The following is a 42,689-nucleotide window of genomic DNA, read 5'->3' on the forward strand; positions in this document are numbered from 1 at the left end:
AGCCCCCCAGCGTACTCCCCATCCAAACTCCCCTCACGCACCCTCCGCGCAGCGGCTCAGTTCAACAATTCATTGCACCAATTCGCAACGAAGCAGCCAAAAGGCATCGTCTATCTAAGGATGAAGTTCGACAGAGGCAACGTCAGAAAGCCAACAGGGGCTGCCTCTTGGGGATTGCTTCTAGCATTGGCTCCTTGTTTTTTCTTGTATTAGGCGGCTGTGTTATTGGCGGAGCATGTGGCGCAATTGTTGGTCTGTTTTTTGGGAAATCTACGCACTATGCCGCAGTGGGTGCTGTATGCGGCTTCATGGGGGGGCTAGCAGCATGGGGTCAAAGCAAATAGCCACACATCAGTTGCTGATGTTAATGACTTGCTTAGCAAAGTTCTATTCTGCACTTCGACCGGGAGATTTCATTCATTAGCCACTCGGTCATAACAGCCTGCAGTCCTACCATTGGTTCTTCATGTTATAGTGTAGTAGATTGAACCATCACTTCTCCAGCGGCATCAGCTCGATCTTCCGAAACCACACCGGCTGACCCTCGGCTTGCAGAGCGATGTGGCCGTAGCTCAGCTTCACATCGCCACCGGCGGCGGTGATGTCGCTGGCGGGGGCGATGGTGCAGGCGGGATCGAGCACCGGATGTTGGTAACGCAGCACTTCGACGCCGTTGATGCGGTGGATGATCACGTCGTGGCCGCGCACCTCCATCTCCGCACGCACCCACTCCTCCGCAGGAAAGGTCGGCGAGCTCGATTTGGCGATGTGCTTCGTGAAAAGCTGCCCCGCCATCTCCACATGCGTGCCTGGCGTGCAGAGATTGCCCGTGGGGCGAGGTCCTTTGCCCTCATCGGCGAGGAATTGCATTTCCAGGCTCGACGGAAAGCCCTGATCGAAGCGCATGCTCTGCGGCGGCTGCGCATGCAGCATCACGCCGCTGTTGAGGTTCACATACTTCGGCGCGTCGGCCATCATCGCGCCGGTGAAGCGATACTCCATGCGCAGGATGTAGTGCGAGTAGGCCAAGTTGGTGAAAAGGTGCCCGTATTGCTGGTCAAACTTCTCGTAGCCATCGTAGCTGACCTTCAGGATGCCGTCCTCGACGCGGAAGGTGTTCGCAAAATTCTCACCCAGAGGCCGCTTCGCGATCTTGATCGTCCACCCGGTCAGATCCTTGCCATTGAAGAGCGGAATCCACTTCGGCTCCTCGGCGAGGGCTGTGGAGACGATGAGGGCAAAGAAAGCGGCGCAGGCAGATCGGATCATGAGTGCCACCTTGTCGTGATACCCGCCAAATCCAACCGGAAGATGACCGAGTGTTCGTCGTTTAGCAGCTCGCCATGAAATGCCTCCTCTCTGTGCTCCTCTGTGTGCTCTGTGGTTTCCTCCAAGCCGCGGAAAAGCCCAACATCGTCGTCATCCTCGTCGATGACATGGGCTTCGCGGACCTCGGCTGCTATGGCTCAGAGATTCCCACGCCGAATCTCGATGCTCTGGCGAAGAACGGCCTGCGCTTCACGCAGTTCTACAACACCGGTCGCTGCTGCCCCACGCGTGCCTCGTTGCTCACCGGCCTCTATTCGCATCAGGCCGGCATCGGGCACATGACCGATGACAAGGGCGTGCCGGGCTATCAAGGCCGGCTCAACAACTCCTGCGTGACCATCGCCGAGGTGCTGCGGCCTGCTGGCTACTTCACTGCGATGACCGGAAAGTGGCATGTGGGTCAAAATCTCGGCGTGGTGCCTTGGGAACGCGGTTTCGATCGTTCGCTGAATGCCGCGGCGGGCGGCTTTTACTTCGCAGGAGGCGACAAGGCGAAAGCGAAGCTCTTCCTCAATGGCGAAGCCATCGCCAACGACGATCCGCGTCTGCCGAAGGACTGGTATTCGACCGATCTGTGGACGACCTTTGGCTTGAAGTTCATCGACGAAGCGCTCGCCGCGAAGAAGCCGTTTTACCTGCACCTCTGCCACAACGCACCGCATTTCCCGCTCCAAGCTCCTGCGGATGCCATCGCCAAATTTCGCGGCAAATACAAAGACGGTTGGGGAGCACTGCGCGATGCCCGCATCGCCCGGCAGAAGGAACTCGGCATCATCGACGCCCTCTGGGAGAAGTCGCCACGCCCGCCCACCATCAAGCTGTGGAAAGATCACACGCCGGAGGAGCAGGACCGCTTTGACCATCTCATGGCCGTCTATGCCGCCACCGTGCACCGCATGGACCAGGCCATCGGCGACCTCGTCAGCGGCCTCAAAGAGCGTGGCGTGCTCGAAAACACGCTCATCCTCTTCATGAGCGACAACGGCGGCAACGCCGAATCCGGCCCCGGCGGCCGCAGCGACGGCGATCCGACCCAAGCCGCCTCGAATTGGTTCTGCGGCGAAAGCTGGGCTTTCCTGGAAAACGCCCCGTTCCGCAAATACAAGCACTACAACCACGAAGGCGGCATCGCCACGCCGCTCATCGCGCACTGGCCGGTGGGCATCGAGGCCAGGAACGAGCTCCGCCACACCCCTTCCCACCTCATCGACATCATGGCGACGTGCGTTGATGTCAGCGGTGCCAGCTATCCCAAAGAGCAAAAGGGCCACTCGATCACTCCGATGGAAGGCGTTTCACTCAAACCTCTCCTTCTCTCCCCTTCTCCAAGTCTCCCAGTCTCCCGCCCTCTCTTCTGGGAGCACGAAGGCAACGCCGCCGTGCGTCACGGCGATCTCAAACTCGTCCGCACCGGCCGAAACGGCCCCTGGGAGCTCTACGACCTCAAAGCCGACCGCACCGAGCAGCACGATCTCGCTGCCGCCCAACCGGAAAAAGTGAAGGAACTCGCTGCTGAATGGCAATCGTGGGCCGAACGTGCCCATGTGCTGCCTTATCCAGGCGAAGGGAAAGGGAAGAAGGGCAAAGGAAAGAAGAAAGCCGCCAAATGACCATGAAACATCCATTGCTCATCCTCTGTCTGCTCGCGCTTTGTTTGCCGTTGACGGCGGCGCAGCCCAATCTGCTGCTCATCATCGCGGATGACTGTACCTATCGCGACATGGAGGTGTACGGCGGCCAGGCGCGCACTCCGCATCTGATGCGGCTGGCGGGCGAGGGCATGAAATTCACGCGCTGCTTCCAGGCGGCGCCGATGTGCTCCCCCACGCGGCACTGCCTCTACACCGGTCTTTATCCGGTGAAGTCGGGAGCCTATCCGAATCACACGATGGCCTATGACTGGGTGAAAAGCATCGCCCACTACCTTCAGGCCGCCGGTTACACCACGCATTTGTCCGGCAAGACGCACATCAACCCGAAATCCGTCTTCCCCTTCGACTACAGCGGCACGGAGAATCCCGATCCTGCGGCCTTCGCCGAGGTGCTGAAAAGCAGCACGGCGTCGGGCAAGCCCTTCCTTTTCATCGCCGCATCGCACGAGCCACACACGCCGTGGAATCAGGGTGATCCATCGCAGTATCCCCCTGCGTCGTTGAAACTGCCGCCCGTGTTGGTCGATGCGCCGGACACCCGCGAGGGTTTCTCGAAATATCTCGCCGAGATCACCTTCTTCGACTCTCAAGTCGGCGACTTCCTCGGGCTGCTCGATCAATCCGCGCATCGCGACCACACGCTCGTCATGGTTTTGAGCGAGCAGGGGAATAGTTTCCCCTTCGCGAAGTGGACCTGTTACGATGTGGGGCTGGCCAGCGCCTGCATCGCTCGCTGGCCGGGTCAAACGAAGCCCGGCAGTGTCAGCGACGCTCTCATCGAGTATGTGGATGTCGTTCCCACCTTCCTGGAAGCCGCAGGCGTGGAGCGCCCGGGCGTTCTGGATGGCCGCAGCTTCGTTCCGGTGCTCAAGGGTGGTGCCACCACGCACAAGACGCACGTCTTCGGGTTGCAAACCACGCGGGGCATCCATCACGGGTCCGAATACTTCGGCATCCGTTCGGTGCGCGATGCTCGCTACCGCTACATCCGCAACTTCACGCCGGAAATCACCTTCGAAAACGCCGCCACGCACGATCCTACCTTCCAGACCTGGATCCAAATGGCCGCCAAAGCGGATGAAAACGCGAAGCGCCTTGTCCACGACTATCAGCACCGTCCTGGCGAGGAACTCTACGACTGCGAACGAGATCCCTGGAACCGGCAAAACCTCGCCAACGATCCGAAACACGCCGCTCCGCTTGCCGCGCTTCGCATCCAGCTCGACTCCTGGATGCGTCAGCAAGGTGATGAAGGCCAGGCGACCGAGCTTAAAGCGCTGACCCGCATGCCCAAGGCTGCCAAAACGGACGCGGAGGGACCGAAGAAGAAAAAGAAGGCCGGCAAAAAGGCGAAGGAGTGAGGTGCCGGCCGCGTTTCCGCGCGACCATGCGTCGATTCACCCTTGTCTTTGCCCTTTGCTCATCCCTTCTCACTGCCGCACCGCCGAATGTGCTCATTCTGTTCTCAGATGATCAAGGCAGTGCGGATCTGAGCTGCCAGGGGTCGAAGGACACCCAGACGCCGAACATCGATTCCCTGGCGAAGAATGGTGTGAGGTGCACGCAGGGCTACATCTCATCCTGCATGTGCTCGCCGAGCCGGGCAGGGCTGCTGACGGGGAGGTCGCAGTCGCGGTTCGGGCATGAGATCAACTGGGAAGGGCGTGATGAAACGGGCGTGCGCGGCCTCCCGGTGACGGAAAAGACGCTGGCGGATCATTTGAAGGCCGCGGGCTATCGCACCGGTTGCGTGGGAAAGTGGCATTTGGGCGACGTGGCGAAGTTTCATCCGAAGCAGCGGGGCTTTGACGAGTATTTCGGCCACATCGGCGGCTCGCATGATTACTTCGCGTCGAAGGACGGCGGCAAAGGAGGAACGTATGCACTGGAGGGCTGGGACGGGAAGCCGTTCGAGTTCGCGAATGATTACCTGACCGACATCAACGGCCGGGCAGCCTGTGAGTTCATCCGTCGCAGCGATCCGGCGAAGCCGTGGTTTCTTTACGTGGCCTTCAATGCCCCGCACACGCCGACCCAGGCCACGGAGAAGTATCTGCAGCGGTTCGCTCACATTGCTGATGAGCAGCGCCGGACGTATGCGGCCATGGTCAGCGCCCTGGATGACGCCGTGGGCGCCATTTTGACCGAACTGAGGTCACGGGGCGCGGAAGACAACACGCTGATCTTTTTCCTGAGCGACAACGGCGGCCCGCTGGACCGCAACAGTTCGCTGAACACGCCTCTGAGCGGCGAAAAAGGTCACATGCTCGAAGGCGGCATCCGCACGCCTTACCTCGTGCAGTGGAAGGCCGAACTGCCTGCGGGGAAGGTGTATGAGCAGCCGGTGAGCAGCCTGGATATTGCGGCGACGGCGATAGAAGCGGCGACAGAAAGTAGAACGGGTTTTCAACCCGTTCAGAACGAGTTGAAAACTCGTTCTCCATTGGATGGCGTGGACTTGATTCCGTTCTTCAAGGGCGAGAAAACCGGCCGCCCGCATGACGTGCTCTACTGGCGCATGACGGCACGCGGCATCTGGGCGATTCGCATGGGCGATTGGAAACTCGTCACGCACAACGGCTGGCACGATCTCCCCGCCGCCAAACCGAGGCCGCGCCTGATTCATCTGGCGGCGGATCCCGGCGAACTGCACGACTTGAGCGAGAAGGAACCTGCAAAGCTCGCCGAGTTACAGAACGCTTATGACGCTTGGGCCGCGACACTGCCGGAGCCGCTGTGGAGCACCGATGTCAGTCCTGAAGCTGCCAAAGCGCGTCTGGAGAGAGGAAAACGCCAGAAGATGAAGAAAGCAGAGTGAGGCAACTGCATCCCGTCGCTGGCGAGTTCTGCTGACTCACTTCAATTGCGGCACACCGGGCACGACGGTGGCTTGGTGTTGTTTCACCGCTTCGTGGATCTCGGCGATCACTTCCGGGTGTTCGGCGGCGACGTCGCGTTTCTCCGAAGGATCGCGGCCAAGGTGAAACAGCAGTGGCGGTTCGTGCGCGTCCGCCTTGGGCTGGCCGTAGCCAGTTTGCGTTTTGAAGTGGGCCTTCCACTCACCCACACGGCAGGCAAAGAGCTGGTCCCCCCGATAGTAGAAGAACGGCCGTGCTGGAAGCGGCTTCGAATCGAAAAGCAGAGGCGCGAGATCCGTGCCATCGAGTGTGACGCCTTTCGGCAGCGGTGTCTCGGCGAGGGCGAGCGCCGTGGGCAGCAGGTCCATGGTGCTGGCGAGCTGGCTGGTGACGCCGGGTTTGATGCGTCCGGGCATCCACGCGATGCCAGGGACGCGCATGCCGCCCTCCCAGGTGCTGCCTTTGCCATCCTTGAGCAGGCCGGCGCTGCCGCCTTGATCACCCATGATGAGCCAGGGGCCGTTGTCGCTGGTGAAGAAGACCAGTGTGTTTTCCGCGATGCCCTCCGAACGCAGCGCTTCGAGCACCTGGCCCACGCTCCAGTCGAGTTCCTCCACGGCGTCGCCGAAGATGCCGGCGCGGTTTTTGCCTCTGAATGCGGGAGACGCGAACATCGGCACATGGGGGAAGGTGTGCGGCATGTAGAGGAAGAAGGGGCCGCCTTTTTTCTCGCGGATGAACTTCACCGCTTCGGCCGTGTAGCGCTTCGTCAAAGTGGTCTGGTCGGCAGGTTGTTCGACGACCTTTCCATCCCGCATCAGCGCCACGTTCCAGCCATCGTGCGGCGGATTGGGGGAGCCGGTGCTGCCTTTGGGCAGGCCAGGCCGTGCATCCATGTCGTTCGAGTAAGGCAGGCCGAACTGATGGTCGAAGCCCTGGTCCAGCGGACGTGATCCCTCGTGGATGCCGAGGTGCCATTTCCCGATCTGCATGGTGGCATAGCCTTTCTCCTTCAAGGCCTCGGCGATGGTGATCTCGGCCGGTGGCAGGCCGCCCTCGGAGTTGGGGAAGAGGACACGGCGGTCACCACACATGCCGCTGCGGATTGGCAGCCGCCCCGTGAGCAAAGCGGCACGGCTGGGCGTGCAGACCTCCGCCGCCGAGTAGAAATCCGTGAAGCGCAGACCTTCGGCGGCCATGCGGTCGAGATTCGGCGTGCGAATGACCGGAGAACCGTAACAGCCGAGGTCGCCATAGCCGAGGTCGTCGGCGAAGAGGATGATGATGTTCGGTTTCGAGGCCGCGGCGGCCGGTGGCAGCGTGGCCAGCAGTGCGAGCAGGAGCAGGGTGTGAAGGTTCATGACAAAGAGGGGTGGTAGGGTCCGGGTGATCAGCGTTTCTTCTTCTTTTTGCCACCCGCTTTGGGATCGAGGTAGCTCTGGAACTGCCAGTGCTTCTTCCACTCGGCGAGGAAGGGCTGATACTGCGGCGTGTCGAACCAGTTCACCGATTCGGGATCGGGCGGCGAGACTTTGCCCTCGGGATAGTCCTTGCCGGCAAAACTCGCCTCCATCGTCGCGTTCCAGGCCAGCAGTTGCTGCTTCATCTTCGCGAGCAGTTCCGGTTTTTCAGTGGCGAGATCGTGGGTCTCGTTCGGATCGGTCACGATGTCGTAAAGCTCGAATTTGCCGCCGTCCAGGTTGTCGGTCAGCAGCTTGTGGCGGTCGTCCACCCAGGCGCGTTTGGCATGATAGCGGAAGCCGATGGGCCGGTCGCGCAGGCCCGTTTCGCCAGTGAGCAATGGCTTGAGGCTTCTGCCGTCGAGTGGTTTCATCATGACACTGTCCGGCAGGCCCAGGATGTCCACGACCGTGGGGAAAAGATCCATCACGCAGGCAGGATGACTGGTGACGCGCGGTTTGATGACGGTCGGCCATTCGATGATGCCGGGGACGCGGATGCCGCCCTCGAACACGCTGCCTTTATGGCCGCGCAGACCACCGACGGTTTCAGGCGTGATGCCGGGCAGTCCGCCATTGTCGCTGCAAAAGACGAGCAGCGTGTTTTCAGCGAGGCCCAGGTCACGCAACCTGCCGCGCAGCGTGCCGATGCTGCGGTCCATGGCGGCCAGTTCGCCGTAGTGATTGGCCGAGGACTCATCGAGCTGCGCAAAGGATGTCTTGTCCGCCGACAGGGCCTTGAACGGGCTGTGCGGCGAGCCAAACCAGATCACGGCAAAGAGCGGCCTGCCACCGCCGTGGTGTTTTTCGAGAAACTTCACCGCCTCTCCCACGGCGATGTCGGACGAGTCGCCTTTCATCTGCTCAAACGTCCCCGCGCGGCTCATGATCGGGTCCACATCGTAGAAGTTCGACACGGACACCCACTCGTCGAAACCGAACGCGCCCGGATTGCGCGGATCATCGGCAAAGATCGGCGCGCCCGGGCCTTTGTGGCCGTTGAGGTGCCATTTGCCGAAGTGTCCGGTCGCATAACCGGAGCCATTCAAAGCCTGCGCGATCGTTTTCTCCTGCAGCCGGAGCGCATAGCCATGCGTGAGAACACCAGTGCGGTCGTGTGAACGACCGGTGAGCACCGAGGCACGTGTGGGGGAGCAAACCGGGCCGCCCGCGTAAAAGCGCTCAAAGCGCAGCCCGTTCGCCGCCATCGCGTCGAGATTCGGCGTTTTGAGCACGGGATGGCCTCGATAGCCGGTCTGTCCCCAGCCCATGTCATCCGCCATGACAAAGATGATGTTCGGCTGGGTGTCTGCCGCATGCGTGATGGTGCAGGCCAGTGCCAGGACGGCGAGGGATGAGAACAGGAGCTTCATGATCGTGAAATTGAGGAAGGTACGGGTTCAGCGGGGGCCGGGTGCGTTGATGTGCGCGGCGTCTTTCGGCAGGCCGGGATAATCACCGCGTGTCTGCTTCTTTTTGCCGATCGCTTTGCCGGTCTCGCGATCAAAGCCATCGGGCGTGAGGTTGTCCGGCGTGGCATCGCCTGTTTCGCTGGTCCATTGGTCGAGCAATGCGGCGATACGAGCCGTGGTTCCGGCATACGCGGCATCCGTGGCCAGATTGTGAAGCTGGAGCGGATCGCCGGACGATTGATAAAGTTCCTCAACGGGCCGTGGCGCGAGGAAAACATCCGCTTGAGCCGGGGTGAGTTTTTTCGCGTCCCGCAGTGACTTGAGTGATTCGTGAGAGGGAGAGCGCACAGAGTCGGCGGGCCCCTGCCAGGCGAGGGCGGGGCGTTGGTTGCGGATGTAGAGCCATCCATCCGTGCGCACGCCACGACCGTGCGCCTCGTAGTCGTGCCAGTTGTGCTCGGAGAAGGCGTGATGACGCGTCACCGCCTGCGGATCTTTGAAAAGCGGCATGAAACTGACGCCTTGAAAGCTGGGCGGCGCCTTCACGCCCGCGGCCTCGAGAAAGGTCGGCGCGATGTCGATGGAACTGACGAGACTGGCGGAGGACGATCCGGCTTTGGCGATTCCAGCAGGCCAATGGGCCACCAGCGCGGTTTTCATGCCGGAATCGTGCAGCCGTGTCTTCGCACGCGGGAAGGGGCGGCCGTTGTCGGCGAGGATGACGATCAGCGTGTTGTCGAGGATGCCCTGCGCGGCCAGCGCATCCGCCACTTGGCCGACAAAGTGGTCGAAGCGTGTGATCTCGTTGTGATACGAGGCCAGATCGGCACGCGTGGCCGCGTCATCGGCGAGGAAGGGCGGCACGGTGATGTCCTGCGGGCGATGTTTCGGGCCATAACGGCCTTCATCCCACTCGTCGTCTGCCTCCCAGTTGCGATGCGCATCGAGCGAGGCGAACCAGAAGAAGAACGGCTTGTCCTTGGGCCGGTTGACGATCGTTTCGGCCCATTTCGACTCGCCACCGTGATTGTCGGGAGTGACACCCGGATCGATGAGGTCCCAGGTCTCAGCGCCGACACTGGTGCCGGCGCGTGTCATGTGGTTTTTGCCCACGATGGCGGTGTGGTAGCCATTTTCGCGCAACACGCCCGGCAGCCACGGCAGATGCGCGGCCACGGGCTGGTGCAGCTCCGCGGCGGGGCCGTTGTTGTGCGGATAGCGGCTGGTGATGATGCTGGAGCGGCTGGGGCTGCAACTGCTGGCCGTGAGATACGCCTCCGTGAACTTCATGCCCCTGGCCGCCAGGGCATCGATGCGCGGCGTGCGGGCCGTTTTGCTGCCGTAGCAGCCGAAGTCGTCGAAACTGACGTCATCGGCGATGCACACGATGAGATTCGGCCGCCCGGCGGAGAATGACGTAGCCGGATTGAAGGCAGAGAACAGCAACGTGGCGAGGAGGAGCAGTCGTGTCATGGATGAGTTGGGACTGAGGTGATGACAGCAGAATGGGTGACAGCAGAATTGAGTTGGAGGGGGGCGGATGATGAGGTGGTTCGGCAGTCACCGCCGGCTTGACGTCATGAGGTCATTTCGTCTGGCTGTCCTGCGCCGCTTGAATGGCTTCGGAGACTGATTTCATGCCGCTGGGCTGGTAGGCATCCCAGGGGCCGTCGGCGCTGCCGGCGGGCCAGGTGGCGGGATCGGCGTAGAGGTCGTCGGTGTCCTGGTAGTGCTGCTTCAATCGCGCGAGTTCGCCTTTGAGCTCGGTGAACTTGGTGGCGATGGCCGGATTCTGCGCATCGGCCTGTGAGAACAGCAGGTTGTGCTGCTCGTGCGGATCGGCGGTGAGGTCGAAGAGTTCATACGCGTCCTGCTTCCAGTAGTGGATGAGTTTGTGCGTGGCGGTGCGCACGCCGAGGTGAGCCCGGGTGTTGTGGTGACCGGGGTCGTGGTAGTAGCGATAGTACATCGACTTGCGCCAGTCCGGCGGCGACTCGCCACGCAGCAGCGCTGCGATGGAGCGGCCTTGCATGAAGTCTGGCACAGGCAGGCCGGCCAGATCGAGGAAGGTGGGCGCGAGGTCGATGTTGGCGACGAATTGGGAGGGCAGGCTGCCTTTCTTCACGCCGGGACCACGAACAAGCAGCGGCACATGCAGGCCGGGCTCATACATGAAGCGCTTGTCGTAAAGTCCGAGGTCGCCGAGATACCAGCCGTTGTCGGCGGAGTAGATGACGATGGTGTTTTCCGCCAGCCCGGCCTCATCGAGGTAATCGAGCACCTTGCCCACGCCGTCATCCACGCCCTGCACGCAGGCGAGGTAGTCGCGCATGTATTTCTGATACTTCCACTTCACGAGATCCTGGCCCGTGAGCACCTTGCCATCGATTTCCAGCTCCATGGGCTTTTCGTTCATCCACTTTTGCAAAGCGGGGCCTTTGAGATCGGCGGGCGGGGTGAGTTTCAAGTCACGGCGGGTCAGATCGCGGGCGACGGTCTGCTCATTCACCGGCAGCGCTGCGGGACGCGTGGCGTAGTCGTCCCACAGTGTTTCGGGTTCGGGGATGACCTTGTCCTTGAACATCTCGATGTGTCGCGTGGCTGGCTCCCAGGCGCGATGCGGGGCTTTTTGGTGCAGCATGAGGAAGAACGGCTTGTCCTTCGGGCGCGTCTTCATCCACTCGATGCCCAGATCGGTGGTGATGTCGGTGCAGTGGCCTTCGATGGTGGTCTTTTTCTTTCCGGGGAGGAGGAACTGCGGGTTCCAATACGCACCCTGTCCAGGCAGCACGATCCAGCGGTCGAAGCCGGTGGGATCGCTGCCGAGGTGCCACTTCCCGATCATGCCGGTGTGGTAGCCGCCTTGCTGCAGATGCTTCGCCACGTGATCGCGGCTGCCGTCGAAGCGATTGAAGACGGGGACGCCATTTCGATGGGAATACTGGCCGGTGAGCAGGGTGGCGCGGCTGGGCGTGCAGATCGAATTGGTGACGAAGCTGTTGGTGAATCTCGCGCCTTCTTTCGCCAGCCGGTCGATGTTCGGCGTCTGATTCACCTTCGAGCCATAGGCGGAGATGGCGTGCTGCGCGTGGTCATCGGAGAAGATGAAGAGGATGTTGGGCTTCTCGGCAGCCGAGAGCATCGAGCCGAGGAGGGTGAGAATGAGCAGTGATCGCTTCATGGGGGGATTCGGGGAGTTGGATGGCAGCAGAATGGGTGACAGCAGAATTGAGTTGAAGGAGATCAATCAATGGGTGGTTCGGCGGGTGAGTGACTTCACGATGTCATTGGGTCCTGGCTGGTTCGGGCACTCGGATTTTGGACTCAAAAGGCAGTTGGAGCATGGCCGTGGAGTGGATTGGTTCTGCTGTCATTTGCCTGGGATTGCCGGGCAGCGAGCGGGCAGTCTATTTCCTGGCCTTCTTGCCTCCCGTCTTCCATTGCGGCTCCCAGTCGGGGAGCGGGCTGCGGGCGGTTTTGAGGTAGTCGCCAATCTTGGCGGCGATGTCGGGATGTTGGCCGGCCACGTTGGTCTCCTCGGCGACGTCGTTCTGCTGGTCAAAGAGCTGCACTGGCGCATCCGGGCCGCCCATGCGGATGCCCTTCCAGCGGCCTTGATAAAGCGCGGCCTGCTTGAAGCCGCCTTCGTGGAATTCCCAGTAGAGAAACTCGTGCTTCTTCTGTGCATCCGTCTTTCCTGTGAGCACCGGCACGAGGCTGAGGCCGTCGGTGGCCTCCGGGGCGGGTGCGCCGGCCAGTTCGGCGGCTGTGGGCATGAAATCGGGGAAGTAGCCGACGTGATCGGACTCGCCCGGCTTCACCTTGCCCGGCCACCAGGCGATGAAGGGCACGCGGATGCCGCCGTCGGTGAGGCTGCGTTTGATGCCGGTGTAGGGACCGTTGGGATCGAAGCGCTCCAGGTTGTGCTTGCTCTCATTGTGCGGGCCGTTGTCGCTGCTGAAAATGACCAGCGTGTTCTCCGCGAGGCCGAGGGACTTGAGATGCTCCATCATGCGGCCGACGTAGCTGTCGAGGCGCGTGATCATCGCCGCCTGGCCTTTGTCCTGTTTCGGCCAGTCCTTGTCCGCGTAGGGGCCGTAGTCGGGCACATGGGCGCCATCGCCCAGCTCGCGGGCGCGTTCATTGTTCGCATGCGGGATGACCATGGCCCAGTAGAGGAAAAAGGGCCGGGTCTTGTTCTCGCTGACGAATTTCAGCGCATCATCGGCGAAGAGATCGTCCGCATAGTGGACCGCCTCCGTCGCGTAGCCTGCGCCATCCTCGCCCACAGGCACGATGACGTTCGAGAGCGGCTCCTTTGTCTCATTGCGCCAGAGATAGTCCGGGAAGTGGTTGTGGGCGTGGTGCTGGCTCAGGTAGCCGTAGAAATAGTCAAAGCCGTGCTTCCGTGGCAGGCCGCTTTCCGCCTCACCGACGTTTCCCAGGCCCCATTTGCCGATCAGCGCGGTCTGGTAGCCCGCTTTCTTCAAAACGTCCGCCACGGTCACATCGCCCGCCTTCAGCGCCTGGGCGGCCGGGTTGGTCTTGCCGGCGTTTCCGCGAATCCGTGTGTGTCCATGATGCAAACCGGTCATCAACACGCTGCGTGACGGTGCGCACACAGTCGCTCCCGCGTAGAAATGGGTGAATCGCAGGCCTTCCTTCGCCATGCGGTCGAGATTCGGCGTGGTGATGACTTTCTGGCCGTAACAGCCGAGATCGGCATAGCCCAGATCGTCGGCCATGATCCAGATCAGGTTCGGCTGAGCCGAAAAGGACGCCTGCGGAAGGACAAAGGCCGAAACGAGGAAGAAGAGACGAAAAAGCTTCATGGAGCCGATGGGAACGGCCGCCAGATGCCCGCTTTTCGATTTTCTGCCGTCCACGTAGGCGCAGCCGCCAGACTGCGGCGGATCGGGAAGCTCGGCGCTGCTCACGCTTCCTTCACCTTCGCCCGCAGCTTCTCCACCAGCTCCCGGCTCACCTTTACATCCTTCTGCCACGTCACATTTGTCGGATCAGTGGCCGCCAGACGTTCGTCGATACGCAGGCTCTGCTCCATCAGCTCCAGCGCCTCCGCCCAGCGCTCCTGCGGTTCATAGACCTTGGAGGCGATGAGCCAGCAGCTGTAGGAAAGGTCGCGCTGCCACCCGGCATTGGCGGGGTCGCTCTTGGCGAGGCGTTCGGCGATGTCCTTGCTCTCGGAGAAGGAACGCAAGGCGCCGGCCAGATCACCCTGCACCACGGCGAGGTCGCCGAGTTTCTCCAACGAGACGGAGAGGTCGCGCTGCCAATGGGCATTGGCGGGGTCGCTCGGGGCGAGGCGTTCGCGGATGGTCTTGCTCTCGGAGAAGGAGCGCAAGGCCCCGGCCAGATCACCCTGCGCCATGGCGAGGTCGCCGAGCTTGTTCAGCGAGACAGAGAGGTCGCGCTGCCACTGGGCATTGGCAGGATCGCTCTTGGCGAGGCGTTCGGCGATATCCTTGCTCTCGGAGAAGGAACGCAAGGCCCCGGTCAGATCGCCCTGCGCCACGGCGAGGTTGCCGAGTTTCTCCAGCGAGACGGAAAGGTCGCGCTGCCACCCGGCATTGGTGTGGTCGCTCTGGGCGAGGCGTTCGCGGATGGTCTTGCTCTCGGAGAAGGAGCGCAAGGCCCCGGCCAGATCGCCCTGCGCCACGGCGAGGTCGCCGAGCTTGTTCAGCGAGACGGAAAGGTCGCGCTGCCACCCGGCATTGGTGTGGCCGCTCTTGGCGAGCCGTTCGCGGATGGTCTTGCTCTCGGAGAAGGAGCGCAAGGCACCGGCCAGATCGCCCTGCGCCACGGCGAGGTCGCCGAGTTTCTCCAACGAGACGGAGAGGTCGCGCTGCCACTCGGCATTGGCGGGGTCGCTCTGGGCGAGGCGTTCGGCGATGGCCTTGCTCTCGGAGAAGGAGCGCAAGGCCCCGACCAGATCGCCCTGCGCCACAGCGAGGTCGCCTTTCATGTCGAGCCAAAGGCTGCGATCACGATCCGTGGCAAAGATGGCACGATCCCCCACTTCCAGCAGGCTGGCCGCAGCCGTGACAGATCCTGTGTCCAAGGCATGCCGCATGAGCGGGAACAGGAGCCGAGTGACGGCATCTGGGGACAGAGGCTGGCCTCCCGCCACCTCCTGAAGAAGGAGGGGATGAAGGGAGCGCCAGATAAGGGAAGGTGTGGCCTCTGCGTGATCGCTGCCCCACCGGGGCATGCTGATGCGGTCCAGCGTGCTGGCGGCAGGCAGCGAAGCCCGGGTGGGTGATTCAAACTTCGGCGAGCACCAGGAGACAAGGTCCTTGCCATGATGGAAGCAGGCAGGTGTCTGGGCATCGTCCAGCGTGAGAATGAGGGTGGCTGGGATGGCACCGAGAGCCTCGCGGCAGGCATTCATCTCCTTCCAGAAGGCGGCCTGGACCTCCGCGTCACTCAGCGCCTCCACATCGGGGTCAGGGCAGAGGAAGATGACCGGCTGGGAGTTCCGGGCATGCTCCCGGCAGCGCTCGACGAGCTGCCACGCCGAGGCACGCTCATCGCGGGCCAGGGGCCGGTAGCGTTCGATCACAATCGGGCGAGGACCTCGTATCTTCCTCCACAAGTTTTCAAACGCCTGGAAGGAATGGTAGCGCAGCAAGGCCAGACCGTTCCGATGTTGGTCGATAAAGTGCTCCAGCTCGTGCTGGAGGTCTTGCTCAGTGGATTCCGGCATCGAGTCCCAGCTCCCTGAGATAGTCCTTGGCGAGAGGGTGAACGCCGAGCCAACGGTCTCCGTTGTATTCGATGAGAGCGCCGCTCATGAGCAGGTATTGCAGGTCCGGGTCGGGCTCTGTGGCCACCTCCCTGCCTGCGGCTTGGGCTCTGGCAATGTCTGCAAGGCGCTGCTGCAGGGGTTTTGGCGATTTTTTCTCCTCCGGCGGGTAGCCGATCTGGAGGCCGATGGTGGCTACCATGCGGTTGAGGGCGGCCTTGATGCTTTCCTTGTCGATGACTTTCGATTTCTGCACTGGCAGGAACTGGGCGCAGGATTGGATGGCGTCAAAGATGTCCCGCAGGACGCCTCCGGTGCGCTCGATGAGCAGTTCCATGGCATCCTTTGGCAGTACGTCCTCGGCCACGCGGCGGCGGATGATGGTGCGCAGGATGGTGCGGCCTTCCTCGCAGGGCTTGCCATGGCGGGTGTAGGTCTTGATCATCGGCAGGCCGATGGTGTGGTCGAAGTAGGACTTGATCGAGCTGGCCTCAGGCGAATGAAACGTGAAGACCGGCACGGTGTAGATCGCACGCACGGCGATGTCGCCGAGAAGGCGGCCATCATTTACGAAAATGTGCCGAGCATCAGCGAGTCCCAGCTTGTCGAGATCCTCAATGATGAGCAAGACCTTGGCGTTCGACTTTTCCGTCTTTGTCCGCCATGCCTGCTCCATGGATACCGCCAGGGCATTGACACTGGCCATGAGCTCGCCTTTGCGCTGGCGCACCTTGCTCACGGTGCTGGTGTCCGTGCGGGAACCGAACTTGAGGGCGCTGGTGAATTTGGCTGACAGGCCGATCAGCTTGTCAAGGAGGCTGCTGGAGGTGTTGATGCCCGCACCCACCTCCAGGTCCGAACTGCGGGTCTCATGCTGGGTGGAGGTGGTCTCGTTGAAGAACTCCACCACGGGTTCCAGGGCGGCTTCGCTCAAGGAAAGCCCATTGTCCCTCGACACCTCGATCATGCGGGTGCAAGCGGCGAGAAGGACATCCGCAGCCTGATTGCCGCTGACGGGGAGGTAGTCGCCTGCCACAAGGGTCACCGGCAGCCATTCAGGCCCCAATTCGGAGATGACTTTGTTCAACTCGGTGCTTTTGCCGCAGCCACGATGGCCGAACACAAGTATTCGCTGAGCCACGGGTTGCTCAAGGATGTTTCGGACGTTGATGCGGAAGCAAGTCAGATGGTCGCGAGCCTCCGACGTCTCCACCCAGAAATCAGCGATCGCCCCATTAGTCAACGGGCGCGGCGAGCAATTGACGGTGGCCTCGGACAGAGTCTTGGCGGGGTGCGACATGGAATCGGATGATACGACGCTGGTGCCTGCCCGCAACTGAGGACGTGACGGAGTGATCAGAGCGCGTGCACCGCATCGACGAGCGGCTTCACGAAGGCTTCGACCTTCTCGGCGCAGTCGGCGGAGGTGCCGTTTTGCTCGATGAGCTTCACGATGGCGCTGCCGACGACGACGCCGTCGGCTTTGCTGGCGATTTCGGCGGCTTGGGAGGGGTTCGAGACGCCGAATCCGACGCAGACGGGCACTTCGGTGGCCGCTTTGATCACAGCGACCTGCTCGGCGATGCCGGTGGCGATCTCGGCCTGGGCTCCCGTGACGCCGAGGCGGCTCACATAATAGACGAAGCCCTCGGCGCTCTTCGCGATGCTGGCGATGCGGTCGGCGGGCGAGGTCGGGGCGATGAGCTGGATGTGGCGGAGGTCGGGCGCGGGCTTCAGTTCGGCATTTTGCGCCGCTTCATCCGGCGGGAGATCGAGAACGAGGACGCCATCGGCTCCGGCCGCGGCCGCGTCGTGATGGAAGCGGTCGTAGCCGTAGGTGTAGATGGGATTGAGGTAGGTGAAGAGGACGAGCGGGACCTGGCTCTGCGTGCGGAGCTTGCGGATCATTTCCAAAACACCCGGCGTGCTCGCTCCGGCCTTCAGCGCGCGGTCGGCGGCCATTTGATTGACCACGCCATCGGCCAGCGGATCGGAAAACGGCACGCCCAGTTCGACGACATCCACTCCGGCGCGTTCCAGGCCCAAAACGATGTCGATCGTGGCATCAAGCGTGGGATCACCGGCGCAGACATAGGCCACAAAGGCCTTTTTCTTCGCGGTGCGAAGCTGGGCAAAACGGGCGTCGATGCGGTTGGTAGGGGCGGACATGGGGCGGGGTGTTTAGCATGCGGAATCAGGGATGTCGAGCCGAGAGCAGCGAGACAGACGCACCCAGGTCCACCGGAAGTGTGCGATTTTCTTCCGGTGGCGCGCATGGTTCCGCCGGAAGAACGCGATTTTCTTCCGGTGGCGCGCGTGGTTCCGCCGGAAGTGCTCGAGTTTCCTCCGGTGGCGCGCGTGGTTCCGCTGGAAGAACGCGAGTTTCTTCCGGTAGCGCGCGTGGTTCCGCCGGAAGAACGCGATTTTCTTCCGGGAGCGCGCGTGGTTCCGCCGGAAGAACGCGAGTTTCCTCCGGTAGCGCGCGTGGTTCTGCCGGAAGTGCGCGCGCTTCCAGCGGCGGCCTGCACGCAACCAGTTGAAAATCAGTCAACCGCGCAAAATTCGCCGTTTTCGCCGCCAAGAATGATCAGGGAGCCGACTGAAAGACCTGAAGGCTGGCCTTGCCAGGGTGTCATCCGCACGACCGACGGCTGTCAGCGACGTGACCGGGGGGGCGTGCGTGGCGATGTGTGCTGTGGAGCGCAGCCACCGACGGCTACTCGGTGGTTTCCAGGACGATGCGGAAGCCGAGGTCATTAGCGCGATTGTTAGGCGGCGAAGGGCCACGAAATGAAGAGAGTAGAACGTCAGCCCCATACCACTTCCAAGAGGCACCCCGTGTTACTCTTTGAGTTTGATCAAACAGGTCTTCGCAAAACTCCCAGACGTTCCCGCCCAGATCATAGATGCCCAGCTTGTTCGGCTTGAAACACATCACCGGAGCCGTGGAAATGCAGCCATCGGTGTAATCTTCGATCACTTTGCTGGAAGGAAACATGCCACGGTATGTCATGTCAGCATAATTGCCCACACCCGTCAACGGTGGATACTTCGAACCCCACGGATATTCATTTCGAATGCCCTGGCCAAGATCTTTGGGGGCGGTGCCAGGATTTTCATCTTTCCCGATACCAGCGGCATAGCTCCACTCCCGATCTTTTGGCAGACGGTAGATCCGACCTTCTTTACCGCTCAGCCATGCACAGAAAGCACGTGCATCATTCCAATCCACGGCCACCACGGGATGATTGTCCGCCTCACTGACTTTCAGTCCCTCTTTGGTTGTCTGATCCTTCCACTTGTCATCCACGCCCGGCGTCTCCGCCGCATACTTCGCGTAATCGCCCTTCCGTGTCTCGTGGATGCAGAAGAGCACCTGGGCGCCGGGGACTTTGACGAACTTCATGCCGAGGCTGTTGGTGAAGTCGCTCTTGGCGGCTGTGGCGGGCGCAGGAACCGGGGCGGCTGTTGGCGTGGGAGTAGGAGCGGCGGGCTTGGTCGTGCTGGTCGGTGTGTTCGTTGGGCGCAGTGTGGATTTCGACTCGATCCAAACCACCATTTTTCTTTTGTTGCCTTCGTACACAGAAATATCGAGATCAATGGCCGGTCCCGCTTGAGAAATGACCTCGTTCATTTCAGCGTCAGGTCCGATTCCGTGCCAGTTGCCATCAGTCTTGCGGATCGCAATCTGGCCGCCGCTGTTTTTTAGCGTTAGGGCTGGCGGCAGATCATCCAGTGGCTTTGCAAACGCATTTGGATTCCGCGCATAGACGGCTCCACTCTTGCCAAGTGCGAGCCAGCCATACTTAGCGCCTCCATGAATTAACTTCACCATTGGCTCGCTTGGATTGGTCGTAGTGGCTGCTTCTTTCACCGAGCCGGGCCTGAGGTTCACGAAAAACTCACGGTACTTATTGTCCTTGGTGATCCAAAATACATCATTTGCGGTGGCAGTAATCAGAGTGGTTTCACCTTTCTTTAGCGCGATGAGAAGCGGATTGAGAGCTGACTCAATTTGATTGTCGTTCGGTTTGTTTGTCCATTGATAGCCTCCTGCGGTCCATTCTCTATTCTTTCTTTGTATGAAGTGAGCGTCTCCTATGCCTGAGAGCAACGCCCCTTCATCAAGTTCCAACTCGCTTCCTCTACGCTGGTGACGATGAAGAAAGTTGTCTGCAAGCCACCACTTGCTGTGCGATTCGATGGCCTGCACTTTTTTGTATTCGGCCGCTGGTGTAGCTCGATTTTCCAGCAGGATTCGTTTTCCAGCCCCTCTTTTTCTCACTCCCAAAAGAACACCAGGATCCCCTGTGTCTGCCACCACGCGGGTGTAATCACTCTCTGAAAAAGGACGAAGAAGACTGCGCTCCTCAATTTTTTGCCCATCCCAATAACCCCAGACACGAAGCTTCCCGCCTTCTTTCATCGCATCTTGATGCCACCGAGGGAGACGGGAGTAATCCAAAAGAGGATCGAATGGGTCGAGGGCGGGTTGGCCGCTGGAGGAAGCTTTTGGCGCGGAATCTGGAGGGGTCGCTGCAAGACCAGGCACTGATGGCGTTGGCAATCCACCACCCCGCGTCGCCGCGATCTGCTCGCGCACGGTCTTCACGCGCATGGCGTCGTCGAGCTTCTGGGCCTGGGTCAGTTCGGTCTGCACGGCGGCGAGGGCCTGGTCGTACTTGTCGTAGAGCGGCTGCATGGCCTTGGCCTTCGTGGCCTCGTGCTGGGCGGTGGTGCTGCGGTAGGTCTTGCGCAGGGTCTTGAGCGTGTCGGGCACCTTGCCGGGTGCTAGTGTACTCTCGTCCACCTCGGACGGCACGCCCTCGTTTTTCTCGATGCGCTGCTTCTCTTCCCGCAGGGCGAGCGCTTCTTCCAGCTTCCCGCCTTGGGAGGCGGCGGCCAGGGCGCGGTCGAGCGCACTGAGGTAGAGCTTATCTAAAGCGGCCATGCTGGCCTTGAACGCTGTGTTGGCATCTCGCTCCACGGCAGACTGAAAGCTGGAATCGAGCGCGGCGAGGCGCTGGTCGAGGGCGCTGGCGGGCGTGGCGGCAGCCATGGTGGTGACAGGAGGGGGAGAAGAGGAGACTGGGAGACTCGGAGATGGGGAGGCAGGTGTTGTGGTCGCTGCTGCTGGTGACGGAACGGATGGCTTCGGCGGAGCGGCAGGCGCAGGAGTGACGGCGACTGGCGCAGTGCTGCCTGGACTTGTGGCCGGGAGGTTCCAGCCGAGTTCCTTGAGCGGATCGGCCACACCGTCGAGGTTCAGGTATTCCACATCTTTGATCCATTGTCCCCCGGCGCGCACCCCGAAGGGGCCGCGTGGGATCATGCCGGGCACCTCGCGTTCGAGCACGGTGGATGAGTTCAGGCGAGCGATCACTCTTTGACCGATGACGGCGAGTTCGAGGATTCCCTCCTCTCCGACGGCGGGTTTTGCCAGTTTAACTTCCTTCACGTCAACCACTGGACCCAAGGGGGTGTTCTGATTCCTCAATTGGAATCGTCCGTCGTCCCAGAGAATGGCCTCCGGCATCGGCTTGGCTGTGTCGTAACGGCAATGCAGGGAGACATTCCCGGCTTTCTCTTTGCGGAAACGAATGCGCACGGCCACGTCACGCGGGGGGGGGCCTATGATGTCGCTTGAGATCACCAATGCTTTTTGTGACTCGCCTGGAGAGGTTAAAAAGGACAGCCAGCCGTCCTTCACCTCTAAGCCGGACTTCTTCCATCTCGCCTCGGTGCTTTCAACGCGCTGCCAATTGGAAACTGCCATCGGGCTAGAGACAGTCTGTGCTGGTGGCGTGGCAGGAGGAGGATTGCCGGGCTTTGTTGTCGGTAAGGGGCTGGCTTGAGAGGATGCATCCGCAGGTGTGATTGTTTGTCCGGTCGCGATGGGCTTAGATTTTGAGGTTTCTGATGTGCTGGAACCGCTCGTTCCGCTCAGAGGACTGAGTGGACCACTTTGTTTTTCCTTCTCGCTGCCGCTCATCATCACAAACGCGCCAATGCCAAGGGCGACGACAGCCCCAAGGCCAAGCAGGAGCGGGGCGGAGGATTTCTTGGGCGGGAGGTGAGCGCGGGTGCCCTCACCCGCTTTGGGTGTGGAGCGGACGGGGGCGTCCGCACTCCTCTTCTGAACCGCGCTGCGTTGCGCGGGTGTTTGTGCGACTTGCGCGGCGGGGATGGCGGAGGTCGGCACCAAGGGCACGGTGAGGATCACATCCAGGTCACGCCGCAGTTCAGTGCTGCTTTGATAGCGCTCCTCGCGGTCGCTCTGCATGGCCTTGAGGATGATGGGATCAAAACGCGGATCGAGGCCGGGCAGGCGGGCGGTGGCGGGCTTGAAGGCGCCGCGCGGCACCTCGCCGGTGAGCATCTGATAGAGCATGACACCCACGGCATAAAGGTCAGCGCGGCCATCAATGTGCGAGCCGAGCATGAGCACCTCGGGCGCGACGAAGTCGGGCGTGCCCATGGCGTAACCGGTCTTCGTGAGGCCATGCGTGCCGGGCTCTTCGATCTTCGCCAATCCGAAGTCGGCGACCTTGACCTGGCCCTTCCTGTTGATGAGCACATTGGCCGGTTTGATGTCGCGGTGGACTATGCCCAGCTCATGCGCGGCGCTGAGCGCGTCACACACATGCGCGGTGATGGCCAGCGCGTGCTCCGGCGGCAGCTTTCCTTGGCTGCGAATCATCTGCGAGACATCGGTGCCATTCACATACTCCATGGCGAAGTAGAGCAGGCCGCCGGTGGTGAGGCCAAAGTCGTGTACACTGACCACCGCCGGATTGATTAAGCGAGCCATCAGCCGGGCCTCGTTCTTGAAGCGTTCGGCAAAGCTGGGGTCTTCCTGCTCGACACCGGGAGGTAAAATCTTGATGGCGACGGGGCGGTCAAGATTGCTTTGAACGCCTTTGTAAACCGCGCCCATGCCGCCACGGCCGAGGAGTTTTTCAATCGTGTAGCCCGGCATCTGCTCCTGAAGCTCGGCGGGTGAAGGCGGCTCCCAGCGGGCATTGCCGCCGGTGGTGCGTGGAGTCGGTGTGGCGGGATCACTCATGGCTGGGAGGCTTAAGCTGGCGTTACCCGGCTTTGCTACGAAAAAGGCAGGGGTTTGGCAAGGATAGAATCTTGAGCGCGGCGGGAAGTAGGGTAGGCACCGTTGGCCGCTTCAGATTGGTGCTGAACCTGGGGCGTTAGGCCACAGGCTCATCGCCAAGCCGCTTGTCCGGCACGAGGTAGCCTTGGACGTAATCACGCACGGCTTCGGTGAGCGCGGTGATTTCCTGGGTGAAGCCGGAGGCGCGGAGTTTGGCGATGTCGGCGCAGGTGTAGTATTGATACTTCGATTGCAGGTGCTCCGGCATGTCGATGAACTCGATGACGGGCTCTTTGCCGAGCGCGGTGAAGATGGCGGTGGCGAGCTCGACCCAGGTGTGGGCTTTGCCGGAGCCGAGATTGAAAAGACCGCCTGCGCTGTGGGTTTCGGCGAGGTGGAGCGTCATGCGGATGGCGTCCTTCACGTAGAGGAAGTCGCGCATCTGCTCGCCGTGCTTGTAATCGGGGCGGTGGGATTTGAAGAGCTGCACCTTGCCGGTGGCGAGGATTTGACCGCAGGCCTTGTGCACGAGGCTGCGCATGTCGGCCTTGTGGTCCTCGTTGGGGCCATAGACGTTGAAGTACTTGAGCCCGACGATCTTCGGCAGCCAGCCCTCACGCTTCGCGTGGAGGTCGAAGAGGTGCTTCGAGTAGCCGTACATGTTTAGCGGGCGCAGCTTGTGAATGTCCGGGTCCTGGTCGTTCATGCCGTGGGCTCCATCGCCATAGGTGGCGGCGGAGGAGGCATAGACAAAGCGCGTCTGATTCGCGAGCGACCACTGGCAGAGCTGCTTGGTGAACTCGTAGTTGTTCCGCATGAGGTAGTCCGCATCGCGTTCCGTGGTGGCGGAGCAGGCACCGAGATGCAGGACGTGGTCAAAGCGTCCGAGTTTCGCAGGCGAATGCTGCACGGCCTGGAGGAGGTCGTTGCCGTCGATGTAATCGGCAAAGCGCAGCGGAACGAGGTTCTTCCATTTCTCGTCTGTGCTGAGGCGGTCGCAGACGACGATGTTTTCGCAGCCACGGCGGTTCAGCTCCCAGACGAGGGCGCTGCCGATGAATCCGGCCCCGCCGGTGATAAGGATGCGACTTTCCGTGTTCTTCATGTTTCCCGCTGGTAACGGGAAAAGCGGCCGGATTCAAGCCGGAGCTTTTTTCAGGCGGCTGCGAGCGTTTCTGGCTCGGTCGTGGTGAGAACGGGGATGTGTTCGCGCCACAGTGCTGGATGCAGGAAGACCTCCCGCGCATCGGACTCCCACTCCCCAGCCCAACCAACCAAGGATTCCATGACGATGGACTGCGGGCATTGAATCGCCGGATAGAGCCACTGCTGGGCTCCGACCACCAGCTTCGGGATCAAGGCATGCCCGTGGAATTCGATCTCCCAGCCGAGCAAGAGAGGTTCCTCGTCGGTAAAACCTGCGAGGCCGAGGGGGTGCTCCACCCAGCCCACGAGCCCGCTGCCGTTCAGCGCATCCCAGACCTCGCGGGATTCCAAATCGACCTTCACGGCAAAGCCGGTGGTCGTAGGTGCCCCGCCATTGACCGGATCACGGCTGACAAGGCCAAAGAGGATGCTCTTCGGACAGTCGGCAGGAACCAAATCGACCTGGAAACCGAAGCGGATCGGATGATTGGGGAGGACCAGGCTGCCGTAGCTTAGGACGTGGAAGTCGGCGAACGCAGGATCGGTGGTGACAGAAGCGAGGAGCGATTCCATGGATTTCTAAAAAATTCAGATTACTTTATAAAATTTCGGCTCCATTATTGAAATTTCAAGAATATTATTTTACAGCTCGTTCAAAGTCACTGGGAATCTCAAAAAATTCAATTCTGTGGGGAAGCGGATCGAATGCCAGTTTCGGGACCAAATATCGCTTTATGGACAGCATTCAGCCATGTGAGGCGGTTGACGAAACTGCCGCGCTAGGTACTTCGTATGCCCCGTGGCAACTGCGCTAGCAACCAACAGCACTGAAGGGGACCAGACGGTCGCCTTTCGGGATCAATTTCTTCTGGCTCACCGGCACATGCTTTTGTCGCGGGTGCTGGAAGAGAAGCTGGGCTCTCTTTACCGGGCTGGCGGCAGGATTGTGGGCGGCGTGTATCTGGGGAAGGGGCAGGAGGCGTTCAGTGCCGCGCTTGGGATCCAATTGCGTAAGGGCCGGGACATCTACGGGCCGCTGATTCGCGATCAGGCCGGGCGGATCGCCTTTGGTGAGTCGCTCCTCGATGCTGTCCGCACGTATCTCGGGGCGGTGACGGGGCCGATGCGCGGCCGGGATGGCAACATCCATCGTGGCAGGCCCAAGGAAGGCTTGATGGCGATGATCAGCCACTTGGGAAGCCTTGTTTCAGTGGTGGCGGGCGGATTGTTCGCCCGCAGGCTGGCAGGAACGCTGCATGACAGTGTCGGAGCCACCAGCATCGGTGATGGCGGGACATCCACAGGTGCGTTTCATGAAGGCCTGAACATGGCTGCTGTCGAAAAGCTGCCGCTGGTGATCAGCGTCGCGAACAATCAATACGCCTACTCCACGCCGAATTGCCGTCAGTATGCCTGCGTGGATCTCGTGGACCGGGCGAAAGGCTACGGGGTGCAGGGTGTGGCCGTGGATGCCACCGACCTGGGCCAGTGCCTGGAAGCCTTTGACGCCGCCGTTAAGCGGGCGCGGAACGGAGAAGGGCCGCAGATGGTCGTGGGCCATCTCCTGCGCCTCTCCGGGCATGGTGAGCACGATGACGCCTCCTACATCCCCGAAACAGCGAGGAAGGGACCGTCCTCCGTCGATTGCCTTCCTGCCGCGGAGCGGCGCATCATCGATGAAGGCTGGATGAACGAAAACGAACTCAAAGACCTCTTCACCGAGGCACGCGGCAAGGTGGATCAGGCCGTCGCCAAAGTTTCCAAGGAAGCGACCCCCGATCCCTTCAAGGAAAAATGGCAGGCGCTTTCCAGCGAGGAGCTTGCGGAGGGCCACCACGAGGCATGAGCATCACTTATCTTGAGGCCATTCGCGAGGCGCAGTACGAGGCCCTGCGCAACAACCCTTCGGTCTTCCTGTACGGACAGGACATCGGCAGCTTCGGCGGCGCGTTCAAGGCCACGAAGAACCTCAACAAGGAATTTCCCGGCCGCGTGTTTGACTCCCCCATCAGCGAGGACGCCATGGTCGGCATGGCCGTCGGCGCGGCGGTCGAAGGAGCGCGTCCGATCGTGGAGATGCAGTTCGCGGATTTCTCCTCCGTCGGATTCAACCAGATCGTCAATCAAGCCGCCACCCTCTATTGGCGCACGAGCACGCCCTGTCCCATCACGATCCGCATGCCTTCGGGCGGCACCGCAGGCAGCGGCCCCTTCCACAGCCAGTCGATGGAGGCGATCTACGCCCACTATCCCGGCCTCGTGATCGTCACGCCTGCCACGGTGGAGGATGCCTACTGGATGCTGCTCGACAGCATCGCGATCAACGACCCCGTCATCTACTGCGAGCACAAGTTTCTTTATTACCACCTCAAGGCGGACGAGATCGGCACTCGCACCCTGCCGATCGGCAAGGCCCGCATCGCCCGGCCCGGACGCCACGCCACCATCGTGACCTACAGCGCCATGGTTCACGAGGCGCTGCGTGCCGCCGAGGAGCTCCAGCTCGACGGTTACTCCATCGAGGTGGTCGATCTGCGGTCGGTGAAGCCGATGGACACCGACACCATCCTGGCCTCCGTGGCGCGCACCGGACGTTTGCTCGCAGTCGGCGAGGCCTTTCCATGGGGCGGCGTCACGGCGGAAATCATCGCCCGCGTCGCCAGTGAGGGCTTCCATCTGCTGGACGCGCCGCCCATGCGCCTGAATTCCAAGGACACGCCCATTCCATACCATCCGAACCTGTGGAAGGCGCACCGCCCGACCATCGCCACCATCGCCGCCGCGCTCCGCCGCCTCCTGCGCTATTGATTCCGGCATTCGTCACTCTTCATTCGTCCTTCCGCAATGCCCTCCATTCCCATTTTGATGCCCCAGCTGGGCGAATCCATCGCCGAAGCCACCGTCATTCGCATTCTGGTCGAGCCGGGACGCCAGATCGAGGCCGGCAGCGATCTGTTCGAGGTCGAGACGAACAAGGCCACCATGGCCGTTTCGGCTCCCTGCGCGGGAAAAATCGGCCAGATCGTCGCCACACCGCAGACGAGCTATGCCGTGGGCGCCACGCTGGCCTCCTTCGAGATTTCCGAGGAGGATGCGCAGGCGTTGGGCTTCAGTGATTCGCCCAAACCGTCCCTTTCCTCCCACGCCGGCAATGCTGCGGATGTGGTGGAGAATCTTCATTTCCAGATCAGCGATGACGACGTGATCTCCACTCGTCAGCCCACGGTCGAGCCAGTGGTCAGCGGCGCTCTGCCGGTGCCCGCCGGCGCCACCGGGGCCAGTTACATTTCCCCTCGAATGCGTGCCCGCATGCTCGAACTCGGGCTCAATGCTGCCGACCTCGCGGGCGTTCCTGGCACGGGAGCCGGCGGCCGCGTCACCGTTGAGGATTTCGAGGCCTTCCTGCGTGCACTGGAGCAGCATCGCATGACTCCGGCCTCGCCCATGCGCATCGCGGTGGCGGATTCGATGCGCCGTAGCTGGACGCGGCCGCTCGCCACCGTGGGCAGCCCCGTCATGCTCGACGCCTTGCTGGCGCATCGCAGAAAGGCCGATCCGAAACCCGGTCCCGCGCTTTACGTCATCCGCGCTCTGGCGCTGGCGCTGGCGGAAAACACCGCCGTTGCCGGCCGTCTCATCGGCAGCCGCATCGTGCATCCGCGTGCCATCGACATCGGATTTGCCGTTGAAGTCGAAGACGGCGTCATGGTGCCGACGTTGCGGGAGGTCGAGAAGACGCCGCTAGCCAAACTGGTGATGACCTACAACAAACTTGTCGAGCAAGCCCGCGCCCGCCGCCTGCCGAGTGATGTGAACCGCCCCGGAATCGCCACTGTCACCAATTTTGGCACCTTCGGCATCGTCTGGGCCACGCCCATCCCGCTTCCCGAGCAGAATCTCGTGCTGGGCCTCGGTGCCGGCAGCAAAGTGCCGCATTGGAGTGATGAGGTGAACCAGTTCATTCCCGTCACAGAGGCGGAACTCACTCTGAGCTTCGATCACCGGGTCCTGGATGGCGGTGGCGCTGGCCGCCTGCTCAAACGCGTGGCGGATCTCCTGCAAAGGCCGGAAGATCTGTGATCAAGTCCGCATTCTGAGCACTGCGACGGGGGCAAGCCGACTGCTCGCGTGACTGGTGCGAGACGATGATTCGTTGGCGCGTCAGTCGTCGTCCCGGTTGAAGAAGCGACCGATCGATTTTCCGGCACGCTGGATGAAATTGGGATCTTCTTTGACGATTTTTTTCCGCGTGAAGCCGCCAGAGCCCACCGCAGGAGGTGGCGAACGCCATTCGAGGTCATCCGGTTCCTCCATCAGCGCCATCGCAGTGAGTGTCGGGCCATCGAGCAATCCGTTCGGCACCAGGCTGTTTTTGGCCTGGAAGAGGATGATGGCATTGTGGGTGCCTTTGCCTTCCTTGCCGTCCTGCGTCGAACTGTAGAGCTGTTTTTCCTTCAGCAAGCCCTGAACCTTGTAGAGAAGCTTGCGGCGTCCACTTTCAGAGTAGGTGGCTTGGGGTGGGGTGGGGAACAACATCTCGAAGGGCCAGCTCCCGTTCGGAGGCTCCGTGACCGGCGGCTGAATCATCCCAGGATTCGGCGGCGTCGCCGGAGCTGCGGCGACGGTGGGTGCCGCGGCAGTCTGGCTGGACGCTGGCAGCGCCACAGTTGGTGTGCCAGCAGTCTGCGCAGGTGCCGCCGACGGCGCTGCGACGACCGTTGGCATGGCAGCCGGGCTCGTTGGTGCTGCTGTGACGACTGAAACGGATGCTGGAGCCGCTGTGGGAGTTTGCGGAACAACTGCTGGCGCAGGTGGCGGAGTTGCGGCGACTGCCGGCACGGGCGTTTCGGGCTTTGCCGGCGCGGGTGCCGCGGTGACGGCCGTCTTTTCCTCAGCGATGACCGGTTGCGGTGCGGGCTTTGGTCCCTGTTCGGCGATTGCCGGCTTGGAGTCTGGCTTCAAATACATCGCAGCTCCGGCTCCCAGCACGACCAGGGCCGCTGCGGCTGCGTAGATCGGCGTTCGTCCACGGGGGGCTTTCGATGCTCCCGCCACTTTCGCCGTGGGTGAGTAAGCCTGTGTCACCGCTGACGTTCCGCCCTTGAGGCCGAGCAGTTCGAGCAGTTTCCCTGCGCTCGGCGGGCGCAGCGACGGATCTTTGTGCAGGCAGGCTGCGATCACCTCCTCCCACTCCTTCGGAATGCGGTCGCTCGCCTTGATTTCGAGTTCCTCGCGGCGCTCTTCCATCCTGGCGGGAATCTTGGAGGTGATCTGCGTGGCGATGTCGCCGCGGAAGAACGGCGGCTTGCCGGAGAGCAGCTCGTAAATGGTCGCTCCCAGTGAGTAGATGTCATCCGCCGGTGACGGACGGTCTCCCATCGCCTGCTGGGGACTCATATAGGGCAGGGTGCCGCTGATGCCCATCTGCGACATCGAAAGCCGGCTCATCGTGTCCGAAATGCTGCGGGAGATGCCGAAGTCCGCGATCTTGGCCACGCGATCCTTCTTGGTGACCATGATGTTGGCCGGTTTGAGGTCGCGATGAACGATCTTCCGCTGAAAGTGGGCATAATCGAGCGCGTCACACACGCCGGGCAGGATGTCCGCGAGTTCCTCGGCCGAAAACACGACGGGATCGCGTGTCATGCGCAGGTCGGACAGCGTCTGCCCTTCCACAAACTCCATCGAGATCGCGGCGGAATCGTCATCATCCACGAAGTCATAGATGCGGATGATGTGCGGGTGGGAAAGATCGAGTCCGCGGCGGGTTTCCGTCTTCAGCTCCTTCACCGCCGCCTGGTCCAGGCCGACGAGGTTCGGCAGGAACTTCAGCGCCACCTCTCGCTCCAGCTTCGTGTCCATCGCCAGCCACACCACGCCCATGCCACCACGGCCGATGATGCGATCCAGCTTGTAGCGGTTGAAGACCATCGTGCCGCTGCCGGGCGCGTTGACTTTGATGGTCTGGTCGAAGTTCTCAGGAGACGACATGGGAAGTGAAGTAGGACTGATTAGCCGCGCCAAGATGCACTGTGACGTGCCCGGTCGCAAGCCGTCGGCACAGGCGGTTTCCGGAGCATTGGTCGGGGTTCAGATCACTTCAGATGACCGCTCACGCTGTATTGCGCTGGCGGAGCCGGTTTGTTCCCGGCGGGATTCCCCAGGGCTGAGCGGACGCTCTCAGCCTTTTTGGCCCTGGCGATGCGTTGCTGGTCATCAAGCTGGTCACCGAGCTCGGTTTTGAACTCCCGTTTGAGCTTCTTCGCATCCTTTTCGGCATGCTCGGCGGCGGCCTGGGTGATTTCGAGATGGTCCCGCCCGTCCTTGAGATATTCTCCAGCTTTGCGCACACGCGTGGCCCGGCGCGAGGCATCGTGATCCAGTTTTTCCTTCACGCTCTCACCCATGTGCTTGATCTCATCTGTCATGGTGCGGCGGGCTTTGAAGACTTTTTCACCCCCCTGGCGGAATTCATTCGCCATGCCCGTTGTTTTGCCCTCGCCGCGGTTCATGGAAAACTTCACGTTGTCCATGTTGACGCCTTGTTTCTCGAGTTCGTCGAGCGCCTGCTTGCTTTCCGCCTCGCCGGGCTGGTAGTGGCCGCTGCGGTCGCTCACCTCGTTGATGAAGCCCTGCTTGTCCACGATCAGCTCACCAGCGCCAGCCACTTTCTCGCCCGCAAGGAAGCTGGAGTGATGCACATGCACCTGCCGGCCTGTGGAGTCTGTCTGGCTGGTGGCCGCCTGGCTCTCCTTGATGAAGACCTGGCCTTCACCATCCATGGCAAAGATGTGTTCAGCGCCTTTTTTGACCTCCGGGCCGCTCAGTCGCATGTTCTCCGCACCGGTGGCATCGCGACCGGGCCGCAAGTGCATGCGGTGTTCCTCCCGCTGCTCCTCGTTCATGTATTGGGTGGTCGCGGATCCTTCCCGCCAGGATTCGTCAGTGGCAGGTTCCTGACCTTGCTGGGCCCGATTAGCGTCCGTTTTCTTTCGCAGCCAGTCCTTCTCATGCGCTTCCACCTCCTGTCCCTTCACGTTCACCTTTTGCGCGGCGCTGTTCTTCTCCCCTTCCTGGTATTCCTGCCCCATGGGTTTGGTTTTGAGCCTTGATTGCTTCTCGGGCGCCAGATCGCTGTCCATTTGGGAGTCGGAGGAGGGCATGATGGGAAAATGGCGGGTTGGGGCTGGGTTTTACTGCTTCTGCCAGGCGTAGGCGTTGTCGGCCCACGTTTCGGGCTTCCCATCCTCGCCCGAGTTCCACACAAGAATGTCCTGTGACACGGATTTGTCCGGGGCGGACGGGTCGCTGATGCTGCCGTCGCCATCGAAGTCAAAAGCCACATAAAACTTCCCAGGACTCAAGGCTTGGGTGAGACCAGCCCCGCTGAGGTAGTTTACGCCGGCCTCGTTGAGGCTTTTCTGGCTGCCATTGAGCGCTTCAAGCATGGCCGCATCCACCACAAAGACACGCTTTTCATCGGCGGGCGTTCCTTCAGGCAGTGGCCGCATGCCACGCTTCGCATGGAAGGTCCGGATCGCATTCGTCAGCTTCCTGCACTGGTCACGCGCGATGGAAACCGGCGAATAATCGCCTTTTCCATGCACTTCCGGAGGAATAGGGCGGCTCATGGCCTCTTCGTCGGTATTGGGCGGTGTCGTGAACATCACCTTCGAGGCGAGGAAGGCTCCGATGGCGAGCACGGATACTGCGACGAGGATCTTCGTTGGTCTGCTCATGGTGGGCGGTGGATGGCGTGTTTGAGCCGGGATACGATCAATGTTTGCCGATGACGGGCGCGTTGACTTTCTTGGCCGGAACTTGTTTGACGGGTGATTTCCAATTTGCGCGCAGCGAACCCGGCGCGGCGTCGTGCTTGGCCGGTTGCTCGCCAGCACCGTGGTTGAGTTGCTCTTGTACTGTCGGTTTGAGGCGGTGGTCGCGTTGGGCACGATCTGCGGCCCTGGAGAGGGTGTCTTTGTTTGTCTCGACAGATGCCGATGCTTTGAGGCCGCTTTTCAAATCCTTCCCGTCAACCATTGGCTGGCTTTGATTGAGGCTGTTCGCATGGTCGATCAATTGAGACAGAAGCTCTTCCGCCCCGGCCATCTTTTGCTGGCCGAATTCCTGAAGAACGGCCTTCTGTTCTTGTTTCAGATTTTCCATCTGGCCGACCAGCGCCTTCGCTTCAGCCCCCTGGTTGACGACATCACGGGCAGCGTTCATCAGGCCATCGTCGAGATTTCTTTTCGAGTCATTGCGCTGTTTGGTGGCTTCCCGTTTCTCGTTCTGGTAGTGTTCACGCGCCTTTTCGAGGCTGCCATGCTGCATCACTGCCTTGGCCCGCTCCAGTGGCCCGGGGTTTTTGAGTGCTGCGATCCGCTTGTCGCAATGCTGGATGCGCTCGTCCGCCTGTTGATAGCCGAGCTTCGCCTTTTCAACACGCTCGCGTTGCTCGCCATTCTCGATACGGGATGGGTCTTGTTCAAAATCGCCACACTTTTGGATCAACATTTGATCGTGGGCTTCGTCCAGTTGCCGGATTTCCTTCTGGAGGAGGTTCACCTTGTCGATGACAGGCTTCCATTCATCAACCAACCCGTCCAGGTCTTCACCGGGGCCGCCATACGCCACATCATACTTGTCACCGAAGCCTTTCTTGATCGCGGCTTTGATGTCCTGGGCTGTGAACTCGCGTTTGATCTCTGATTTGGCCAGCGACGCCGCAGCAAAACCGGACGCGGCTTGCAGCCGGGCTTGATGGCGTTCAGCGGCTGGTTCGTCGAGGTCTTCCGCGAAATGGACTTTGTCCACCTTTTCCACGCCTTCGAGGGCTTGCTTCTCCGCATCAAGCTCCTCATTGAGGGCTGCGAGCCTGTTTTTGCGGTCGTCCACGGCCATGCCTCTCTTCAGTGTCTCGACACGTACTTCCCAGTTGTCGAGGTCCTCATAGAGCTCGTTAAGCTGGGCTTTCTTGGCTTCGACACGTTCGTCCCCAGGTTCGATGCCGGGCGATTTCTCGAGAGCTTCGAGTTCTCCCTCCAACCGCTCGATCTCCGCCCGTAGCGGCTCGATTTCGCGCTTTTCGATCAGGCGCACCTCGATCGCCTGACGGTCTGCCATGTTGGAAGGTTTCACCGCGCCTGAGATTTTGCCGGCTATGTCGCGATAGTTGGGCCTGTTGCCTTCCTGCAGGTCTGCGGCCACCTGGTTGTGAGGGAAGTGATCGTTGATCGCTTTGTCGATCTGTTCGTCAGTCATGCTGGTCTTGGGCGCCAATGACGCCTCGTCTTCCGGCGGCGGCGGCGCTGGGTATTTAGGGGCCTTGGCGAGCAAATCCTGATTTGGTTGGAGGGGCGGGTTCTCTACCAGCGGCGGGGCCACCGGCATGCCATCTCCTGCATCCTTGGCCTTGGCACTGATCTTGGTCTTTGGCTTTTTGGACATTTCCTGGTCCGGTGGCGGCGGGGCGGGAGAGTTTGGTACGTTGTCCGCCAGTTCTTGACCCGGCTGGCCAGGCTGGTTGACGGAAACGGCCTCATGCGATTGAGCCGCGCCTTGTTGACTCACTTTCACCTGCGTCGGCGGCTTGACCGCGTTCAGCAGGTCTTGTTTGATGGAAACTGAGACAGCGTCCTGGGCCAGGTCATCAAGCTCCTTCTCCAACTGTTCGAGCTGCTCCTTCACCGCTGCTTGCTTTTGTGCGTAGGACTCTTTTGTGGCACCGCTGGCCATGCTGCGTAGCCGGGCACCAACCTTGCCTTGTTGAAGTTTTCCCAACTCCTTTTCGTATCGAGCTTGCTCTGCCTCCAATTTGGCTATCTGCTGTTTCAGAGCGATGCCTTTTTCCCTGTTGGCGGGATCTGGGATGATCTCCGGCCGCATTTTGAATTCGCGGGCGGCCATGGCCACGTTGGCCTGGTATTGCTGGTAGGGCACCTGATCGATGTTTCTCCGCAACTCCTCTTCCTGAAGCTTGAGAGGAGTGCCGGGATTCGCCTCGGAACGAGCTGAGGGTTTGATGCCACCTTTTCGGTCGCTGTCCGGTGCCATCTGGTTGCCTGGCTCCATGGCGTCTTTCACCTCGGTTCCCACAGCGACACGCTGATCTGGCCTCTTTTCCCGGATGGCTTGAGCTTCGGCCGTTTTCTCTTCCTTGTATTGCTGGATGAGAGCTTCCTGCTGGCCCTTGAGCTCCGCGATCTGAGCCTTGATGGAAAGCGTTTCAGGGTCCTTTTCAACGAGAGGTCCGACTGCAGCATTGATGGCTGGGTAGAGCTGCCCCTCGGCGGCTCCCTTCTTTTGGACGGCTTCCTTTTTCTCTTTCTTGTAATGTTCCTTGGCTGCTTCAACGCTGCCGTGCTGCTGAATCGCCGCAGCCGTCGTCTGTTCATCCGGATTTTCCAGACCAGCCAGTTGGTTGTCGCATTGCTGGATGATCTCCTCCGCTTGCAGGAGTTCAGCTTTGGCTCCCTCCGCTTTCGCCCGCACTGCGGCGTCTTCAATCAAGGACGGGTTCTCCGCGAGTTGTTTGACGAGATCCTCGCGCTTTTGGTCGAGCTTGTTGTTGAGCTCCGCCCGCTGCATCTGGAGCACGTTCAACTGATCGATCACCGGCTGCATCAGGGCCGCCGTTTCTTGAACCAGCGCATTTAGCTTCGCATCCTGCGCCAGTTCGTCCTGCAACTCACCTTGGACCTCTTCTGGCAGGTTCTCGGGCTGATTGTTTCGTTTCCGAGTGAGGCGCGACTTAAACTCCGATCTGTAGGCTTCAGCGATGGCGTGAGGGCTCGAATGCAGTGGACGATAACCCGGTTGATCCAACTGCATGCCCTCCATCACCAGCACACTTGCGTCTATCAGCTTGGGCTTTCTGTAGAGCTCCAGATTTTCCTGCTGGAGTTGTTCGGGCTTGTCGTTCGTGGTCACCCGGGCGGGGGCTTTTTCCTTCTCCTTGAGGGCTTCCGCCTCTGCTTTGGCCTCCGCCTTCGCCGGGGCGACACGATACTTGCGTGCCGCGCGATTCATGGCCTCCTTGTTGGCTTCGAGGCGCAGCTCACATTGTGACAGGTCCTGGTAAAGCTCGCCAAGTTGCTCCTTCTTGGCCTCGATGCGTTCGTCCCCAGCCTCGATGCCGGGCGTTTGCTCCAGCTCTGCGAGCTCCGCCTTGACCCGCTCGATCTCCTTCTGAAGCGGCTTGAGAACCAAAATCTGGGTCAAGCGCGCCTCCACGGCGGCCCGCTTTGCCTGATGGTCGCTACCGGGCGGGAACATGTCCATCGCGTATTGGCGGGGGGCGAATTCATCGCCCTCTGCCACATCCTTCATGATGGCTTGCCCCGGCAGGTTTTCGAGGATGAACTGATCGATCCCTTCGGCATCCAATTCGACGAATTCGGGAATCTCCATCAAGTCAGACAGCTTGTCCTCAAAGGGGGGGAGTTTGGCCATGATCGCTCTTTTGCGCTCAGCCAGCTCTGCCGGGTTCATGTCGCCGGTGGGCTTGTCCGCGATGGCTTTGGCCTCTTGTCGGTATTGCTCCAACTCATCTGGAGACATCAGGTTGGGGGACTTCCAACCAATGGGAGCAGGCGGGGCTTTTGGGCCATTCGGGAGCATATCTGAATCAGGTTGAATGGGCTGGTTTTCCACCTGGGGCGGATTGGCGTCGTTGCCTGGGGCTTCTTCTCCCGGTTGTGGCTGGGGCTGTCGCTGCTGAGCTTCCTGGCCGGTTCCGGTCATCTGGTGGAGTTGGTCCCGGCCGGAGTTCAGTTCCCGGACGATCGCGGCTTCACTTTGCAGGAGCTGCCTGCGAGTTTCGTCGGCTTGTTTGCGTGCTGAGTGGCTTTTGCCTTCGGGCGCTTCCATTCTCGCCATCTCCTGGCGGACTTCAGCCAGTTTGACCTCGAGTTCGTCCACTTCTGCCTGCTTGGCACGATATTGCTCCTGCTGGGCGGGATCCATTGCTTGGTAGGCGGCGTATTCGGGATTGAGTTTGGCCTGGCTCACGCTCTCATCGCTGCGCATTTGATACGCGTTTTTCTTGTCCTGCATGAGGTGCAAAGTGGCCTGCCGCTCTTTCTCAATGGCACCGATGTAGGAGGTGCTTGGGGCGTCGGATTCGATTCCGGCTTTCTCCTGATTCTGGATGGCGGCCTGATAAGTCTGCTGGTTGAATTCGGCGACTATGACCATGTCTCCCACGCCTTCCTGAGCAAGCCGGATGGCGGTCTGCAGGTCGGTAAGGCGTTTCACCGCGCCGTCAATCTCCTCATCGCTCAGGCCCTGGTCGCCATTCGGCGGGCGCACAGCCTGCAACTGCCTGCGCAACTCCTCAGGGTCTGTGGCGAGGATTTTCGCGGCGGTGTCCTTGTGTATCATTTTGGGCATGCCGGGCACTACTTTGGCCTGCATCTCTGGCGAACGCTGCAACATCTCGTCACGGTCTATTTCAGGGAAGGCCAGGTCGTTGTCGATTCCAGTGACTTTGCCGGAGGATGGGGCGATAAAGATGTTGCCGGCATGGCGGTCGATCTGGCCGGTGATGTAGTCGAGCACCTCGAGGTCATGAACCCCGTGTTGCACCTGCGGGGCGGAGTAGTCGGTGTCCAAGAACGCGATGTTTGGTTCCCCGTAGTCATTTTCACCGTGCTCGCTACGTACGCCTGCGCCATCGCACTGAACGCTGACGCCGTAGAGCACCCCCTTCTCATCCACGGCAAATTTTTCCTCGGCGCAGACATTGAGTTCGAGCAGTTTGTCCACCTCATGCGAGGCGACCGCGCGGGCCAGGAGGCGACGATCTCCCCCCTGCTTGGCTGAGCGCATGCTTTTGTTGTCCTGGAACAGCTCGGCGCTGGATTCAGCGACACTGTCGATCGAGTTGGTCAGGTTGATGGCGGCGTTGAACTGCCGCTTCACCTTCTGGTATTCCTGGATGCTCGGCGTGTTGTTGCGGACATCAAGCAAGCGCTGCTTTTCCTCCTCGGGATTGGCGCTGATGTGTTTTAGCTTGTTCAGTTGCTTGGTTAGTGAATCGACCGCATCGCTGTGTGCATCGATGGCTGCTTCGTCTGGAGGGGATGCGTTTTGAGCGGCTTCGAGCTGCTCCTTTGCTTCCTGCAGCATCTTCTCATGGCCCGTGATCTGTGCGTCGATGTTCTCCAGGATGTGCCGGTCTTTGATCCACTGTTTGACCTTGGGCTCTTGTTCAAGATCCATGTAGATGTCTTGCAGACGATCCGCCTCATTTTGCCGTGCCTGGGCGACCTGAGGATCGTCGGAGAATTGTTTTTTTGCAAAGCCCAGCGCCTCGCCGTTCTTGCCGAGAGAGCGATTGAAGCGGGCATCCACCATGAAGGTTTCATTCGCCTGAGCGGCGGACATCTCTGTGTTTTCACGAAAGGAGAAATCCTGGCTGGAGAGTGTGTCCTGGGGGTCGAAGCGAAGTTTTTCAGGCATGGTGGCAATTTTGTGCACTGAGTTAGCCGCGCGGTCCGCAAAGTGTGACGGAGAAGACCTGGAATGGGCACCACCGGGTGCTTGTGACCATTGCAGACGGCAGCGAAAGGACAGGAAGGAACCGGATCGAACAACAAGCGGCCACCTTGTCACACTCTGCAAGCCAAGGGCTATTTGGAGGCAGATTCGCACATGTTTTCCTTCCTCAAATTCCTCACCGCCGTCGGAATCGCCGGTTTTGGCGTCTGGTACATGCTTCAATACGACCGCATCAATGAAGTCACGGGCGGTGTCGCCTTCATCTGCGTGCTCGGGGCCATGGTGCTGCTGAAATGGCAGCCGGATTTCTCTCCGAAGGACTACATTGTCCAGTACAAGAACCTCAAGTGGCTGCCGGGTGAGTTCACGCGTCATTGGCTGATCACGGGGGACACGGGGGTTGGCAAGACGACCTCCGGTTTCAATCCGCTGCTGCATCAAATCAGCGTCAGCCGGCCGAACTGGGGCGGCCTGATCCTGGGCGCGAAGGGGGATGAGCATTTCTTCGCCATGGAGCACTTCACCGGGCACGGCAGGCCGGAGGCCGTGTGTGTGCTGGCCGTGCGCCCAGATCGCATGGACCGCACCTGGCAGCCGAAGGAACGCTACAACCTCGTCTCTGACAAACGCCTGCCCTACACCACGCACGCGAAAAACCTCGTTGATACCGGGGCCTCACTCACGGAGGGGGAGCAGTCTTCCTTCTTCAAGCCGGCGGCGCAGCAGGCGCTCACCAGCGCCTTCGAATTGCTCGAAACCCTCGGCAAGCCGGTGAACGTGCTCCGCGCCTACGAGTTCCTCACGGACAAGTCGAACATGGAGGAGCTTTTCAACGAGCTGCTTGATGCGGAGAGCACACCAGAGCGCATTAAACTGGCCAAATACTTCGACCAGACCTTCCTCAGCGCCCAGGCTGCGGAGCAGAAGGAAGGCCTCGTGGGCACGCTGAAGGTCATGCTGGGCTTTTTCACGCATCCTGACATCGCCGAGGTGTTCTGCTCTGACGAACCCAACACCATCGACATCCAGGATGTGGACAAAGGCCGCGTTTTCTGCACCGCGATGCCGCAGACCTTCCAGACTGAACGCCGCTACATCAATACCTACCTGAAGCTGCTCTTTTACACGCATGCCATGATGCGCTTCGACAAACCGAAGAAGGAGCGCAAGACCGAGAACCTGCTCATCGCCCTGATGGACGAGTTCCAGGCGCTCGCCACCGCCAGCGAGGACGGCATTTCCGACCATAACGTGATCGACCGTCTCCGTGCCGCGAACTGCTGCCTGATTCTCGGCATGCAGAGTGATGCCTCCCTCTTTCCGGTGCTCGGCAAAGAAACGGCCCAGGTGCTCACCCTCAACTGCCGCTCCCGCATCGCCTTCCGCCAGCCCGATCCCGAAGGAGCGCAGGCCGTGGCCGAGTTCATCGCCAAGATCGAGAAGAAGAAAAAATCCACCTCCTCCGGCTTCCTCGGCAAGGATCGCAGCACCACCATCAACAAGGAGTGGGACTACGAGGTGCAGCCCGGCGAGCTCATGAAGATGCCAGACGCTACCGCCTGGATCGTCCACCCGTCCAAAAACAAAATCAGGCTGCGCATCCCCGCCATGGATGGTGCCGGGAAGATCCCGGACTGGTGGAAGTGAACCTGTGAAACACGTTTTTAACACCAACCTCCCAGCCTCAAATCATTATGCCTAGTGAACAAGTCCGCCAAGCTGCTGAGAACATCCTCGCTCAGTTAAAAAGCAAGCCTGACAAAGATGATAATCCCGTCGCTCCTGACGCTTCTATCGGAAGTGAGCTTTTCCAGCAGGTTGAATCGTCTGATCTAACTCCAACCGAAAAGCAGGAGGTCTATAGACTAGTTGCCAACGGCATTGCAGAAATGGAGATGCAGGAAGCGCAGAGGGTGAATCAACCAAACACGTATTTACGCGGAAACAACGCCCGCACACGTTTTGCTGCGGATTACATGAAGGCTTATGCCGGAGAATACAACAATGCCGTAATGGACGTCGCCTTCGAGGAGGTGAGCAAAGTGAACTTCGATGATCCTGCGGTAGCACAACACGGCGTGCCCACTCCGTCAACGCCAGCTAACGATAATAGATGGAAGCCTGAAACGATTCAGAAGGCCAAAGAGCAGTATGTGCAGTTTGCGAGTTCCGTGATCAAAGCCACGGAAACTCAGATGGACAAGCTGACGCCTGATAATCAACAGTTTCTCCAGGCTCTCGTGAAGCCTGCTCAGAAGGCCAACCAACCGGATGCCGTGAATGCAGCCTTGTCGAGTACTCTGCTGCTTCGCAATGCTCAGCCGGCAATCATGGACACATGTGGACTGCTTGCAGATGCAAGCCTCGTGAACGATCCACAACTAAAGCAGAAAGGTCAGTTTTCGAGGCAAGCGGCAGGGATTGTGATGTCCTATGCGAACAAGGTGAACGCGCCCGCTGGCGAGGGCACCGGCGGCGGAGCCGGTCCCATCGTGGCGCAACTCCGTACAGAACAAAATGTGAAACGCACACAAGCGATCTATGCGGCGCTCGCGGAAAGTGATGATGCATTGGAAACGGCACTGCAGCAGCACGGCGAGCAGCAACCGCTGACCCTCAGTCCGGCAGCAGCCCAGCTCAAAAAGGCCACATCGGGTCTTCGCGAACAGCATCTAGCAAATCAAGAAGCTGCGAAGGAGAGGCGAATACAGCGGCAGGCGGCGCAACAGCCAGAAGCACCGCAGCAGGGGGAGGAGCAACAGCCAGAAGCACCGCAGCAGGGGGTGGCGCAACAGCCAGAAGCGCCGCAGCAGGGAGCAGCCGTTGACGGCGCGGGAAAGAAATCCCGCTTCGCCAGCGTCCGGGACAGCCTGGCATCCGGTGCCAATCGGCTCAAGAATGCAGTTGGCAATAAACTTGAGAACAAAGGAAAGGAGCAAAAGCTCGGTGATGTGGCTCCCGAAAAAGTCGAACTCTACAAAAGCATGCAGGAAGCGCTCAAAGAAATGGAACGCCTGGAGGGGGAGGCCGCCATCGGCGCCGCAATGAGCAGCCGGCAGGGAACGAAGGATTTTCAGAACCCGCAGATTCCGAACACCATCGAGAATCTCAAAGCAGAGATTGCAAGCATGGAGAAGAATGACCCAGGTCTCAAGCAGCTCGGCCGCGGCAAGGTGGGGCAGGTCGTGCACAGCAAGATCCGAGACGCAGCCAAGGCGGTCGGCAGCAAGCTGAAAGCCTGAGTTCCATCGTTCAAACGTCATCCCCCATGCCTTCCCTCACTCCCCTCCTCGCCAATTTCTCCGCCCAGGAACTTCAGCAACTCGCCTCGTTTGGTGACTCACGAACTTTCCAACCGGGTGACGTCGTCATCCGTCAAGGTGACGACAATGACCACCTTTACCTCGTGCTGAAAGGCCGGCTGGAGGTGTTCCAGGATGTCGAAGGCCCCGATCTGAGCGTGGCGGTGCTGGAGGCGGGCGATTCGCTCGGTGAAGTCAGCGTGTTCGATCCTGGACCCGCCAGCGCCTTGGTGAAGTCAGTGGCGGAGTCCGAAGTCTGGCTGATCACCCGTGACAGCCTGGACAATCTCTTCGCCGCAAACCCGAAGGTGGCCTACCGGCTGGTGAGCCGCATCGCGACGTGTCTGTCGAAGCGCTTGCGGCAGATGAACGACCGGTTTGCTGACATGGCGAACCGGTGATGGACAGAGGTAGAGCACGCCGAGGGGATTGTTTTGTCTTGGCTCCGTCTCCACCGATTCCTATTCCCACCCTGTGGTGTGCGGGTGGGAAATGGAAAGGGCCTCCTGTTTCGATGACGTGTCCAGGGCCTTACTTGACGCCGTGGCCGTGTTTTCCTCCGGCGGGCTTCTCGCCGAGCTTCATGCCTTTCTTCGCCATCTCCTCGCGCACGCTTTGCAGGCCGGAACCGACGGCTTTGCCGATGGCCTTGCCGATGGCGGCTCCGGCTTTCTGGGCACCTTTGCCTCCCAGCGCACTGCCGATGGCTCCACCGATGCCGGCTCCGACGCCGCTACCGATGCCGCGGGCGTGATCGAGCGCCTTGTCCACGGCCACTCCGCCCACTTTGCCAGCGACATCACCGACGCCACGGCCGAGGGCCTGGCCGACGGTTTTGCCCTTGCCCCCTGCGATCGCGCCGCCGATGGCGGCTCCGACTCGTTTTCCGATGCCTTTGCCGATGCTGGCGGCGATGTTTTTGCCCTCGGGTGCCTGCTCTTCCACGGCGGGAGCCTCCGGGGGCGGCTGATGGACGGGGTTGTGAGCATTGACTGAAGGGGCGTTTGCCGGCGGCGGCACATCCGCGAGGTTTTGCTGTTGCTGTCCCTGACCTTGACCCTGTCCTTGTTGGAAAGCCTGCTGGTTTTGATGCATCTGCATCAGGCGGCCTGCCTGCTGCTGTGCCGCGTTATGCAGGGGCTGTGGCATGCCCATTTGCTGGAGCTGTTGCAGCTCCTGGTACATCTGAAACTTCTGCTGCTGCTGCTGGTCGTCGAGCTGCTGCTCCATGGGCAGTTGCTCCATCTGCTGAATCTGGAGGTTGAGCTGATCCAGTTTCTGCATCTGCAACTGGACAAGCTGCTGCTGGCGCTGCTGGACCATGTTCATCATCATCTGCTGCATTTGCGGCAGTGGCATCTGCTGCTGGAGCTGCTGCATGATCTGGATCTGCTGCTGCCGCATCTGGAGCACCTGCGGCTGGAGTTGCTGGTGTGGTGGCAGTTGGTCGAGTTGGTGGCCTTGCTCCATCACCTGCTGGACCTGCATCCTGAGCCTTTCGCCAGGATTGAGCTGCTGACCCGCTTGTTGCTGGTTTTGACCATTCATGTCAGGCGCGCCTGCTGCGTTGACCTGAGGGCCCTGTGCGGCGTTGTCCTGCTGCGGCGCGGCCTGCTGCGGCGCGGCCTGCGGTTGCTTGTGGTTGCCGATGACTGCGGAACCTTCGACTTGGGGTGGCGCCGCTGGCCTTTCGGGCTTCTGCCAGCCCGGGGCCGGTTGTGGCGGCGGGTTTCGATGCCCCCCGATCACATTCTGCGGCTGCGGCTGTGGTTGGGCGGGTTTTGAGGCGACAAATTTGTTCGCTTCCTGCTGTTGGGGTGCGTCTTCGGCCATGGTGAAAGGGGATGCGGGTTGTGGGAGAAATCGGGTCTGGTGGAAATCACATTTTCATGCCTTTGCCCATGCTGAGGGCTTTGCCCATGCCGCCGCCGAGCTTGTAACCTTCCTCCTGGAGGGACATGCGAACGGTTTTGATGCCTTGATCGACGCCTTTGCCGACGGAGCCGCCGATTTGTGATCCGACCTGCTCGCCTACTTGTGATCCGATCATGCCGCCGACCTGCTGGCCGATGGCTGTGCCCACCACGGGAATGGCGCTGCCCACTGCGGCTCCGATGGCCTTGCCACCGGCGGTGCCCACGGCCTTCCCGGCCGTGCCGCCG

Annotated in this window: 27 protein-coding genes and 1 pseudogene; 10 read left to right on the top strand and 18 right to left on the bottom strand. The window is 60.8% G+C overall.

Annotated elements, in window-relative coordinates; translation table 11 throughout:
* Positions 1-492: 492 nt before the first annotated feature.
* Positions 493-1,269, bottom strand: a complete 777-nt coding sequence (locus IAE77_RS05350; protein WP_294222928.1) for a DUF1080 domain-containing protein — start codon at positions 1,267-1,269, stop codon at positions 493-495.
* 74 nt (positions 1,270-1,343) lie between these two features.
* On the opposite strand from IAE77_RS05350, the gene IAE77_RS05355 reads away from it, so the two are divergent.
* From IAE77_RS05355 to IAE77_RS05365, 3 genes are read left to right on the top strand one after another with little or no spacing between them, the layout of a single operon-like run.
* Positions 1,344-2,939 carry an arylsulfatase gene (locus IAE77_RS05355; protein ID WP_294222930.1) on the top strand — a complete coding sequence of 532 codons (1,596 nt, stop codon included), beginning with the start codon at positions 1,344-1,346 and terminating at the stop codon, positions 2,937-2,939.
* A gap of 2 nt (positions 2,940-2,941) precedes the next feature.
* Entirely contained in the window at positions 2,942-4,342 is a 1,401-nt protein-coding gene (locus tag IAE77_RS05360) for a sulfatase (RefSeq protein ID WP_294222932.1), read from the top strand.
* Positions 4,343-4,368: 26 nt separating this feature from the next.
* Entirely contained in the window at positions 4,369-5,799 is a 1,431-nt protein-coding gene (locus IAE77_RS05365; protein WP_294222934.1) for a sulfatase-like hydrolase/transferase, read from the top strand.
* 36 nt (positions 5,800-5,835) lie between these two features.
* On the opposite strand, the gene IAE77_RS05370 is transcribed toward IAE77_RS05365, so the two are convergent.
* The 11 genes from IAE77_RS05370 to IAE77_RS05420 form a co-directional block, all read right to left on the bottom strand.
* A complete protein-coding gene (locus IAE77_RS05370; RefSeq protein ID WP_294222937.1) occupies positions 5,836-7,200 on the bottom strand; it encodes a sulfatase in 1,365 nt (454 codons plus the stop codon).
* Between the two features lie 29 nt (positions 7,201-7,229).
* Positions 7,230-8,672 carry a sulfatase-like hydrolase/transferase gene (locus IAE77_RS05375; RefSeq protein ID WP_294222939.1) on the bottom strand — a complete coding sequence of 481 codons (1,443 nt, stop codon included), beginning with the start codon at positions 8,670-8,672 and terminating at the stop codon, positions 7,230-7,232.
* Positions 8,673-8,699: 27 nt separating this feature from the next.
* Positions 8,700-10,184 carry a sulfatase gene (locus IAE77_RS05380; RefSeq protein ID WP_294222941.1) on the bottom strand — a complete coding sequence of 495 codons (1,485 nt, stop codon included), beginning with the start codon at positions 10,182-10,184 and terminating at the stop codon, positions 8,700-8,702.
* A gap of 112 nt (positions 10,185-10,296) precedes the next feature.
* The gene (locus tag IAE77_RS05385) at positions 10,297-11,892 is read right to left on the bottom strand and encodes a sulfatase (RefSeq protein ID WP_294222944.1); all 1,596 of its coding nucleotides are present in this window, start codon (positions 11,890-11,892) and stop codon (positions 10,297-10,299) included.
* 226 nt (positions 11,893-12,118) lie between these two features.
* Positions 12,119-13,648, bottom strand: coding sequence for an arylsulfatase (locus tag IAE77_RS05390; RefSeq protein ID WP_294222946.1), 1,530 nt, complete (start codon positions 13,646-13,648; stop codon positions 12,119-12,121).
* A complete protein-coding gene (locus IAE77_RS05395) occupies positions 13,645-15,435 on the bottom strand; it encodes a tetratricopeptide repeat protein (RefSeq protein WP_294222949.1) in 1,791 nt (596 codons plus the stop codon). Before IAE77_RS05395 ends, IAE77_RS05390 begins: the two co-directional genes overlap by 4 nt.
* Entirely contained in the window at positions 15,419-16,774 is a 1,356-nt protein-coding gene (locus IAE77_RS05400; protein ID WP_294222952.1) for a hypothetical protein, read from the bottom strand. The genes IAE77_RS05395 and IAE77_RS05400 overlap by 17 nt, the downstream gene beginning before the upstream one ends.
* 56 nt (positions 16,775-16,830) lie before the next feature.
* Positions 16,831-17,643 (bottom strand): tryptophan synthase subunit alpha, encoded by an 813-nt coding sequence (gene trpA / locus IAE77_RS05405; protein ID WP_294222955.1) that lies wholly within the window; start codon positions 17,641-17,643, stop codon positions 16,831-16,833.
* Between the two features lie 547 nt (positions 17,644-18,190).
* Complete coding sequence (locus IAE77_RS05410; protein ID WP_345780961.1) at positions 18,191-22,540, bottom strand: bifunctional serine/threonine-protein kinase/formylglycine-generating enzyme family protein; 4,350 nt, start codon at positions 22,538-22,540, stop codon at positions 18,191-18,193.
* Between the two features lie 136 nt (positions 22,541-22,676).
* Positions 22,677-23,684 (bottom strand): ADP-glyceromanno-heptose 6-epimerase, encoded by a 1,008-nt coding sequence (gene rfaD / locus IAE77_RS05415; protein ID WP_294222958.1) that lies wholly within the window; start codon positions 23,682-23,684, stop codon positions 22,677-22,679.
* 50 nt (positions 23,685-23,734) lie between these two features.
* Positions 23,735-24,298, bottom strand: coding sequence for a hypothetical protein (locus IAE77_RS05420; RefSeq protein WP_294222962.1), 564 nt, complete (start codon positions 24,296-24,298; stop codon positions 23,735-23,737).
* A 310-nt stretch (positions 24,299-24,608) separates the two neighbouring features.
* On the opposite strand from IAE77_RS05420, the gene IAE77_RS05425 reads away from it, so the two are divergent.
* From IAE77_RS05425 to IAE77_RS05435, 3 genes are read left to right on the top strand one after another with little or no spacing between them, the layout of a single operon-like run.
* On the top strand, positions 24,609-25,571 hold the full coding sequence (locus IAE77_RS05425; protein WP_294222965.1) for a thiamine pyrophosphate-dependent dehydrogenase E1 component subunit alpha: 963 nt from the start codon (positions 24,609-24,611) through the stop codon (positions 25,569-25,571).
* Positions 25,568-26,533, top strand: coding sequence for an alpha-ketoacid dehydrogenase subunit beta (locus IAE77_RS05430; protein WP_294222968.1), 966 nt, complete (start codon positions 25,568-25,570; stop codon positions 26,531-26,533). Before IAE77_RS05425 ends, IAE77_RS05430 begins: the two co-directional genes overlap by 4 nt.
* Positions 26,534-26,569: 36 nt before the next feature.
* Positions 26,570-27,805, top strand: a complete 1,236-nt coding sequence (locus IAE77_RS05435) for a dihydrolipoamide acetyltransferase family protein (RefSeq protein ID WP_294222971.1) — start codon at positions 26,570-26,572, stop codon at positions 27,803-27,805.
* 81 nt (positions 27,806-27,886) lie between these two features.
* On the opposite strand, the gene IAE77_RS05440 is transcribed toward IAE77_RS05435, so the two are convergent.
* The 4 genes from IAE77_RS05440 to IAE77_RS05455 form a co-directional block, all read right to left on the bottom strand.
* Positions 27,887-29,716 (bottom strand): serine/threonine-protein kinase, encoded by a 1,830-nt coding sequence (locus tag IAE77_RS05440; protein ID WP_294222974.1) that lies wholly within the window; start codon positions 29,714-29,716, stop codon positions 27,887-27,889.
* 104 nt (positions 29,717-29,820) lie between these two features.
* Positions 29,821-30,888 (bottom strand): hypothetical protein, encoded by a 1,068-nt coding sequence (locus IAE77_RS05445; RefSeq protein WP_294222976.1) that lies wholly within the window; start codon positions 30,886-30,888, stop codon positions 29,821-29,823.
* A gap of 30 nt (positions 30,889-30,918) precedes the next feature.
* A complete protein-coding gene (locus IAE77_RS05450; RefSeq protein ID WP_294222980.1) occupies positions 30,919-31,464 on the bottom strand; it encodes a hypothetical protein in 546 nt (181 codons plus the stop codon).
* Between the two features lie 37 nt (positions 31,465-31,501).
* Complete coding sequence (locus tag IAE77_RS05455) at positions 31,502-37,339, bottom strand: hypothetical protein (protein ID WP_294222999.1); 5,838 nt, start codon at positions 37,337-37,339, stop codon at positions 31,502-31,504.
* 39 nt (positions 37,340-37,378) lie between these two features.
* On the opposite strand from IAE77_RS05455, the gene IAE77_RS05460 reads away from it, so the two are divergent.
* The 3 genes from IAE77_RS05460 to IAE77_RS05470 are packed head-to-tail and all read left to right on the top strand — an operon-like array spanning position 37,379 to position 40,928.
* On the top strand, positions 37,379-38,872 hold the full coding sequence (locus IAE77_RS05460; RefSeq protein WP_294222982.1) for a type IV secretion system DNA-binding domain-containing protein: 1,494 nt from the start codon (positions 37,379-37,381) through the stop codon (positions 38,870-38,872).
* A gap of 47 nt (positions 38,873-38,919) precedes the next feature.
* Positions 38,920-40,467 carry a hypothetical protein gene (locus IAE77_RS05465; RefSeq protein WP_294222985.1) on the top strand — a complete coding sequence of 516 codons (1,548 nt, stop codon included), beginning with the start codon at positions 38,920-38,922 and terminating at the stop codon, positions 40,465-40,467.
* A gap of 26 nt (positions 40,468-40,493) precedes the next feature.
* On the top strand, positions 40,494-40,928 hold the full coding sequence (locus IAE77_RS05470) for a cyclic nucleotide-binding domain-containing protein (RefSeq protein WP_294222987.1): 435 nt from the start codon (positions 40,494-40,496) through the stop codon (positions 40,926-40,928).
* Between the two features lie 130 nt (positions 40,929-41,058).
* On the opposite strand, the gene IAE77_RS05475 is transcribed toward IAE77_RS05470, so the two are convergent.
* On the bottom strand, positions 41,059-41,472 hold the full coding sequence (locus tag IAE77_RS05475) for a hypothetical protein (protein WP_294222990.1): 414 nt from the start codon (positions 41,470-41,472) through the stop codon (positions 41,059-41,061).
* Positions 41,473-41,580: 108 nt separating this feature from the next.
* On the opposite strand from IAE77_RS05475, the gene IAE77_RS05480 reads away from it, so the two are divergent.
* Positions 41,581-42,312, top strand: coding sequence for a hypothetical protein (locus IAE77_RS05480; protein ID WP_294222993.1), 732 nt, complete (start codon positions 41,581-41,583; stop codon positions 42,310-42,312).
* A gap of 94 nt (positions 42,313-42,406) precedes the next feature.
* Here IAE77_RS05480 and IAE77_RS05485 read toward each other — a convergent pair.
* Positions 42,407-42,689: pseudogene (locus tag IAE77_RS05485) on the bottom strand (hypothetical protein); the annotation flags it as partial.

This window comes from Prosthecobacter sp. (genome assembly GCF_014879935.1).
Taxonomy (GTDB): domain Bacteria; phylum Verrucomicrobiota; class Verrucomicrobiia; order Verrucomicrobiales; family Verrucomicrobiaceae; genus Prosthecobacter.

Bases quoted from the DNA above. Each gene is read 5' to 3' on its own strand.
- IAE77_RS05350 (WP_294222928.1), bottom strand. From the start codon at position 1,269: ATGATCCGATCTGCCTGCGCCGCTTTCTTTGCCCTCATCGTCTCCACA.
- IAE77_RS05355 (WP_294222930.1), top strand. From the start codon at position 1,344: ATGAAATGCCTCCTCTCTGTGCTCCTCTGTGTGCTCTGTGGTTTCCTC.
- IAE77_RS05360 (WP_294222932.1), top strand. From the start codon at position 2,942: ATGAAACATCCATTGCTCATCCTCTGTCTGCTCGCGCTTTGTTTGCCG.
- IAE77_RS05365 (WP_294222934.1), top strand. From the start codon at position 4,369: ATGCGTCGATTCACCCTTGTCTTTGCCCTTTGCTCATCCCTTCTCACT.
- IAE77_RS05370 (WP_294222937.1), bottom strand. From the start codon at position 7,200: ATGAACCTTCACACCCTGCTCCTGCTCGCACTGCTGGCCACGCTGCCA.
- IAE77_RS05375 (WP_294222939.1), bottom strand. From the start codon at position 8,672: ATGAAGCTCCTGTTCTCATCCCTCGCCGTCCTGGCACTGGCCTGCACC.
- IAE77_RS05380 (WP_294222941.1), bottom strand. From the start codon at position 10,184: ATGACACGACTGCTCCTCCTCGCCACGTTGCTGTTCTCTGCCTTCAAT.
- IAE77_RS05385 (WP_294222944.1), bottom strand. From the start codon at position 11,892: ATGAAGCGATCACTGCTCATTCTCACCCTCCTCGGCTCGATGCTCTCG.
- IAE77_RS05395 (WP_294222949.1), bottom strand. From the start codon at position 15,435: ATGCCGGAATCCACTGAGCAAGACCTCCAGCACGAGCTGGAGCACTTT.
- IAE77_RS05400 (WP_294222952.1), bottom strand. From the start codon at position 16,774: ATGTCGCACCCCGCCAAGACTCTGTCCGAGGCCACCGTCAATTGCTCG.
- trpA (WP_294222955.1), bottom strand. From the start codon at position 17,643: ATGTCCGCCCCTACCAACCGCATCGACGCCCGTTTTGCCCAGCTTCGC.
- IAE77_RS05410 (WP_345780961.1), bottom strand. From the start codon at position 22,540: ATGAGTGATCCCGCCACACCGACTCCACGCACCACCGGCGGCAATGCC.
- rfaD (WP_294222958.1), bottom strand. From the start codon at position 23,684: ATGAAGAACACGGAAAGTCGCATCCTTATCACCGGCGGGGCCGGATTC.
- IAE77_RS05420 (WP_294222962.1), bottom strand. From the start codon at position 24,298: ATGGAATCGCTCCTCGCTTCTGTCACCACCGATCCTGCGTTCGCCGAC.
- IAE77_RS05425 (WP_294222965.1), top strand. From the start codon at position 24,609: ATGCTTTTGTCGCGGGTGCTGGAAGAGAAGCTGGGCTCTCTTTACCGG.
- IAE77_RS05430 (WP_294222968.1), top strand. From the start codon at position 25,568: ATGAGCATCACTTATCTTGAGGCCATTCGCGAGGCGCAGTACGAGGCC.
- IAE77_RS05435 (WP_294222971.1), top strand. From the start codon at position 26,570: ATGCCCTCCATTCCCATTTTGATGCCCCAGCTGGGCGAATCCATCGCC.
- IAE77_RS05440 (WP_294222974.1), bottom strand. From the start codon at position 29,716: ATGTCGTCTCCTGAGAACTTCGACCAGACCATCAAAGTCAACGCGCCC.
- IAE77_RS05445 (WP_294222976.1), bottom strand. From the start codon at position 30,888: ATGCCCTCCTCCGACTCCCAAATGGACAGCGATCTGGCGCCCGAGAAG.
- IAE77_RS05450 (WP_294222980.1), bottom strand. From the start codon at position 31,464: ATGAGCAGACCAACGAAGATCCTCGTCGCAGTATCCGTGCTCGCCATC.
- IAE77_RS05460 (WP_294222982.1), top strand. From the start codon at position 37,379: ATGTTTTCCTTCCTCAAATTCCTCACCGCCGTCGGAATCGCCGGTTTT.
- IAE77_RS05465 (WP_294222985.1), top strand. From the start codon at position 38,920: ATGCCTAGTGAACAAGTCCGCCAAGCTGCTGAGAACATCCTCGCTCAG.
- IAE77_RS05470 (WP_294222987.1), top strand. From the start codon at position 40,494: ATGCCTTCCCTCACTCCCCTCCTCGCCAATTTCTCCGCCCAGGAACTT.